51 protein-coding genes (1 of these 51 running past the window's edge) are annotated in these 57,671 nt (G+C 38.1%); 38 read left to right on the top strand and 13 right to left on the bottom strand.

Annotated features, from left to right (window positions below):
- On the bottom strand, nucleotides 1-724 hold the 5' portion of the coding sequence (locus tag H5089_RS13285; RefSeq protein ID WP_182692913.1) for an alkaline phosphatase. The gene continues 566 nt to the left of window position 1, outside the view; 724 of the gene's 1,290 nt are visible here — the first part of the coding sequence; the start codon lies at nucleotides 722-724; its stop codon lies off the left edge, out of view.
- A 409-nt stretch (nucleotides 725-1,133) separates the two neighbouring features.
- Here H5089_RS13285 and H5089_RS13280 point away from each other — a divergent pair, with 409 nt between their 5' ends.
- From H5089_RS13280 to rnd, 3 genes are all read left to right on the top strand, one after another.
- Nucleotides 1,134-1,985, top strand: a complete 852-nt coding sequence (locus H5089_RS13280) for an alpha/beta hydrolase (RefSeq protein WP_182712396.1) — start codon at nucleotides 1,134-1,136, stop codon at nucleotides 1,983-1,985.
- A gap of 115 nt (nucleotides 1,986-2,100) precedes the next feature.
- Complete coding sequence (fadD, locus tag H5089_RS13275; RefSeq protein ID WP_182672373.1) at nucleotides 2,101-3,753, top strand: long-chain-fatty-acid--CoA ligase FadD; 1,653 nt, start codon at nucleotides 2,101-2,103, stop codon at nucleotides 3,751-3,753.
- 51 nt (nucleotides 3,754-3,804) lie between these two features.
- Complete coding sequence (gene rnd, locus H5089_RS13270) at nucleotides 3,805-4,935, top strand: ribonuclease D (protein WP_182681952.1); 1,131 nt, start codon at nucleotides 3,805-3,807, stop codon at nucleotides 4,933-4,935.
- Between the two features lie 323 nt (nucleotides 4,936-5,258).
- On the opposite strand, the gene minE is transcribed toward rnd, so the two are convergent.
- The 3 genes from minE to minC are packed head-to-tail and all read right to left on the bottom strand — an operon-like array spanning nucleotide 5,259 to nucleotide 7,043.
- Nucleotides 5,259-5,522 carry a cell division topological specificity factor MinE gene (gene minE, locus H5089_RS13265; RefSeq protein WP_004334706.1) on the bottom strand — a complete coding sequence of 88 codons (264 nt, stop codon included), beginning with the start codon at nucleotides 5,520-5,522 and terminating at the stop codon, nucleotides 5,259-5,261.
- Nucleotide 5,523: 1 nt separating this feature from the next.
- Nucleotides 5,524-6,333, bottom strand: coding sequence for a septum site-determining protein MinD (gene minD / locus H5089_RS13260; RefSeq protein ID WP_004334708.1), 810 nt, complete (start codon nucleotides 6,331-6,333; stop codon nucleotides 5,524-5,526).
- Between the two features lie 5 nt (nucleotides 6,334-6,338).
- The gene (gene minC / locus H5089_RS13255) at nucleotides 6,339-7,043 is read right to left on the bottom strand and encodes a septum site-determining protein MinC (protein WP_182712395.1); all 705 of its coding nucleotides are present in this window, start codon (nucleotides 7,041-7,043) and stop codon (nucleotides 6,339-6,341) included.
- Nucleotides 7,044-7,198: 155 nt separating this feature from the next.
- On the opposite strand from minC, the gene H5089_RS13250 reads away from it, so the two are divergent.
- Both H5089_RS13250 and H5089_RS13245 read left to right on the top strand, forming a co-directional pair.
- Entirely contained in the window at nucleotides 7,199-7,486 is a 288-nt protein-coding gene (locus H5089_RS13250; RefSeq protein WP_008134235.1) for a YcgL domain-containing protein, read from the top strand.
- Nucleotides 7,479-8,495, top strand: coding sequence for a lytic transglycosylase domain-containing protein (locus H5089_RS13245; RefSeq protein WP_182712394.1), 1,017 nt, complete (start codon nucleotides 7,479-7,481; stop codon nucleotides 8,493-8,495). Before H5089_RS13250 ends, H5089_RS13245 begins: the two co-directional genes overlap by 8 nt.
- A gap of 40 nt (nucleotides 8,496-8,535) precedes the next feature.
- Here the strand turns inward: H5089_RS13245 and H5089_RS13240 are convergent, their stop codons facing one another.
- Nucleotides 8,536-9,081 (bottom strand): GbsR/MarR family transcriptional regulator, encoded by a 546-nt coding sequence (locus tag H5089_RS13240; protein ID WP_024596846.1) that lies wholly within the window; start codon nucleotides 9,079-9,081, stop codon nucleotides 8,536-8,538.
- 205 nt (nucleotides 9,082-9,286) lie between these two features.
- Between H5089_RS13240 and adhP the strand changes: the two genes are divergently transcribed.
- Nucleotides 9,287-10,297, top strand: a complete 1,011-nt coding sequence (gene adhP, locus H5089_RS13235) for an alcohol dehydrogenase AdhP (protein WP_182712393.1) — start codon at nucleotides 9,287-9,289, stop codon at nucleotides 10,295-10,297.
- A gap of 138 nt (nucleotides 10,298-10,435) precedes the next feature.
- Here adhP and H5089_RS13230 read toward each other — a convergent pair whose 3' ends face one another.
- Nucleotides 10,436-12,856, bottom strand: a complete 2,421-nt coding sequence (locus H5089_RS13230; protein ID WP_182712392.1) for a TonB-dependent siderophore receptor — start codon at nucleotides 12,854-12,856, stop codon at nucleotides 10,436-10,438.
- 218 nt (nucleotides 12,857-13,074) lie between these two features.
- On the bottom strand, nucleotides 13,075-14,352 hold the full coding sequence (locus H5089_RS13225; protein WP_182712391.1) for an amidohydrolase family protein: 1,278 nt from the start codon (nucleotides 14,350-14,352) through the stop codon (nucleotides 13,075-13,077).
- A gap of 154 nt (nucleotides 14,353-14,506) precedes the next feature.
- On the opposite strand from H5089_RS13225, the gene H5089_RS13220 reads away from it, so the two are divergent.
- From H5089_RS13220 to H5089_RS13135, 18 genes are all read left to right on the top strand, one after another.
- Entirely contained in the window at nucleotides 14,507-16,348 is a 1,842-nt protein-coding gene (locus H5089_RS13220; RefSeq protein ID WP_182712390.1) for a DUF885 family protein, read from the top strand.
- Between the two features lie 97 nt (nucleotides 16,349-16,445).
- Entirely contained in the window at nucleotides 16,446-16,958 is a 513-nt protein-coding gene (locus H5089_RS13215; RefSeq protein WP_004334734.1) for a YcgN family cysteine cluster protein, read from the top strand.
- Nucleotides 16,958-17,470 (top strand): RNA methyltransferase, encoded by a 513-nt coding sequence (locus tag H5089_RS13210; protein ID WP_024595017.1) that lies wholly within the window; start codon nucleotides 16,958-16,960, stop codon nucleotides 17,468-17,470. Before H5089_RS13215 ends, H5089_RS13210 begins: the two co-directional genes overlap by 1 nt.
- Before the next feature lie 78 nt (nucleotides 17,471-17,548).
- The gene (locus tag H5089_RS13205) at nucleotides 17,549-18,439 is read left to right on the top strand and encodes an ABC transporter substrate-binding protein (RefSeq protein WP_182712389.1); all 891 of its coding nucleotides are present in this window, start codon (nucleotides 17,549-17,551) and stop codon (nucleotides 18,437-18,439) included.
- A gap of 88 nt (nucleotides 18,440-18,527) precedes the next feature.
- Nucleotides 18,528-19,784, top strand: a complete 1,257-nt coding sequence (locus H5089_RS13200; RefSeq protein ID WP_182712388.1) for a sugar MFS transporter — start codon at nucleotides 18,528-18,530, stop codon at nucleotides 19,782-19,784.
- A gap of 256 nt (nucleotides 19,785-20,040) precedes the next feature.
- Nucleotides 20,041-21,930, top strand: a complete 1,890-nt coding sequence (locus H5089_RS13195) for a methyl-accepting chemotaxis protein (RefSeq protein ID WP_182712387.1) — start codon at nucleotides 20,041-20,043, stop codon at nucleotides 21,928-21,930.
- 5 nt (nucleotides 21,931-21,935) lie between these two features.
- Nucleotides 21,936-23,018 carry a GGDEF domain-containing protein gene (locus H5089_RS13190; protein WP_182712386.1) on the top strand — a complete coding sequence of 361 codons (1,083 nt, stop codon included), beginning with the start codon at nucleotides 21,936-21,938 and terminating at the stop codon, nucleotides 23,016-23,018.
- A 13-nt stretch (nucleotides 23,019-23,031) separates the two neighbouring features.
- The gene (locus tag H5089_RS13185; protein WP_182712385.1) at nucleotides 23,032-23,646 is read left to right on the top strand and encodes a DsbA family protein; all 615 of its coding nucleotides are present in this window, start codon (nucleotides 23,032-23,034) and stop codon (nucleotides 23,644-23,646) included.
- A 251-nt stretch (nucleotides 23,647-23,897) separates the two neighbouring features.
- Nucleotides 23,898-24,650 carry a DUF3450 domain-containing protein gene (locus H5089_RS13180; protein WP_182712384.1) on the top strand — a complete coding sequence of 251 codons (753 nt, stop codon included), beginning with the start codon at nucleotides 23,898-23,900 and terminating at the stop codon, nucleotides 24,648-24,650.
- Between the two features lie 10 nt (nucleotides 24,651-24,660).
- Entirely contained in the window at nucleotides 24,661-26,028 is a 1,368-nt protein-coding gene (locus tag H5089_RS13175; RefSeq protein ID WP_004334754.1) for a MotA/TolQ/ExbB proton channel family protein, read from the top strand.
- A gap of 3 nt (nucleotides 26,029-26,031) precedes the next feature.
- Nucleotides 26,032-26,559, top strand: a complete 528-nt coding sequence (locus tag H5089_RS13170) for a MotA/TolQ/ExbB proton channel family protein (protein WP_010552929.1) — start codon at nucleotides 26,032-26,034, stop codon at nucleotides 26,557-26,559.
- Between the two features lie 53 nt (nucleotides 26,560-26,612).
- Nucleotides 26,613-27,026 carry a biopolymer transporter ExbD gene (locus H5089_RS13165; protein WP_004334764.1) on the top strand — a complete coding sequence of 138 codons (414 nt, stop codon included), beginning with the start codon at nucleotides 26,613-26,615 and terminating at the stop codon, nucleotides 27,024-27,026.
- A gap of 12 nt (nucleotides 27,027-27,038) precedes the next feature.
- On the top strand, nucleotides 27,039-27,644 hold the full coding sequence (locus tag H5089_RS13160) for an energy transducer TonB (protein WP_024597386.1): 606 nt from the start codon (nucleotides 27,039-27,041) through the stop codon (nucleotides 27,642-27,644).
- Between the two features lie 44 nt (nucleotides 27,645-27,688).
- The gene (locus H5089_RS13155; RefSeq protein WP_182712383.1) at nucleotides 27,689-29,017 is read left to right on the top strand and encodes a lipopolysaccharide assembly protein LapB; all 1,329 of its coding nucleotides are present in this window, start codon (nucleotides 27,689-27,691) and stop codon (nucleotides 29,015-29,017) included.
- A gap of 296 nt (nucleotides 29,018-29,313) precedes the next feature.
- Nucleotides 29,314-33,402: a hypothetical protein gene (locus H5089_RS13150; protein WP_182712382.1), complete on the top strand. Its 4,089-nt coding sequence runs from the start codon at nucleotides 29,314-29,316 to the stop codon at nucleotides 33,400-33,402.
- A gap of 64 nt (nucleotides 33,403-33,466) precedes the next feature.
- Entirely contained in the window at nucleotides 33,467-36,163 is a 2,697-nt protein-coding gene (locus H5089_RS13145) for a TonB-dependent receptor domain-containing protein (RefSeq protein ID WP_182712381.1), read from the top strand.
- Between the two features lie 202 nt (nucleotides 36,164-36,365).
- Nucleotides 36,366-37,505 carry an aspartate-semialdehyde dehydrogenase gene (gene asd, locus H5089_RS13140; RefSeq protein ID WP_004334779.1) on the top strand — a complete coding sequence of 380 codons (1,140 nt, stop codon included), beginning with the start codon at nucleotides 36,366-36,368 and terminating at the stop codon, nucleotides 37,503-37,505.
- Nucleotides 37,506-37,842: 337 nt separating this feature from the next.
- A complete protein-coding gene (locus H5089_RS13135) occupies nucleotides 37,843-39,732 on the top strand; it encodes a bifunctional diguanylate cyclase/phosphodiesterase (RefSeq protein WP_220486961.1) in 1,890 nt (629 codons plus the stop codon).
- A 151-nt stretch (nucleotides 39,733-39,883) separates the two neighbouring features.
- Here H5089_RS13135 and H5089_RS13130 read toward each other — a convergent pair whose 3' ends face one another.
- Complete coding sequence (locus H5089_RS13130) at nucleotides 39,884-41,044, bottom strand: GGDEF domain-containing protein (RefSeq protein ID WP_165723860.1); 1,161 nt, start codon at nucleotides 41,042-41,044, stop codon at nucleotides 39,884-39,886.
- A gap of 477 nt (nucleotides 41,045-41,521) precedes the next feature.
- On the opposite strand from H5089_RS13130, the gene H5089_RS13125 reads away from it, so the two are divergent.
- Nucleotides 41,522-42,646 carry a DUF748 domain-containing protein gene (locus H5089_RS13125; protein WP_182712379.1) on the top strand — a complete coding sequence of 375 codons (1,125 nt, stop codon included), beginning with the start codon at nucleotides 41,522-41,524 and terminating at the stop codon, nucleotides 42,644-42,646.
- 88 nt (nucleotides 42,647-42,734) lie between these two features.
- Here H5089_RS13125 and H5089_RS13120 read toward each other — a convergent pair whose 3' ends face one another.
- Nucleotides 42,735-43,544 (bottom strand): ion transporter, encoded by an 810-nt coding sequence (locus H5089_RS13120; protein ID WP_182712378.1) that lies wholly within the window; start codon nucleotides 43,542-43,544, stop codon nucleotides 42,735-42,737.
- A 100-nt stretch (nucleotides 43,545-43,644) separates the two neighbouring features.
- Between H5089_RS13120 and H5089_RS13115 the strand changes: the two genes are divergently transcribed.
- The 5 genes from H5089_RS13115 (at nucleotide 43,645) to H5089_RS13095 (ending at nucleotide 45,832) form a co-directional block, all read left to right on the top strand.
- On the top strand, nucleotides 43,645-43,857 hold the full coding sequence (locus tag H5089_RS13115; protein ID WP_182712377.1) for a hypothetical protein: 213 nt from the start codon (nucleotides 43,645-43,647) through the stop codon (nucleotides 43,855-43,857).
- Between the two features lie 14 nt (nucleotides 43,858-43,871).
- Nucleotides 43,872-44,153 (top strand): hypothetical protein, encoded by a 282-nt coding sequence (locus H5089_RS13110; protein WP_076924672.1) that lies wholly within the window; start codon nucleotides 43,872-43,874, stop codon nucleotides 44,151-44,153.
- A gap of 68 nt (nucleotides 44,154-44,221) precedes the next feature.
- A complete protein-coding gene (locus H5089_RS13105; RefSeq protein ID WP_007583223.1) occupies nucleotides 44,222-44,413 on the top strand; it encodes a YwbE family protein in 192 nt (63 codons plus the stop codon).
- On the top strand, nucleotides 44,413-44,931 hold the full coding sequence (locus H5089_RS13100; protein ID WP_024598177.1) for a DUF4240 domain-containing protein: 519 nt from the start codon (nucleotides 44,413-44,415) through the stop codon (nucleotides 44,929-44,931). The genes H5089_RS13105 and H5089_RS13100 overlap by 1 nt, the downstream gene beginning before the upstream one ends.
- A gap of 439 nt (nucleotides 44,932-45,370) precedes the next feature.
- Nucleotides 45,371-45,832 (top strand): hypothetical protein, encoded by a 462-nt coding sequence (locus H5089_RS13095; protein WP_004334802.1) that lies wholly within the window; start codon nucleotides 45,371-45,373, stop codon nucleotides 45,830-45,832.
- Nucleotides 45,833-45,859: 27 nt separating this feature from the next.
- On the opposite strand, the gene H5089_RS13090 is transcribed toward H5089_RS13095, so the two are convergent.
- The 3 genes from H5089_RS13090 to H5089_RS13080 form a co-directional block, all read right to left on the bottom strand.
- On the bottom strand, nucleotides 45,860-47,119 hold the full coding sequence (locus tag H5089_RS13090; RefSeq protein ID WP_024598178.1) for a Y-family DNA polymerase: 1,260 nt from the start codon (nucleotides 47,117-47,119) through the stop codon (nucleotides 45,860-45,862).
- On the bottom strand, nucleotides 47,107-47,520 hold the full coding sequence (locus H5089_RS13085; RefSeq protein ID WP_004334808.1) for a S24 family peptidase: 414 nt from the start codon (nucleotides 47,518-47,520) through the stop codon (nucleotides 47,107-47,109). The genes H5089_RS13090 and H5089_RS13085 overlap by 13 nt, the downstream gene beginning before the upstream one ends.
- An 81-nt stretch (nucleotides 47,521-47,601) precedes the next feature.
- Entirely contained in the window at nucleotides 47,602-48,021 is a 420-nt protein-coding gene (locus H5089_RS13080; protein ID WP_182712376.1) for a MarR family winged helix-turn-helix transcriptional regulator, read from the bottom strand.
- 204 nt (nucleotides 48,022-48,225) lie between these two features.
- Here H5089_RS13080 and H5089_RS13075 point away from each other — a divergent pair, with 204 nt between their 5' ends.
- The 3 genes from H5089_RS13075 to H5089_RS13065 all read left to right on the top strand — a co-directional run bounded on the left by H5089_RS13075 (nucleotide 48,226) and on the right by H5089_RS13065 (nucleotide 51,397).
- On the top strand, nucleotides 48,226-48,969 hold the full coding sequence (locus H5089_RS13075; protein ID WP_182672349.1) for a siderophore-interacting protein: 744 nt from the start codon (nucleotides 48,226-48,228) through the stop codon (nucleotides 48,967-48,969).
- 141 nt (nucleotides 48,970-49,110) lie between these two features.
- Nucleotides 49,111-50,100: an LLM class flavin-dependent oxidoreductase gene (locus H5089_RS13070; protein WP_024597585.1), complete on the top strand. Its 990-nt coding sequence runs from the start codon at nucleotides 49,111-49,113 to the stop codon at nucleotides 50,098-50,100.
- Between the two features lie 283 nt (nucleotides 50,101-50,383).
- Complete coding sequence (locus H5089_RS13065) at nucleotides 50,384-51,397, top strand: patatin family protein (protein ID WP_182712375.1); 1,014 nt, start codon at nucleotides 50,384-50,386, stop codon at nucleotides 51,395-51,397.
- Between the two features lie 188 nt (nucleotides 51,398-51,585).
- Here the strand turns inward: H5089_RS13065 and H5089_RS13060 are convergent, their stop codons facing one another.
- Nucleotides 51,586-52,017, bottom strand: a complete 432-nt coding sequence (locus tag H5089_RS13060; RefSeq protein ID WP_007377579.1) for an Lrp/AsnC family transcriptional regulator — start codon at nucleotides 52,015-52,017, stop codon at nucleotides 51,586-51,588.
- Between the two features lie 172 nt (nucleotides 52,018-52,189).
- On the opposite strand from H5089_RS13060, the gene H5089_RS13055 reads away from it, so the two are divergent.
- The 5 genes from H5089_RS13055 to H5089_RS13035 all read left to right on the top strand — a co-directional run.
- Nucleotides 52,190-53,260, top strand: coding sequence for an ornithine cyclodeaminase (locus H5089_RS13055; RefSeq protein WP_182712374.1), 1,071 nt, complete (start codon nucleotides 52,190-52,192; stop codon nucleotides 53,258-53,260).
- A complete protein-coding gene (gene ctlX / locus H5089_RS13050) occupies nucleotides 53,257-54,168 on the top strand; it encodes a citrulline utilization hydrolase CtlX (protein ID WP_182712373.1) in 912 nt (303 codons plus the stop codon). Before H5089_RS13055 ends, ctlX begins: the two co-directional genes overlap by 4 nt.
- A 121-nt stretch (nucleotides 54,169-54,289) precedes the next feature.
- Nucleotides 54,290-55,696: a sodium:alanine symporter family protein gene (locus H5089_RS13045; protein ID WP_182712372.1), complete on the top strand. Its 1,407-nt coding sequence runs from the start codon at nucleotides 54,290-54,292 to the stop codon at nucleotides 55,694-55,696.
- 126 nt (nucleotides 55,697-55,822) lie between these two features.
- On the top strand, nucleotides 55,823-56,842 hold the full coding sequence (locus H5089_RS13040; RefSeq protein ID WP_182712371.1) for a patatin-like phospholipase family protein: 1,020 nt from the start codon (nucleotides 55,823-55,825) through the stop codon (nucleotides 56,840-56,842).
- A gap of 160 nt (nucleotides 56,843-57,002) precedes the next feature.
- On the top strand, nucleotides 57,003-57,671 hold a 669-nt coding region (locus tag H5089_RS13035; protein ID WP_182712370.1), incomplete at its 3' end, for a hypothetical protein.

The raw sequence follows: 57,671 nt of genomic DNA, 5'->3' as shown, positions 1-57,671 counted from the left end.
TATCTAGTAAACCAAGCGCTTTAGATGTTAACTGAGTAAGGCGAGTTGGGTTCATATCAAGGGCAAATGGCAAGCCTTTGCTTGCATACAAACCTATGGCAGGTATTTGTGTAATTTGTCCCAGATTATTAATATCGTCACCGTATTGGTAACCTGCCGCTTTAAATTCTTCAACTAAATTACGGTCGTCACGAATAAAATATTTAGTACCGCCACCTAGCATTAAATCAACAGGTAATTTACCAGCAATCTTATTATCAATATAATCGTTGGCAATATCATCGTAGTTGTAACGAGATTCATTGTGAGCTGTAAAGCTAGCAGGTGTTGCATGGTTTATTTGTGAAGTTGCTACAAGCGCTGTTGTCATACCGCGCTCTTTTGCCATTTCAAGCATGGTTTTAACTGGCTTTTTATCTGTATCTACAGCAACTGCACCATTATAACTTTTATGGCCGCTACTAAGCGCTGTAGCACCCGCAGCGCTGTCTGTTACATAAGTATGGTCATCAGGGTAGGTGTGAGCCATGCCTTTTAAAATAGTGTCAAAAACCGTGCCTTCTACTTCTTTTGTTGCAGGGTCATCTTTAAAATAGCGATAAGCCGTAGTGTAAGCCGGACCCATGCCGTCACCAATCATATAAATTACATTTTTAGGTGCTGATTCTGCGTAAGCACCAGAAGCGGTGCATAAAAGCGCTAATAAGCTGATCTGTTTTTTCATGGTTGTACCTTATGAGTGTACCTTATTTAATAGCCGCTGATATTGTATACAGATAGTATGATAAATAAATGAATATCTAAGATATTTATAATTTAGGGTTATATGAATAGAATTGTAGTTAACGCTGTTAGTTCTATTTATTTAAATTATACTGGTTATAGCTTAACTACATATGATGCTATCACCTTTTAATTGTTCAAAAGGCATACAAAGCAAATATATTTAAAAAGATCAGCTTATTTTTTTTGTAATTAAGCTTATGATATCGTTTAAATTTTATTTTATATTTTTTACTTTCTTTAGAACATCAAGATAATTAAATAGCGAATTTGGCACCATTTTCTCGGTTAGTGGTCTGACAACTTGTATGCTATAAATAATGATGCTCTAAATTAATAAAGGACTTGCCGTGCAGCCATTTAATATTGAAACCAATAACTTGAATATTCATGGCTTAAAAGTAGGTTCTGGGGATGAAATAGTAATAGCGTTGCATGGTTGGTTAGATAACTGCCACAGTTTTATACCAATGTTAAGTAAAGCTAAGCCAAAGCACACTTGGTACTGTATTGATTTTGTCGGGCATGGTTTATCATCTTGGCGAAGTGATGATGCACATTATTATTTTGTTGATTATATTGATGATGTGTACCAACTTATTAATGCGCTTGGTGTTAAAAAAGTGCATTTAGTTGGGCATTCGATGGGAGCCATGGTTGCAGGGCTTTTTGCTAGTTGCTTTGGTGATTATGTAAAATCTGTTACCTTTATTGAGGGGATTGGGTGTGTTACAACTCCCAGCGAAGGCGTATGTGAACAGCTAAAAAGTGCAGTATTAAATAGAGCGCGTTTAAAAAATAAGAAGCAGAGAGTTTATAAATCGAAAGAGCTTATTTATGAAGCACGTGCTCAAACAACCGATTTGAATAGTGAGCTTATTGCTCTTTTAATGCAGCGAAATATAAAATCGGTTTTAGATGGTTATACATTAACAACTGATCCAAAGCTTAAAAATCACTCAGGTTTTAGGTTTAATGAGGCGCAATGTATTGGTGCAATAAAAGATTTAATTGCACCGTGCCAATTAATTTTAGGTAACGAAGGTTATTCGTTTGTAAAACAAAATCTGGCAAAGTATATTAGTTATTACAATAGCTTAAAGGTAATTAATGTAGATGGTGGGCACCACTGTCATATGCAAAGTAGTGAACACTGTTTTGAGCATATTCAAGACTTTATGCTGCAAAATGGTGCATGTTAATTGTAAGTTTACGTAAAATGTGGGATTATTCCTCCATTAGAGTATTTGCTCAATTGTTAAAGCGCCTTACTTAGATTAAGGTTAATAAAAATATAATTATAAACAGGGGCTAAGAGTGGAAAAAATCTGGCTTAAGCGCTACCCAGAGGGTATGCCTGAAACAATCGATCCTGAGCATTACAACTCGTTACTCGAAGTGTTCGAAAAAAGTTTTACTGACTACACCGATTTACCTGCATTTACTAATATGGGTAAAACGCTGTCTTATAGCGAAATAGATACAGCAACAAAAAAAGTTGCTTCCTACATTCAAAATGATTTAGGTCTTAAAAAAGGCGACAAAGTTGCCGTAATGATGCCTAACTTACTACAAACACCAGTCACCATTTTAGGTATTTTACGTGCAGGTTGTGTGGTTGTAAATGTTAACCCACTTTACACTGTGCGTGAGTTAGAGCATCAGTTAAAGGATTCTGACACTACCGCTATTTTCATTTTAGCAAACTTTGCTGACACACTTGAAAAGTCACTTGCACACACTGATGTTAAACACATTGTAGTAACGCAAGTAGGCGATATGGTTGGTGGGCTTAAAAAGCACATAGTCAACTTTGTTGTTAAGCACATTAAAAAAATGGTGCCAAAGTTCAACTTACCAAACACAATTAACTTTTCAGACGTTCTAGCTGCAGACGAAACTAAATATACACGTCCTGAAATGAGCTTGTCCGATCTTGCTTTTTTACAGTACACCGGTGGCACAACAGGTGTATCAAAAGGGGCAATGCTGAGCCATGGCAATATGGTTGGTAACCTTGAGCAAGTTTCAGGCTGTTTAGACAAAGTGTTAAATCGTGGTACAGAAGTTGTTGTTACCGCTTTACCGCTTTATCATATATTTGCTTTAACAGCTAACTGCCTGACGTTTATGAAGTACGGTGGTTTAAATATATTAATCACAAATCCACGAGATATGCCTGGGTTTGTTAAAGAGCTAGGTCAGCATAAATTTACAGCTATTACTGGTGTTAATACGTTATTTAACGGTTTATTAAACACACCAGGTTTTGCTGAACTTGATTTCAGTCATTTAAAAATGTCACTTGGTGGCGGTATGGCCGTGCAACGTCCTGTTGCTGAAAAGTGGCAAAAAGTGACTGGCTCAAAATTAATGGAAGGCTATGGCCTTACAGAATGTTCTCCATTAGTAACTATTAGTCCTTATGATTTAGAAGCATATAACGGCTCTATTGGTTTGCCTGCGCCTAATACTGAGATTAAGCTAATACTTGATAACGGTGAAGAGGCCGCTAAAGGTGAACCGGGTGAAATGTGTGTGAAAGGCCCGCAGGTTATGGTGGGCTATTACAATCGACCAGATGCAACAGCTGAATGTTTAAAAGATGGCTGGTTTGCAACAGGTGATATTGCAACTTATGACGATGAAGGTTTCTTCTTTATTGTAGATCGCAAAAAAGACATGATCATTGTATCTGGCTTTAATGTTTTCCCTAATGAGATTGAAGAGGTAGTGGCTATGCACGAAGGTGTGCTTGAAGTTGCTGCTATTGGTATTCCTCACGATGTAAGTGGTGAACAAGTTAAAGTTTTTGTTGTTAAAAAAGACCCTTCTTTAACTGAAAAAGATATAATAAGTCACTGTCGTGATAATTTAACTAATTACAAGGTCCCAAAACTGGTAGAGTTTAGGGATGAGTTACCTAAAACTAACGTAGGTAAAATACTCCGAAGAGCCTTGAAAGATTAGCAACCTATAAAAAAGCCGACATATGTCGGCTTTTTTATTGTAGGAGATTAAGTGCAATACCAATTGATCGAAACCCAAAATCAACTGAACACTTTTGTTGAACAAATAAAAAATAAGCCTATTTTAGCTATTGATACTGAGTTTATGCGTCGTCGCACTTTGTATCCAGAAGTTGCACTTATCCAAGTTTTTGATGGTGAGCATTTAGCGCTTATCGATCCGTTAGCTGAGCTCTCATTATTCGATTTTTGGGAAATACTAAAAGATCCTAGTGTTTTAAAAGTACTGCATTCTCCTTCAGAAGATATTGAGGTTTTTCAAAAATACGCAGGCTTTGTTCCATCCCCACTTTTTGATACACAATTTGCGTTGCAGTTACTTGGGGAAGGTAACTGTATGGGCTTTGCCCTTATGGTAAAAGAGTTGCAAGGTATTGAAATAGATAAAAGTGAGTCACGCACTAACTGGCTACAACGTCCGTTAACTAAAAAACAGTTAGATTATGCTGCTGCAGATACTTTTTACTTATTGCCGTGTTTCGAGCTGATTATAGAGCGTATTAATGCCGCTGGGTTCTTTGACATTGTAATAAACGAAAGTGAATTGATAGCTAAAAAACGTGCGTTTCAAACACCAGACGAGCTTTTATATAAAGATATTAAAAATGCATGGCAACTCAAACCGCACGAACTTGCGGTTTTAAAAGAACTTGCTGTATGGCGCAGAAACAAAGCCATTAAGAAAAATTTAGCGCTAAATTTTGTGTTAAAAGAACATAACATGACTGAAATTGCCAAACGTGGTCCTTCAAGTTTAAATGCTCTACGTCAAATTCCAGGAGTTGAAGCTATTGAAGTTAATCGCTCTGGTGTAGATATAATCAAGTGTATTGAAGTTGCCAAAGCAGTACCAGATGCTGAGCATCCTGAAGTACTTAAGCGCTTAATTGATTTTCCTACTTATAAAAAAGTAGCCAAAGATATTAAACAAAAGATCACTAAAGTCGCTAAAGAGCACAATATACCAGAAGACGTTATGGCCTCTAAAAAGCAAATTAATCAATTGATTAGTTGGAATTGGAAGTTAACTAATGAGCAAAAACAAAGCCATATTAAGCCTGATTTATTAAGCTCTTGGCGCTATAACTATGTTAAAGACGCTTTAAAAGAATGGGATACTTAAGACTAGATATTTTTTTTACTGTGTAATACTTATACCAATCCGCAATAATACTTAATCATTTTACGGCGCTAAACGTGTCGTTACCTGTGTTAAAAAATCTCATTTAGAACAACTAAATAGCGATTTTTTTGCCTAGCTATCAACACGTTTTTCCATCCTCAAAATAGATCACTTAATTAAGCGAATTGGTATTATCTATAATTTTTGTGTTACATAGTGAAAAAGTTTTAGTTGCATGCAAGGGATTAAAACGTAGATATTTAGAAAGTTATTAAAAAGTAAATGAAAATAAAGAGGGCGCTTATAAAGCGCCCTTTCTTCAATTACTTCTTTTCTTCATCAGGTAGTGTAACGTTTAGCTCAAGTACGGCTAAATCGTCTTCGTTTTGATCAAACTGAACCTGAACTGCATCGGTACTTACGTTCACGTATTTACGGATCACATCTAAAATATCTTGTTTTAATTGTGGTAAGTAATCCGGCGTTCCTCGCTGAGAACGCTCGTGCGCGACAATGATCTGCAATCGCTCTTTTGCTAGTGACGCACTGTTTTTCTTTTCTGAGCGGAAGTAGTCAAGTAAAGACACGTTAACCTCCAAAAATCCGTTTAAATAAGCCTTTTTTCTCAACGTCTAAGAAGCGAAAATCGACGGTTTCACCTAGTAAGCGGTTAATTGCATCAGAATAAGCTTGGCCTGCATCAGATTCTGTATCCAATATAACAGGTTGGCCTGAGTTTGAAGCACTTAATACCGCTTGCGATTCAGGAATAACCCCTAATAATGGGATTGACAGAATATCTTGCACATCTTCTACCGATAGCATTTCACCTTTTTCAACACGACCAGGGTTATAGCGTGTTAATAGTAAGTGTTCTTTAATATTTTCTAGGCCTTCTTCAGCACGTTTTGATTTGCTGTGTAAAATACCTAAAATACGATCTGAATCTCGAACTGACGACACCTCTGGGTTTGTTGTAACAATTGCTTCATCAGCAAAGTACATCGCCATCATAGCGCCAGCTTCAATACCTGCTGGTGAATCACATACTATGTAATCAAAGTCTTCTTTTAGTTCATTTAGTACGCGTTCAACACCTTCACGTGTTAAAGCATCTTTATCACGAGTTTGTGAAGCAGGTAGTAAAAATAATTTATCTACACGTTTATCTTTAATAAGCGCTTGGTTAAGGTTTGCCTCACCATTAATTACATTTACAAAGTCATAAACAACGCGGCGTTCACAACCCATAATTAAATCTAAGTTACGTAAACCAATATCAAAGTCGATAATAACTGTTTTATAGCCTTTTAACGCTAAGCCTGTGCCAATTGCAGCACTTGATGTTGTTTTACCAACACCGCCTTTACCTGAGGTAACGACAATTACTTTTGCCATGAGATTTATCCTTTAACCAAAGCTGAAATTTCTAATGATTCGTCTTTTTGTTGTATTTGCACTGCATTTCCCCAATGTTCACCTTGTAGCGAATCACTGATCCAGTAATTACCATCTATTGAAACCAGCTCGGCTTCAAGTTTTTGGCAAAAAATGTGTGCTTCTTTAAAACCTTTTGCGCCTGCAATAGCGCGACCGCGTAGCGTGCCATAAATATGCACATTCCCATCGGCAATGACTTCCGCACCATGGCTAACTGCGCCAAGTACTATCAAATCTCTATCTTTTGCATAAACTTGTTGTCCAGAGCGAACTGTACCGCTGATAATTTGCGCTGGTAAATGCACCGTTTTTTCTACAATCGATGTATTGGGCTCTTGTTTAACAGGTTCGCTCTTAACGTCTTGTGAATAATTTAAAACAGATAAGCCAGCAGACTTTGCTTGAGTATGTTGCTCATCTGAGCCATTACACACACCAACTGGATTAAAACTCATTCGCTCGATTAATGATTTTAAGTGAACAAAATCAAGTGAACTGTTTTTAATTTCAATTAAATTAACGACAATAGGCGCACCCTCAAAAAACTTAGGGGCCTGGGCTATTTTTACATACAGTTGTTCTGCTAAAAGGTTTATATCAGTACTATAAAGATGCAAAACTGATAACGTAAAAAGATTCCCTTTTAACTCAAAAATTTGGTCCGACATACACGCTCAATTGATTTGTCTGATTAGAAATTAATTTTAGATAAACGTAGGCTGAATAGGGCCTTTATTGAAATTTCTAATCTAATTTTTCTAACTTATTATTACTCTCATGTTATAGTGTGCGGCATTGTTAAGCAAGAATTTATAGGGCCATAATGCTCACTGCAGTATATAAAAGTAAGAAAAAAGCGGATACGTTCTTATTTGTTGAAAAAAGAGATGATTTTAGCAAAGTTCCGGAACCTTTGATGACTATGTTTGGTCAACCTGTTTATGTGATGATCATCAATTTAGCAAAACGTGAGCATTTAGGTGGGGCAGATTTAGAAACTGTAAAAGCAGCGTTATCAAATCCTGATAAAGGCTACTACTTACAAATTCCACCACCTGAGCAAAATTTGCTAAGCCAATTACGAAAAGACAATGGAGTTGATAGTGATTAAAAAACTTATCGTTATATTATGTGGTGTATGTTTAAGCTCACCTGTTATGGCAAAAACTCAGGCTGAATTTCAAGATTATTTAGCGAATTTAAAGCAAGAAGCTATCGCAAAAGGTTATGAAGCCAAACTTATTGACGATGCGTTTGCAACAGCAACGTATAAAGAAAAAGTGGTTTCGGCTGACAAAAACCAGCCAGAAGTAAAAGAAACCCTTGAAACGTATTTACCAAAACGTGTACCACAATGGAAGATTGACCGCGCACGTAAGCTTTACTCAGAAAACAAAGAGGTACTTGAAAAAGTAGCGAAAGAGTTTGGCGTACAAGCACGCTTTATAGTCGCGCTTTGGGGGCTTGAAAGTAACTTTGGTACAATTCAAGGCGGTCATAACGTTATTTCATCATTAGTGACACTTGCTTTTGATGGACGCCGAGAAGCACTTTATAAGCGCCAACTTTGGGCTGCACTGGATATTTTAAAGTCGGGCCACATAACGCTTGATAAATTTAAAGGCTCTTGGGCAGGCGCAATGGGGCAAACGCAATTTATGCCTACCTCTTTTAATGCTTACGCGGTTGATTACAATAACGATGGTCGTAAAGATATTTGGACTACAAAAGAAGATGCTTTTGCCTCAATTGCTAATTACCTAAAGCAAGAAGGCTGGAATGACTCTCTTACGTGGGGTCGCCAAGTTCAGTTACCTGAAAACTTTGATAGTAAATACGTTTTAGTGCGTGGTACAAAAACTCGCAAGCAGTGGTTAGAATATTGGAACGACTCAGAGCGCTCATTAGCTGATTGGCAAGCACTGGGTGTTCGTAAAGCTGATGGTTCTGATTTACCTAATGTAGACGTACGTGCTGCGCTGGTTATGCCTGATGATATAAATGGACGTATGTACTTAGCGTACGATAACTACAAAGTGTTTATGCATTGGAATCGCTCGTATTACTTTGCTACTAGTGTAGGTTACTTGTCGGATAGAATTGGTTATCCAAAAATCTAATTTTTAAAATATACCTATAAATAAAGCCGCAATTGCGGCTTTATTCTTTTTTGAATATCTTTTCTTTTAGGTCAATAACTTTACCAATTCCAGAACCTAGCTTCATTAGCTTATTAAGTTGCTCTGGCGTTAAACGCTGTAGTTCTGATGACCATTTAGTGACGGTTTCAAGTAGGTTGTGAATCTCACCCATTTGTTTTTGTGCGTAAAGTTCATCGTCGTTACTGGCTTCGTCTAATAAGTTATCGCGTAGTAGTGTTAAGGTGGGCTCAATTTCACGTTTTTTACGTTCTTCAAATACGCGATTTGCCATATCCCAAATATCGCCAGCAGGGGCGTAGTACTCTTTACGATCGCCAGGAATATGCTGTACTTTAATTAACTGCCACGATTGCAGCTCTTTAATGCCCATACTTACATTACCGCGAGAAATACTAAGCGCATCTGCAATCTCATTAGCTGTCATTGGGTTTTTAGTAATAATCAGCAAACCACACATTTGTCCGATCGTACGATTGAATCCCCATCGGCTGCCCATCTCACCACAATGCATTACAAAGGCAAAATTCTTTTCGGATAAACTCATAGCTTAGTAACTTTCAGTAATTTCAGAAAGTAAATGCTATCACGCTCATTATGGATAGCAAGTTCTTAGCAGGCTTATAAGTTAATTTAAATGACTAAAATATGATTTAGATTAATATTTATACATCTATATTAGGATATGTTGTACACAACAATACATAAATAAATCCTTATCTTTAATTTTCTTCACATACGATGGAATGACTATGAAAGCTGCAATTAATACTCAATACAAAGGTAAATTAGAAATAACAGACTTACCAATTCCTGAGGTGGGAATAAACGATGTTTTAGTAAAAATAGCGGCCTGTGGCGTTTGCCATACCGATTTACATGCCTGTCATGGGGATTGGCCAGTAAAACCAAAAATGCCATTAGTACCAGGGCACGAAGGTGTCGGTGTTATCGAAAAAGTCGGAAGCAACATTAAGCACTTAGAAGTTGGCGATAGAGTCGGTATTCCTTGGCTCTATAGCGCATGTGGGCACTGTGAGTTTTGCCTAGATGGTAAAGAAACACTGTGTTTATCGCAGCACAATACTGGCTATTCTATTGACGGTAGTTATGCAGAATATTGTTTAGCGCATGGCGACTACGTTGTAAAAATACCAGAAGAACTCGGTTTTTCTGAGGCTGCTCCATTATTTTGTGCAGGTGTTACAACCTATAAAGCATTAAAAGTATCCGGTGCTAAACCAGGGCAGTGGGTTGCTATTGTTGGTGTGGGCGGGCTTGGTCATTTAGCAGTACAGTACGCTAAAGCAATGGGTTTTAATGTAATAGCTGTTGATACAGGTAAAGAAAAACTCGCGCTTGCTAAAGAGCTAGGCGCAGATATCACCCTCGATTTTAAAGAGGTGGTTCCAAGCGAAGCTATTTTTGAACAAGTAGGTGGCGCGCATGGTGTTGTGTGTACTGCGGTGTCTAAAGCGGGGTTTGAACAAGCCTATCAAAGTGTACGCCGTGGCGGTAAATGCGTATTAGTGGGATTACCTCCAGAGGATATGCCACTTCCTATTTTTGATACTGTGCTTAATGGCATTTCAGTAGTGGGCTCTATTGTTGGTACGCGTAAAGATTTGCAAGAATGCTTGGAATTTGCAGCGCAAGGTAAAGTAAAAGCGATTATTGAAGAAAAACGCTTAGAGGACATTAACGAAATTTTTGATGATATGCTCAAAGGTGAAATTAACGGTCGCATAGTGGTTACTATTTAATTTAGATTAAGCGTTTATAAAACACAAAAAAGCACGGCTACTAAATTAGAAAACCGTGCTTTTTAAGTATTTAACTAACCTGAGCGCTGAAAATAGCTGCTTGAGATAGATTTATTATCCAGAGTTCAGGTTAACCAATTAAAGTGTGTAACTAAAACTTAGTTTTGCATTACGCTCTTCGCCTGGCATACCACCTAAAAACATCGCTTTTGAGTAATACTTTTTGTTGAACAAGTTATTTAAGTTTAACTGCATATGCCATTTATCAGTTGTATACGATACAGCTGTATCGTAAGTCGTGTAACTTGGTACATAACCATCAGGAATCGAAAACGAACTTGAATTAGTACTTCTGTTATCTACAAATGTAATACCACCACTTATATTTACAGCTTCAGGTAAATTAAACATATCTGCGTAGTAGGTTACCCACGTACTTGCTGTTACGTAAGGCACACCTTTTTGGCGTGTGTCGTAACTGCTGCTATTAGGATTACTTTTGTCACGTGCATCTTGATAAATACCGTTTACGTTTACTTTCCATTTATCGTTCAAGTAAGCATTTAAATCAAGCTCAACACCTTTTGTTTGCTCTTTACCATCATAATAGCTTTCAGGTACATCTGAGCCTGATGTTAATGCGTCATAAAGCGGGTTTGCGTATTCTAAATTAGTACGAGAGCTTTCAAATATAACAACAGATGCGAGTAGTTGGTCATCAAATGCTTTAAATCTAAAGCCTAGGTCGTTACTTATAGACTCTGAATCTTCACGGTCAGCTTCGTTACCTGCCACAGAGCCTAATACACTATACGCTGTACGCCCTTTTGAATGATTTACAAATACAGATAAATCTTCAGATGGCTGATACGTTGCACCAAGGTTATACGTTAAGCCAGAATCTGATGTACTCGCTTCAGGTGTTGGCTCTGCACGGCTAGAACTGTAGCGCTCATCAACACCAAAGTGCTCATAAGTTTGCTCAATTCGGTTATACGCCACACCAATACGCGTTGTAAGTTCTTCAGTTATGTAACCAACATGTTGAATGCCTAAGCCCCATGCTTGTACTTTTTTATTGTAGTCACTTGTTTTAAGCGGATCGTAATCTTCAAAGTTACCGGTTGGCCAATTTGGTTTTCTTATATCGTAAATATACGGCAACGAACCTTGGTACGTTACATCACCATCATTGTTTGTGAGTACGTAATCTTGATCCCATATTGAGAATTGTTTAAAACGAATATCTCTATCTTCGTAGTTGGCGTTAACTAGTAATTCGTTATCTACGTCGCCTAACATAAAGTCATAACGTAAATCTAAGAAGTACTGCCATGATTTTTCATCTGCTTCTACTTGGCGGTATTCTTGGCGGCGTGCTGCATACGGGTAAAGTACACCGTCTTCAACTAATGGAGCACGAGGGTCGTTATTAATTATTCCATCGCGTGTTGAATAGACGTAGTTATATGCACCTGTTTGGCGCGCAAAACTTGATGTGTAGTTACGGTACTGTAGCTGCTGGTTTAAAAACAAATCGTCAGTAATGTAATAGTTATGCGTTAATTTAAAACGCAACTCTTCACCTTCGTTAGCATCAGCCATTGGTGAAATAATACCATTTGTGCCAAAGCTATAAGGTGTTAAGCCATCAGATGCTGATAATGAATTAGCAAGTTGGTCGCGTTGTGCATCACTTAACTGTACGCCGCTTCCTGTCGGATCGTTTACTAAATCGGCACCAGTTACTTCATCCGCGCTTAAGCCGTTTGCAGTTTCTGCACTGTAAATACGAATAGGATGACCAATAGAATCAACCGCTATTTCATCTTTTATATAGGCTGCAGAAAGCATGATGTTTTGTCTGTCATTAAGCACGTATTTAAGTGAGGTATAAATTTCGTCGCGATCTTCTTTTAAATCGCGAAATCCGTCACTTGACGCTGTTTTAGCCATAACACGATAAGCTAAATCATCTGTTATAGCGTTAGTGCTATCAAACGATAATGAATAGCTATCCCACTGACCAAGCTCAGCCGATACTTTGTGTTTTTCTTCAAACTCTGGCTTTTTTTCAATTAGGTTAATTACGCCACCTGCGCTACCAATGCCATATAAACCTGTTGCAGGGCCTTTTAAAACCTCAACAGATTCAACATTTGTAAGTGAACGAGTTGGGTTAAATGTATTACCCAGGCCTGCACCACCATACATACCATCGTAGGTGTAGTTTGCATCTAAACCACGAATTACTAAGTTATCACCAATACCGTAATTATTACCTGCTTGTGTTAAGCCACTTACGTTTCTAACTAAATCTTGTAAGCTATCTACACCTTGAGATTCAATCAGTTCTCGGTCAATAATTACTACCGGTGCAGGAGTTTCCATTAAAGACATGTCTGATTTAGTAGCAAGACCAGAGCTCATCACCACGCGGTTTTGCTTTTCGTATACGCTGATGCGTTCAATATCAGGATTAACTTGTGTATTTTGGGCAAATGCCACATTTGCATTTAAACAAGCAAGAGTAATAAGAGAGTACTTAAACGTTTTCATAGAGTGATAACTATTCGCGTTATTGGATTTGCGCGAATGATAATGGTTATTGTTTTTAAAGTGAATAGGAAGTTCATTTTATTTGATTAAATAAAACTGTTCGGATAATTAATAGACAAAAGCGAGTCTAATAGGGGGGCGGTGACCCTTTTATGGCATATTCAATATAGGTGAGAGTTTTATTAAGGCTGAGTAAACTCAGCCTTAATAGCGTGTATTTACAACTGGTTTTTATAAACAACACCTGCTTTCATTACAAAAGGTACTGCCTCTAAGGTTTTAATACTTTTAAGAGGATTTGCTTTTACCGCAATTATATCAGCTGCAAATCCGGTTTTAATTTGTCCTAACTGAGTATCCATTTTTAATAACTTAGCGCTATTAATAGTTGATGCTTGAATGGCTTGTAGTTCTGTCATGCCAAATTCAACCATGCGGCTAAACTGTTTTGCATTATCTCCGTGCGGGTAAATTGCTGCATCGGTACCGAACACCATTTTAACACCCGCTTTTACGGCACGGCTAAAGCTATCACGTTGCCTTTTAGAAACTTGGCGCTCTTTATTTAGGTTTTCTTCGTCTACGCCGTTTTGCTCGCCATAAGTGAGTGTGTATTCGGTGTTATAAATATCCATAGAAAGCCAAGTTCCATACTCTTTGGCAAGCGCTATCGCTTCGTCATCTAAAAAGCTGGCATGCTCTACGCTATCAACACCCGCTTTAATGGCTGTTTTTATACCGCTTGTACCGTGTGCGTGAGCAGCTACTGGTAAATCTCGCATATGGGCTTCATCAACAATGGCTTTCATTTCTTCAAAAGAATACTGCTGTGCACCTACTTTAGTCCCTTTTGAAAATACTCCACCTGTGGCGCAAAACTTAATAGCATTTGCCCCGTATTTAATATTTTCGCGTACTTTTATACGCGCAGCCCATGGACCGTCTGCGACGCCACTTGAAGTATATTTAAGCTCAGGAGGCAGGCGGTTGTTATCACAGTGCCCGCCAGTAATGCCGAGTGATGGGCCTGCAGCCCAAATACGAGGGCCAACTATGTCACCCGCATTTATGCCGTCACGCACGGCTATGACGCTGTAACCTTCTGCGCCAACATTACGTACTGTTGTAAATCCAGCTTCTAAGGTTTTTTTAGCAAAATGAGCCGCTTTAATCGCCATTCTAGGAACTGACTGGCCTAAACGTTCACTGCGCGGCACCGTAGGGTCACTCGTTAAATGCACATGCATATCCATTAAACCAGGCATAAGGGTCAAATCAGGGAGTTGAATATGTTTATCATCTTTAGTTAGCGTTGGTTTTTTATTTTGTTCAACATTAGTGATCACGCCATCATCTATAGTAATTAAGGGCGATTTAATGAGCTTGCCATCTTTAACATCAATCATGGCTTTAGCCGATAGGTATGTAACTGCATGGCTATTAAAAGTGGTTAAGCAAAGTAAGGCAATAGAGGTGCTGAGTAGTTGTTTTTTCATTTTATTTTTCTTTTAAATCATATTTGAATTAATAGAAATGTAACAAGTTCAGATGAAAGTGCAAATTTAATACGATGAATGCAATCTATCGTAATTTCTTTATTAAGCACGGTTTAATGCGCATAATCAAAAAACGATATTAAAAAGGATTATCATGAAATCAATTAAATTAGCATTAGTTGCCAGTGGCGTTATGTTTGCTTTAAGTGGCTGTATGAATACTGGGCTTAGTACAAACACTAATACCAGTACGCAGCTAAACACAGTTAACGCATCGGCAGGTATTGTTTCAGAGCTTTCGGCAGAGCAACAACTCGATGTACTTGTTGCACAGTATTACGATGAATCGCTCACATACAGCCCCATCAGCGCAACGTATAATGGTCGTAACGAGTTTAACGATCAATTTACGCCTGAGATTTCAAAAGAAAATAGAGCTAAAAAAGCGGCTTTTTATAAAAAATATCAACAGCGCTTAAACTTTATAGATAAAGCACAGTTAACAGGGCAATCGCTTTTAAGTTTTGAAATATTAGAGCGCGACCTTGCACTTAAATTAGAAGGCATGCAGTTTCCTGATTATTTACTACCAATTAACCAAATGGCAGGTGCGCATAACACCTTTGCAGGTTTTGGTTCAGGTCAAAGTGCTCAGCCGTTTAATACCGTTGAAGATTACACGGCTTTTATCTCGCGCAGCGAAGGTTTTGTAAAGTGGCTTGCCAGTGTAGAGCGCTCAATGGCGCAAGGCATTAAACTAGGTATTACGTTACCAAAACCACTTGCTGAAAAACTGCAGCCACAATTTGCGGCTCATGTAGTTAAAAATGCTGAAGACTCACTGTTTTGGGGACCAATTAAAAAATTACCAGAATCGTTTAGTGCACAGCAAAAGCAAAAAATTACAGCGCAGTATCGTCAATTGATTATGCAGCACTTAGTACCGGCTTATAAAAGCATGAGTGACTTTTTAGCTAATCAGTATATTCCTAATAGTCGAGAAAGCGTTGGTTATACTGACTTACCAAACGGTAAAGCATGGTATGAATACCAAATTAAGAAAAACACAACGCTTAGTTTATCTGCAGATGAAATTCACGACATTGGATTAAGTGAAGTGTCGCGCATTTTAAGCGAAATGAAAAAAGTAAAAGAAACCGTAGGCTTTAAAGGTGAGCTATCTGAATTTTTTGATCATTTACGCGATTCAGATGAATTTTACTACGACACGCCCGAGGAGTTAATTGCGGCATATGAAAACGTTAAGAAAAAAATAGATGCGCGTTTACCTCTACTTTTTAACATAGCACCCAAAGCACCTTACGTTGTAAAAGCAGTTGAAGCCTACAGAGCGCAGTCGGCAGCAGGTGCATCCTATGCATCTCCGGCGCCTGATGGCTCTCGCCCTGGTATTTTTTATATCAATGCTTATAACTTAAAAGCGCAGCCTAAATTTTTACTCGAAACTTTATCGATTCACGAAGCAGCCCCGGGTCATCACTTTCAAATAGCACTTCAGCAAGAAATAGAGGGCTTACCTGATTTTCGTAAATTTGGTGGCTATACCGTGTTCGCAGAAGGTTGGGCGCTTTACGCAGAAAGCTTAGGCAAAGAGCTAGGCTTATTTACCGACCCTTATATGTGGTATGGACGTTTATCGGATGAGCAATTACGCGCAATGCGTTTAGTGCTTGATACTGGTTTTCATGCAAAAGGGTGGACGCGTCAACAAGGTATAGATTACATGCTTGCAAATTCATCTATGGCTAAAAGTGATGTAATTGCTGAAGTAGAGCGATATATTGCATGGCCAGGACAAGCGCTTTCTTACAAGTTAGGGCAATTTAAAATTCAAGAATTACGTGATTTTTCTAAAAAAGAACTCGGTGATAAATTTGATATTAAAGCGTTTCACACGCAAATATTAATTGATGGCGCATTACCAATGCCAATCCTTGAGGAAAAAATTAAGCGTTGGGTTAAATCTCAAAGCTAATTTGTAGCGCAAAGCCAGTACTTTGAAAGGGTATTGGCTTTGCGCCATTTACAGCAATACGGTAGAATGCGCGCTCTTTAGGGGGCACGAGTAAACTATGTTTGATCAACAATTAGCAAATACACAATTTTGGCTTAAAAAAAGCTTAAGCGACATGAGTCAAAACGAATGGGAAGCCATTTGTGATGGATGCGGAAAATGTTGTTTAAATACGTTTATTGATAGCGAAGATGAAGACGAATTTACCGCCACCGATCAGTTACGCGAAGGTGAGCAATTAATATTTACTAATATTGTATGTCAGTATCTTGATAACAACACCTGTGGTTGTAGCGAATATGAAAACCGCCAAACGCTTGTTCCTTCTTGTGTAAAACTCACAAAAGAAAACCTTAAAGACATCTTTTTTATGCCACAAAGCTGCAGTTACCGTCGTTTACATGAAGGTCGTGGTTTGGCTTCTTGGCATCCGTTATTAAATAATGGTGATAAAACAAAGATGCATGAGCTAGGTATTTCTGTAAAAGACAAAACAGTAAAAGATTGCGATGTAAAGCTCGACGACTTTGATTTGTACATTGCAGAATGGCCAACAAAGGACGTAGATTAATGAGTAAACAACAAGCCGTAATTGGTTTAATCAATCCTAAAAGCCCGACTAATGTTGGCGGTGTATTGCGAGCAGCTGGCTGTTATGACGCTAAACAAGTTTTTTTTACAGGCAATCGCTACTTAAATGCCAAAAAGTTCCATACAGATACAAAAAATGTAGTGGAGCGTATTCCTTTAACCGAAACAGATAATTTAGAAGCAATAAAGCCACAAGGCGCAACGGTTGTGGTTATTGAGCTTATTGAAGGTGCAACACCTTTACCTGAGTTTAAACATCCTGAAAATGCATTTTATGTATTTGGCCCCGAAGATGGCTCTGTATCAAAAGACGTCTTAAAGTGGTGCGATGAGGTTGTTTATATTCCAACTATTGGCTGCATGAACTTAGCAGCAACCTGTAATGTAGTTTTGTATGATCGCTTAGCTAAATTAGGCGGCGTTGAGAGTAGTGACGATACTATTATTAGCTCTCGTGATACAAACAATAAAATGAGGTGGCAAAAAAGCTGATTAGTTAAGGTTTATTTGTGCAAAAGTGTTAGTAGTAGCTAAACTTAAAAACACTATTAATCACAAATAGATACTAAAATGCGCTGGTTTTATTTTATATTATTGCTAACAACTAGTAATAGTTTTGCTGAAACATCGGTTGAGTATTTTCAAAATGGTACTCAACACACTTTAACTGGGTATTCCCATAAATCAGGGGTGCTCTATGAAGCTAAAAACTCCAAACAAACACTTCATCTAGCCACACTCGATTGGCCTCCCTATATTGGTAATAATGTATGTAATAAAGGCTGGGTTTATCAATTTTCAATTGCCTTGTTAAATAGTAAGGGCTACAGCGTATATATTGAATTTTTGCCTTGGGCAAGAGCGGTACGAAATGTAGAACTAGGCAGGGCTGACATACTAATGCCTGAATACTTTATAGAAGATACAGCCCCCTCCGATTATGTTGATGGTAAAACACGTCGAGAATTACTCGGCTTATCTAATTCGTTTAAAGGTGGCGAAATTGCTTTTTTAAAAAGGAAAGGCGATACAGACCATTTCACAGGAAACTTGAACTCGCTCAAAGGGCTTAAGATTGGTGTTGTTCGAGGGTATCAAAATACGCCAGAGTTTGATGCCATGATGGACAATGGTGAGTTTGAAGTTATTGCCTCTGTTGATGACTTACAGCTTGTTAAGCTACTGACTGCTAAACGTGTTGATTTGGTTATAGGCGATCCTCAAGCTTTGAAATCATCTGTGGATTACTCCTCTTTAACTAAACCTGAAAAACAGTCTTTGCTTTCTTCCATTGAGCAAGAAAGCATTCCTTTGCAATATAACTCGTTATATTTTGCCATTAGTAAGCGTGCACATAATTGGCTTTTAGTATTAGAGGATATAAACGAAGGGCTTTATCAGTTTAATAACAGTGGCGAAATAGACCGAATTGTTAGAGCGACCAACACGCAATGTGAATAACGACACTGGAACGTTCCATAAGTGCGCTGACTAATTTATATTTAAACATGTAAAATCGTTTTCAATTTGTTAATGGAGTGAAAACGACGTGAGTGAAATAAATACAAACCAATCATTCGCGGTCAACGAACAGCCAAATAAAAATTATCTGTTTCCACTGACTGCAATGACGACCCTATTTTTTTTATGGGGTTTTATTACTGTTTTAAACGATGTACTAATACCACGATTAAAAGGCGTATTTGATTTAAGCTTTTTTGAAGCGATGCTAGTACAGTTTTGCTTTTTTGGTGCTTATTTTATTGTTTCTATCCCTGCGGGTATTTTAGTTAAGCAGTTTGGTTACAAAAAAGGGATTTTAACCGGTTTAATTGTGGCTTCAATTGGCTGTATGTTGTTTTACCCTGCTGTTGTAGTACATGAGTATTGGCTATTTTTAGGCGCTTTATTTGTACTTGCCGCTGGTGTAACGGTACTTCAGGTTTCTGCTAACCCTTATGTTGCTGCTCTTGGGCCTGAAAAAACAGCTTCTTCTCGTTTAAATTTGGCACAAGCACTTAATGCGCTTGGTACTACTGTTGGGCCTTATGTAGGTGGTTTATTATTTTTTGGTACAGCAGGTAGTCTAGCCGCTTCTGCAGCAACTGCTGAGTCTGTAAAAGTTCCTTACTTAATGCTTGCTGGCGCCTTATTGCTTATCGCTATTATATTTGCCTTTATAAAGCTTCCAGAAATTGAAGCCCATAAAGAAGAAAATAACGCTTCAGTAGAATCTCGTTCATTAACTCAAGCACCGCACTTAACTATGGGTGTACTTGCTATATTTTGTTATGTAGGCGGGGAGGTTGCCATCGGCAGCTTTTTAGTAAATTACTTTGGTGAGGCACACATAGCAGGGCTTGAAGAGCATACCGCGGCCGCACTTATTAGTTATTATTGGGGCGGGGCAATGGTAGGGCGTTTTATTGGCTCTGTTTTATTACAAAAAATAGCGCCTTCTAAGGCTATCGCATTTAATGCATTCAGTATTATTGCGCTATTATTGATCACAATTTTTACTCAAGGTGACGTCGCTTTATATTCAGTTTTGGCAATTGGTTTATTTAACTCAATTATGTTCCCGACTATATTTTCGGTTGCTATCGAGCGACTAGGATCATTGACTAGTAAGGGTTCTGGTTGGTTATGTTTAGCAATTGTTGGTGGTGCACTTGTACCATTACTGCAAGGGTTTATAGCTGACACAGTTAATATACAACAAAGCTTTGTTGTACCAATGTTATGTTATGTATTTATTGCATGGTACGGATTAAATGTTGTTCGCTTAGCAAATAAGTGGAAATAACAGACTATACAAAAGTGACTGAATACGTATTCAGTCACTTAAAAAGCTATATTTAATAGGAACGTTCCACAGGTAATTAATACGAGTCATAATTTATCTCAATATTAGTCAGTTACCCCCTACAGCCTTTTGTTTTTAATCCTTTATCCTTATTTTTATCTAATAATCTAGTCGCAAGCCTTATTTATTAGGACATTTTGCTAAATTTTTGCTAAAACTGTATGGATAATAACGATAAATAATAAAAAGGATGTATATGCTTAACTCGTTGAAATTTACTTCCAAAGTGACTATTGCAGCCTCTTTAATTTTGGTTTTGGTGCTAGGGTTATTTACTTTTAATAACTACATTGCAATGCGCAAGCAAACAGAGCAGCAGTTAAGCCTAGTATTACAACAAAACTCAGAATCTGTTTCACAAAATATAGCGAGTTGGTTAAATGCAAAGTTGGCGATTGTAATATCAATTGCTAAAACCCATAAAGCGAATGATTCTAAAGCACTCACCCTTTCACAATTAAATACAGCAGAGCTTGCTGGAAGCTTTAAAAATACGTATATAGGTAAATCTAGCGGCACGTTTATATTAAACGATCAATCAGTTGTATTACCTCCAGATTTTGATGCGACTTCTCGTCCTTGGTATAAATTAGTCGAAAACAAATCAAATACCGCTTTTACAACTCCTTATATCGATGTAACCACTAACGAGCTTACAATTTCAGCGGTAGTACCCATACTCCAAAATGGTCAGTTTAGCGGCGTTGCAGGTGCCGATATTGATATGCTGACCGTGACAAAAATTATCAACGATATTGACTTTTTAGGACTCGGTTATGGTTTTTTACTCGATAATAAAGGCCAAGTGTTAAGCCATCCAAATGCTCAGTTAAACTTAAAAAATACATCAGACATATTTGGCACGAATACGCCTTTACAAAGTGAGTTTACCCAGTACGAGATAAACGGAGAGTCTAAGCTTATTTCGTTTACAAAAATTAGTGGTATTGAAAACGTAGATTGGTACCTAGGTGTTGTTATAGACAAAGATAAAGCGTATGCCAGTGTCTCTAATTTTGGCCAAACCGCAGCTGTTTTTATGGTGATAGGAATTATCACTATTATAATTATGATGCAGCTTTTATTACGCTATTTAATGCAGCCAATGAATCGTTTAAACGATGCTATTAAAGATATAGCACAAGGTGAGGGCGATTTAACAAGGCGTTTAACCGTTGAAAACGACGATGAATTTGGCGATTTAAGCTATTCATTTAATATTTTCATCGAAAAAATTCAGCATTCAATAGAACAAGTAAAAGAGTCTACAAAGCAATTAGATACAGCTATTGAGAGCTTGGTATCACAAACACATTCTTCGCTGTCTATGTATGATGATCAAAGTAAACGAACCGATAGCGTTGCAGCAGCTATCAACCAGTTTTCTGCCACATCAATGGATATTTCAAGTAATGCAGAGAGTGCATCGCAGCTTGCTAAAAATGCAGATGAACACTCAACACAAAACCAAGAAGCATTAAGCCACAGTGTTGCATCTATCCACCAGCTCTCGGGTAATATGGAAAAAGCTCAGCAAACTATAAACAGTTTAAATACGCATACAGCCAGTATTGGCCAAGTGCTTGAAGTTATTAAAGGTGTAAGCGAGCAGACTAATTTATTGGCACTTAATGCCGCAATTGAGGCGGCTAGAGCAGGAGAGGCGGGACGCGGTTTTGCCGTTGTAGCAGATGAAGTTCGCCAATTAGCGCACCGCACTCAACAGTCAACGCAAGAGATTGAAGACACGGTTAGTCAGTTGCAAAAAGGCTCAAACCTTGCTGTAGAGCTTATGAAAACAAGCCTTGAAGGCAGTGAAAAAAGCGTGCAACAAGCCGATGCTGTTGGCAATTTAATGAGCCATGTTATACAAGCGATTCAACAAATTAACGATGCAAATCACTCTGTGGCCACTGCAACAGACGAACAAAACCAAGTTGTTAAGTTATTAGATACAGATATTCAAACAATTAATTCGCTTTGTATACAAGGCAAGGCCAACTTAAATGACACGCTTGACGAATGTACCAAACTAAAACAACAGTTTAGTGCTTTAGAAAATATGGTTCAAAAGTTTAAAGTATAAAATTAATGACTAAAAAAAATGTGAATAAACCAAATTGGCTCAGTCTGATAAATATCGACAGTGTTTATAGCTCAGACATGCAACGCAAAGCGTTTTCTTTATTTACCATGATTGGGATTTCAATTGTGGTGATCGCAGTATTAGTGTTTTTTAATTATAAGCTTTATTCGCCACTACTGACCGCTTCATTAATTATCGTTAACATTACAAATATATGCTGTTCTATCTACTTTATAAAAACGGGTAACCTGCAAGTTGTGGCATTAATAAGTATGAGCATTGTGTGCATGATGTTTATTGCACTTGTTTATACCGGCGGTAAAGATAATACCGCGCTATATTGGCTAATGTTTTATCCTGTCGTAACGTTTGCATCTTTAGGGGTTAGATTAGGTGCTTGGTTAGGCTGTACCTTACTGTTTTCTTGTATTGTTATTTTATACGGCCCTGACTTTGGTCAAGTTAGCTATGGCAACGTAGAAAAAACACGTTTTATAGCGTCCTTTTCTATGGTGTTTTTATTCTCATTTATTGGTGAGTATTTTAGGCATAAAAGCCACATGGCTATTGCCGATATTACGCTAGAGCAAAAACAAGATGCTTATACTGACCCCCTTACTGGCATAGCAAATAGGCGTTTTATTACCTCTCATTTTTTAAAGCTTGCTCAAACACGCCCAGAGCAGTACTTACCTTTTTCAATTTTGTTAATTGATTTAGATAATTTTAAATCTTTAAACGATACGTATGGCCACGATTTTGGTGATACGGTATTGATAGAATTTACCAAACTTCTTGAGTCTCAATTTTTGGCAACTGCGTTAAAGGCCCGTTATGGCGGTGAGGAATTTGTTGTTATTTTACCGCAGCTCACAGCCTCTGCAGCCTCTGTAATTGCGAACAAATTTCGAGAAGCCGTGGCAGGGCATGTTATATTTACTGATGACAAGCAGCGTATTTCAATCACCTGTAGCATTGGTATTTCCCAAGTAAATAAAGTAACTGATTATGATGATTCATTAAAGCAAGCTGATGAAGCTCTTTATAGTGCAAAGGCTTCAGGTCGCAATAGAGTCGTCTCGAACTAGTTGAAGGATTAATATGTCTCAAAGTAAATTAATATATGTTCATGACCCTATGTGTAGTTGGTGCTGGGGTTACTCACCAACCTGGCTTAAGCTAAAATCAGAGCTTGCTGGTAAAGTAGCAATTGAATATAAAGTAGGTGGATTAGCACCTGATAGCCAAGACCCAATGCCACAAAATATGAAAGAGATGCTTGAGGGTACTTGGCATAAAATTTCAGCGCAGTTAGGTACGCAATTTAATTATAACTTTTGGCGCGATTGCCAGCCAAGGCGTTCAACGTATCTCGCATGCAGAGCTGCACTTATAGCGCGTAAAACTGATAAAGAAGCTCAAATGATTGCTGCAATTCAACATGCTTATTACTTAAACGCGCAAAACCCGTCTGATGAAAGTACATTAATTAGTTTGGCTGAAAAAATTGGCTTAAATAAAGATGAGTTTTCGGCGCAGCTAGCGTCAAGCGAGCTTAATGATGAATTTAAAGCTGAGTTATCCTTTGTTCGCACTTTACCAATTCAAGGTTTTCCCTCACTGGTGCTTATTAAAGATAATAAAGCTTACCCTATAGAAATTAATTATACCGATTGGCACTATTCCCTTAATCAAATTAATTCAATTTTGGATTAACCACCTTCTTGCATCTTCTTAATAGGGGGTATTTGGCCAGCAAGTACCCTTATTCGCGTTAAAACCTCCTTGTAAGTCTCAATTGTTACCATTGTCATAAAAGCGACTTTTTTGCGCAACATCCTTGTCATGTTTCATCTATAAACTCCTGCTCATTGAATTATTAAGTCATAAATTATTTATATAACAAAGTTTATGACCTAAAAAAACAAACTAGCAAATCCGCTAACTAACGAGTAAAGGTGTATGCGATGAAAGGCGTTAAACCATTAATCTTAGCTGGTATTGTGGCCGTAAGTGCAGCAGTACACGCAAACGATTTAGATAAGGTTATTGATAAAAGCAGTGAAATTAATAAATCAGCTGCGCAATCACAAACAAAAATAGACAAGATTGCAGATTCAATGCAAGGACGTTTACAGCAATTTAAAACCCTCAATAAAGAGATTGATGGTTTAGCTGTATACAACGCCCAGCTAACTAAACAATTAAATAATCAAATAGAAGAGATGGAATCTTTAAACCTGTCAATGGATCAGGTTTCTATTATTGAACGTCAAATTACGCCGCTAATGCTTAGAATGATTGAAGGTCTTGAGCAGTTTGTATCTTTAGATATTCCATTTTTAGCTGATGAGCGCACTAAGCGCGTTACGTCTTTAAAAGAAATGATGAATCGTGCTGATATTAACTCAAGTGAAAAATTTCGCCGTGTACTTGAAGCGTATCAAGTAGAAGTAGACTACGGGCGCACTATTGAAGCTTATACCGCACTTTTAAATGTGGATGACAAAGAGCGTGAAGTTGATTTTTTACGCATTGGCCGTTTAGAGCTTATTTACCTAACACGCGATGGCAAAAAAGCAGGTAGCTGGAATGCAGAGACAAAATCATTTGAAGCATTACCAGACTCTACAATAAGCCAAATTAATAAAGGTTTACGCATTGCGCGTAAACAACTTGCCCCAGATATGTTAACTCTGCCAGTACATGCAGCAGAATAAGAGGTTGAAAATGAAATTGTTTACTCAAATGACAAAAATAGCTCTTTTTGCTGCAAGCCTAAGCATTACTGGTGCAAGTATAGCGGCAGAGCCAATGAACTTAGATTCATTACTTAAAACGCTCGAAAATGGTAAATCAGCTCAAAGCGAGCAGAATAAACAACGTGAACAAGAGTTTGCTGCTCGCCAAAACGAGCAAGTACAAACACTTAAAAATACCCAAGCAAAGCGCAATCAAATGCTGGTGGAATCTGAACGTCTAGAAACGCAATTTGAAGAAAACGAAGTAAAACTTGCTAACTTAACAGACACGCTTTCTAAACGAATGGGTTCGCTTAAAGAGTTGTTTGGCGTGTTACAGCAAGTAGCAGGGGATTCTAGTAATAAATTTGCTACATCAATAGTATCTGCTCAGATTGCTGGGCGCAGTACGTTTATGGATGACCTTGCTCAAAAGATGGGTTCAACTTCAAAACTTGCGTCAATAGAAGATATTGAAAAAGTATGGTTTGAATTACAACGCGAAATGACCGAGCAAGGTAAAGTAAGTCGTTTTAACGCAAGTGTTATTGTTGAAGGCGGTACTAAAGCACAGCAAGAAGTTGTGCGAGTGGGGGCATTTAACCTTATATCAAACGGTAAGTATTTAGAGTTTAATTCCTCGACTAATTCTTTGAGTGAATTAACACGTCAACCTGTATCGCGCTTTACTGCAACAGCAGAAGAGCTACAAAGCACTAAAAGTGGCGTGGTGCAATTTGCACTTGACCCAACAGGCGGCTCTATTCTTGGTTTGTTAGTACAAGCACCTGATACACAAGAGCGTGTTCATCAAGGTGGCACAGTGGGTTATGTGATTTTAGGCGTGGGTGTTATTGCACTTCTTATATCACTTGAGCGTTTTTTCTCACTATTGATTATGGGCGGTAAAATTCGTCGCCAGCTTAAAGATACAGTTGCACGTGATGACAATCCGCTTGGACGCGTAATGAAAGTAAAAGATCAATTTCCAAGTGTTTCACACGACACACTGGAGCTTAAACTAAGTGAAGCTATTTTACGTGAAATGCCAAAAGTGACGCGTAATTTAACACTTATCAAAATCATCTCTGTTGTTGCGCCGCTATTAGGTTTATTAGGTACGGTAACCGGCATGATCAATACATTCCAAGCAATCACCTTATTTGGTACTGGGGATCCTAAGCTTATGGCGGGTGGTATTTCTCAAGCGCTAGTAACAACGGTATTGGGCTTAGTGGTCGCCATACCAACGGTATTTTTATACACCTTACTTAATACGCGCGCTAAAAATATCTTGTTAACTATTCAAGAGCAGAGCGCCGGTATTATTGCAGAGCGAAGCGAGAAAGGAGCATAAACCATGGTGCTATTGATTGATTCAATCAATGCTATCCGTGATTTTCTCGACACTGGTGGCCAAGTTCTCTTGGTCATCGGGGTGTTAATCTTCGCGATGTGGTTATTGATACTCGAGCGATTTATTTACTTTTTTAATGGTTTTAGAAGCTATAAACACGCTCTTAAAGCCAATTGGATTAACCGTGCAGAACGAGATAGCTGGAATGCAGAGCAAATACGCGAAGCTATGATATCGCGAGCTGGTATGCGCTTAAACACCAATCTTTCTTTGATTAATGTGATGGTTGCTTTGTGCCCGCTACTTGGTTTGTTAGGCACGGTGACGGGCATGATAGAAGTGTTTGATGTAATGGCAATTACTGGCACAGGTAGTGCCCGCTCAATGGCATCAGGGGTATCTAAAGCAACTATTCCGACAATGGCAGGCATGGTAGGTGCGTTATCTGGGGTATTTGCCTCAACGTACTTACAACGAAAAGCTAAGCGCGAAGTAGAACTACTACAAGACAGCATGGTTTTAGACCATTAAGCAAAATTTTGATAAGCGGCTTATATAAAGCCACTTATCCTAGGAGAATAAAAATGAGAGCCCCGTTAGGAAACCTATTTCAAGAAGACGAAGCTGAAGAAATAAACATGACCCCAATGTTAGACGTTGTATTTATCATGCTTATTTTCTTTATTGTAACTGCCTCTTTTGTTAAAGAAGCCGGTATTGATGTAAACCGCCCAGAAGCCGCAACAGCTGTTAAAAAAGAGCGTGCTAATATTTTAGTGGCTATTTCTGATACAGGCGAGATTTGGATTAATAAACGTCAAATTGATGTACGCGCAGTACAAGCCAATATCGAGCGTTTAAAAGCAGAAAATCCACAAGGTAGCGTTGTGATTCAAGCAGATAAAAAAGCCACTACCGAAATGTTAATAAAGGTGATGGATGCCTCGCGCGCGGCGGGCGCATTTGATGTATCAATTGCCGCACAAGATGCGTCTTAAGGGCTAGTTATGTTGCGATATTTAGTTGCATTAGTGATAGCCGGTGTAGTGACCTTTATGTTGTTTTTAGGCATGCAGGCACTGATCACTGGCGGTGAAGGCGCTATGACGGATCCGGTAAAGGGTAACGTACTTGATTTTGTTCGCTTGAAAAAAGAAGAAACCGTACAAAAAAAAGAGCGTAAGCCACAAAAGCCACCAACACCAAAAGAGCCGCCACCACCAATGGAATCACCGCAAATGCAAAATAGTGATGCTACAGCAAATGCTAACAACTTTGACTTTGGTGCCAATGTAGATGCGGATGTAAATTTAGCCGGCGGGTTAGCACTTGAAACAAGTGATGGTGAATACTTACCGATTGTAAAGGTGGCCCCAGTTTATCCGCGCCGTGCGTTATCACGTGGCATAGAAGGCTACGTGATTGTTGAATTTACAGTAACTAAACAAGGCACTGTACGCGACCCACAAGTAGTAAAAGCAGAGCCTGAGTCACTCTTTGATAGAGCCGCGATGGATGCAGCCCTTAAATTTAAATATAAACCGCGCGTAGTAAACGGTGAAGCCGTTGAAGTTGCGGGTGTTCAGAACAAAATATCTTTCCAAATTAGCGGTTAATTAGTAATTAACCACGAGTAAACGGACAGAAATGCGAGGCGATTATGAAATTACTACCTACAGCTAAACTTTTAAAGTTAACACTATTTTGTACCGCTGTGATCAGTACAAGTATTGTTACACCAAGTGCTCTAAGCCTAATTCCAGGGCTACATGTAGCTACGGCATATGCAGAGCAAGAACAAAAAACGAAACGTGTACCAGCACTACGTGAAAAGGTTTATAGCCAGCTTGCTCGTGCCCAAAAACTTGCAGACGATGGTGATGTTAAAGGTGGACTTGAAGCGCTTGATAGCATTCAAGAGCGAGCTGCAAGCATGAACTCGTACGAAGTGGCAATGATGCATAACTTTTACGGGTTTATTTATTACAACGAAAACGACTTACCAAAAGCGATTGCCTCGTTTGAAAAAGTGGTAGCTGAGGAAGCCATTCCTGAGTCACTTCGTTTAAGCACTACATTTAGCTTGGCTCAACTGGCTATGGCTAATAGTGATTACACTAAAGTTATCTCTTTTTTAGATGATTGGGACAGTATTAACACTCAGCCTAAAACAGAAGGCTACTACTTGTTAAGGGCTCAAACATACTATCAGTTAAAAGATTATAAAAAAGGGCTTGAGTACATATCTCAAGTGATTGCTTTAAGCGACAGCGAAGGCAAAATCCCTAAGGAAAACTGGTTAGTACTACAGCGTGCAATGTATTACTCGCTTAATCAAACTGACAAAGTTGTTGAAGTGCTTGAGCGCATGGTAAAGCTTTATAATAAGCCTGAGTATTGGGTGCAGTTATCGGGTATGTATGGTGAAACAGGTAGGGAAAAACAACAGTTGGCGGTAATTGAAGCCGCTTACCAGCAAGGATTTTTAACCTCTAAATCTGATTTACGCCAATTAGCGCAAGTGTATTTATACAATGGTTTAGCGTTTAAAGCTGCAAAAGTGATGAGCGATGCCATTGATAAAGATATTGCTGAAAAAACAGCAAAAAACTACGCTTTTGTTGCCGAGGCGATGATCCAAGCTAAAGAAGATGAAAAATCTATTACCTACTTTGCAAAAGCTGCTGATTTATCTGAGCACGGTAAATACGATCAACGTTTAGCCGAAGTATTTGTAAATACAGAGCAATATGAAGAAGCCGCCGATGCAGCGCGTAAAGCACTTGATAAAGGTGGCCTTGATTTTGAATCAAATGCATTTGTTGCACTGGGTATGGCGCAGTACAACATGCAAAATTTTGATGCATCAATTTTAGCGTTTGAGCAGGCAGAAAAACATAAAAAATCTCAGCGTTTAGCACAGCAGTGGATCAAATATGTAAAGCGCGAAAAAGTGCATGCAGAAACACTTAGAACAGCTTTACTGTAAATTTTAAAGCGCTTTACTAATTAACAAGTAACGCGTGTAAAACCAGTTCATAATCGCAACACTAAAACCGCCTCAGGGCGGTTTTTATCGTCTCTAAAAGCATCCAATTATTTGATTTTAAATAAGTTACCTTTGTCATCTTATGGTTATTAAACTGTAACTACTTTGTCATAAGTCTCCCGTATTGTATCCGCAGCTAAACTCAAGTGACCTTAAAGCATTATTTAAGTGTTTTATGGTGACTTGAGTTTATTTGAGCACCTAAAAAATAATTAAATACTTTAACGGAGTGAACAATGAAATTATCTGACTTATTCAAAGTAAGTTTGATTGCAACTGCAGTATCTTTAGCTGGTTGTGGTGGAGACTTAGTAGTATCTGAAGGCGACACAACTATTAATGAAGGTGATACAGTAACTAACGTTATTGAAGGCGGTGGCGATACAAGTGGTGAAACGTCATCACGTGATGATTCACAAAATGCTACCACTGGCTTTCCTACTGATATTGATAATGCACTAACTCAAGGTTTAGCAACTGATGTTTCTAGTGAGTTTACATCTATTACAGATAAGCCCGTATATCGCTTAGCTGCAGATACCGTGTTCACTACTGATGTATCGTTAACAAACGACGCACACTGGATCTTAAATGGCCGTACTGCGGTTGGTAATGATCGCGCAGATAACGCCAAGCTTTATATTCAGCAAGGTACAACGATTATTGGCGAAACAGGAGATGACTTCCTAGTTGTTCGTCGCGGTTCACAAATTGAATCGGTAGGGACTGTAAGTCAGCCCATTACAATGACCTCAATTCAAGATGTTACAGCTCAAGAAACAACGATTGGTCAGTGGGGCGGTTTAGTATTATTAGGTAACGCGCCAGCAAATTCTTGCGGCGACCAAGAAGGTGAAGCAACAGCTGATGAACTTGCTAATTGTGGTGTATCGGCTGAAGGTGATGCTGGTCAGTTTGGTGGCGATATCAGTGATGATAATTCAGGTACTTTAAAGTATGTACTTGTTAAGCAAGCCGGTAAAACGTTAGGTAATGGTGATGAGTTAAATGGTATTACGTTTGCCGGTGTTGGTTCTGCAACTACGGTTGATTATATTCAAGTACATGAAAATCTTGATGATGGTATAGAGTTCTTTGGCGGCACAGTTAATGTGAGCAATGTTGTACTTACAAATATTGGTGACGATTCGCTAGATTGGTCTTTTGGTTGGACGGGTTCGGCTACAAACGTTTATATTCAGCAAGCGGCTAACGTAGGCGATAACGCTATCGAAGCTGATAACTCTGAGTTTGATTCAAGTGCAACACCATTAACTTTACCTACTATTTCAAACGTTACAATTGTGGGTGCTGAGGGCAATAACGGCATTCGTTTACGTGCGGGTACTGCTGGGGTTCTTAAAAATGTATTTGTAACGGGCCCAGCTACTTATGAAAACTGCTTACGTGTAGGCTCTGATTCAGTACCTCGTGCAGAGGATGGCACACTTACGATTACAAACTCTATTGTTGCTTGTCAAACTGCAGCGAATAACTTTGGCAGCGAAGTTATTAACGGTGGCGATGTACAATCTTGGTTTGAAGGCCAAGACGCTAACCAAACACTTACCCCAGCTGATTTAATGCTAGATGACAACGGTTATACACCTCTTGCTGGCTCGCCGCTTATTGCAAATACGCAAGTTGGTGCATTTAATGGCTCAACTAATTGGATGGAAGGTTGGACTGTTGGTATTAATGGTGGCTTCCCTACTGATATTGATAATGCGCTATCACAAGGTTTAGCCTCAGACGTATCTAGTGAATTTCCGGAAATTACAGATAAGCCAGTATATCGCTTAGCTGAAGATACAACGTTTACAGCGGATGTAACACTTACAAATGACGCACATTGGATTTTAAATGGCCGTACAGCAGTAGGTAATGACCGTGCAGACGCTACAACACTTTATGTTCAAGCCGGCACGACATTAATTGGTGAATCAGGTGATGACTTTTTAGTTGTTCGTCGTGGTTCGCAAATTAACGCAAATGGTAATGCAACTGCACCTATTACAATGACATCTATTGAAGATGTAACAGGCGCTGAAACAACAATTGGTCAATGGGGCGGTTTAGTACTTTTAGGTAATGCTCCTGCTAACTCGTGTGGCGATCAAACTGGCGAAACGACGGCTGAAGAACTTGCTAACTGTGGTGTATCTGCAGAAGGTGATGCAGGGCAATTTGGTGGCGAAATTAGCGATGATAACTCAGGTGTTCTTCGTTATATTGTTGTTAAGCACGCAGGTAAAACTCTTGGTAACGGCGATGAGCTTAATGGTATTTCGTTTGCGGGTGTAGGCTCTGCAACAAAAGTAGAATATATCCAAGTTCATCAAAATCTTGATGATGGCGTTGAGTTTTTTGGTGGTACTGTAAATGTTCGTAACATAGTACTTACTGATATTGGTGATGATGCATTTGATTGGTCGTTTGGTTGGACTGGTCGTGCGCAAAATATTTATATTCAACAAAGTGCTGTTGGTGGTGATAACGCTATTGAAGCGGACAACTCAGAATTTGATTCAAATGCTACACCTTTAACAAAGCCACTAATTTCTAACGTAACAATTGTAGGTGCTGATGGTACTAACGGTGTTCGTTTACGTGCAGGTACAGCGGGCTTTCTACGTAATGTAGTAATTACAGGACCTGAAGGTTACTCAAACTGTTTACGTGTGGGTTCTGACTCTGTAGCAAATGCAGAATCTGGAGAGCTTTCTATTGAAAACTCAGTAGTGGCATGTAGTGAAGATAATAACTTTGGTAGTGAAACAATTGGTGGTGGTAACGTTCAATCTTGGTTTGAAGGCCAAACAGGTAACCAAACGCTTACAGCTGCTGCCCTTAGTTTAGCAACCGATGGCTTTACACCTAAATCTAGCTCACCATTATTAGGTTCGGGTGTTGATTCGTCAGACCTTGATTCGTTCTTTACTAAAACAGATTATATTGGTGCGTTTGATGGCGATAATAACTGGATGGATGGTTGGACAGTCGCTATAACGCCAAGTTTTCCTGATGATATTCAAAACGCCTTAGAGCAGGGTTTTGCTACTGATGTATCAGCGAGCTTTCCTGAAATCACAGACAAGCCAGTTTATCAGTTAACTTCTGATGTTGTATTCACTTCAGACGTAACATTAACTAACGATGCCCATTGGATTCTAAAAGGCCGTACAGCCGTAGGTAATGACCGCGCTGATGAAACGACTTTATATGTTCAATTTGGTACTACGCTTATTGGCGAGTCGGGTGATGACTTTTTAGTTGTTCGCCGTGGTTCTAAAATAGAGGCTGTGGGCAGTGCAACTCAGCCAATTACTATGACGTCTATTGAAGATGTTACTGGTGGCGAAACGACTATTGGTCAATGGGGCGGTTTAGTGCTTTTAGGTAATGCACCGGCTAACTCGTGTGGCGATCAAGAAGGCGAAGCTACCGCTGATGAGCTTGCAAACTGTGGTGTGTCTGCTGAAGGTGACGCTGGCCAATTTGGTGGTAATGACCCAGAAGATAACTCAGGTACTTTAAAATACGTGGCAGTTAAACAAGCAGGTAAAACGCTAGGTAACGGAGATGAGTTAAACGGCATTACGCTTGCTGGTGTTGGTCGTCAAACAGAGCTTGATTACATTCACGTTCATGAAAATCTGGACGATGGTGTTGAATTTTTCGGTGGTACTGCAAACATCAGTCACCTGGTTTTAACTAATATTGGTGATGACTCACTAGATTGGTCATTTGGTTGGACGGGTAAAGCGCAATACGTACTTATCAAGCAAGCTGACTCAACAGGTGATAATGCAATTGAGGCGGATAACTCTGAGTTTGATTCAAGTGCAACTCCACTCACAATGCCTACAATTTCTAATGTTACTATTATTGGTAATGTTGGGGTTAACGGTATACGTCTACGTGCAGGCACTGCGGGTATGCTTAAAAACGTGGTTGTGACAGGCGGGGCAGATTATTCAAATTGTTTACGTGTAGGTTCAGATTCAGCTCCTCGCGCAGAGGATGGTACATTAACTGTTACTCACTCAGTTGTTGCATGTGAAACAGCAAATAACTTTGGTACGCAAGCAATTGGTACTGGTAATGTTGAGTCTTGGTTCTTAGGCCAAACAGGTAACTCTGTGCAAGCAGCCACAGACCTTGGTTTAGCAGATAACGGATATATGCCTTCGGCTGAGTCATTACTGTTAGGTAATGGTTTTGATTCTTCAAGCCTAGATAGTTACTTTGATTCAGTAGATTACATTGGTGCAATGGATGCACAAACAGACTGGACAGCAGGTTGGGTTAAGGTAGGTCTTTAATCCAAACCACATTATAGCCGAGCGAAAGCTCGGCTAATGTCTTGTTTTGTTTCGGAGTATAAAAATGAAATCTTTTAAACCCTCTTCTCTTGTTCTATGTAAACTAAATTGCGCAGTTATGGCTGCAATTATGGGGCTATCAGTAAACACAGCTATAGCAGCCGAAGCCGAAGAGCAAGAAATAGAAGAAGTAGTTGCTGTTGGCCAGCGACTAAAAGGTAGTGCAGGCGCAGTACTACAAGAGCGTCAAAATCAGGCATTTGTTGCTGATATTATGGGTGCTGATCAAATATCACGCACAGGTGATGGCGATGCAGCTTCAGCGCTTCGTCGTGTGACTGGTTTAACTTTAGTCGATGGTAAATATATTTATGTTCGTGGTTTGGGTGAGCGTTATTCAAGTACCCAACTTAATAGCATGTATGTTCCAAGCCCAGATCCCACTCGATCAGTTGTTCCACTGGATTTATTTCCATCGGATATTATTGAAAGTTTAAGTGTGCAGAAATCGTTTTCTCCTGATATGCCAGCGCACTTTGGTGGTGGTAATGTAAATATACGCACCAAATCTATTCCTTCTGATTTTTTGTTTAAAATACAGTTAGGTACTTCATATAACACCTCTAACAGTGACACCGGTTATTTTTACAGTGGTGGTGATGATGATTGGATGGGGCGCGATGATGGTACACGTGCTTTACCTTCATTAATTTCTACAGCGCTTAAAAGTGATGCAGGACTTGAAGGTGACAGCAGTACTACGCTTGAGCAGCGTCAAGCGCTCCTACAATCTCTAGATTGGCAAGTTGGACCTACTGAGAAAGACGTTGATCCAGGCATGAATTTTTCAGTAGCACTAGGTGATAGGTTTGAGTCTGAAGTAGGTACTTTTGGCGTTCTAGCCGCTGTTTCCTATGACAATGAATGGGAAGTAGTTAAAGAGCAAAGCGGTACAAATTTAGGTAGTTTGGGCTGCGAAGATAAATGTTTTGCACAAACTTATGATGGCATATCTACTGAACAAACCGTTCGTTGGAGTGGCACATTAAATTTAGGTTATGAATTTAATAATAACCATAAATTTGAACTAACGAATATAGCGCTTCATGATATGAGTGACAGAGTGCGTAATCGTGACTTTTTCGATGCTAACGAGTCTGAAGAAGGTGTTACAGAGTTACGCCGTGTTGACGTTATGTATGAAGAGCGTGAAATGTTCTCTACGCAGCTCAAAGGGACGCATAATTTTCCTGAATTAGAAAATTTATTTTTTGATTGGTATGCAGGTACAAGCCGCGCCAACAGGGATGCTCCAGGTGCGTTAGATGTTGTTTTTCAAACTAACTTAAATGATGGTGTATTTGAATCAGAGCAGTTACAAGATGTTGCTGCTACTAACGTAACGCGTGATTATCAAACTTTGCATGATGACGTAGATACGTATGGTTGGAATATGGGCATCCCGTTTTATGGTGATGGCTATGAGTTAGAGCTTAAGGTGGGTGGCGATTTTTCTGAAAAAAAACGTGATGCAAGTAATATTCAATTTGGTATTACGCACCGTGGTATAACAGATGAATATACATTTGGCTCAAACATAGACCAAATTTTTTCTGACGAAAATTTAGCTAATAGTGATTTTTATACAAGTATTACAGGCTCTGGTATTTTTGATGATGGTACCGCAGATGGTGATAAGTACAGCGCTGCACATAAGTTAGACGCTTATTATTTTATGGCCGACTTTTTCTACGAAAACACATGGCGTATAACCGGTGGTATTCGTTGGGAAGACTTTTCTCAAATATCAGTGCCTTTTCAGGCTCATACTAATTTCTTTGATGGAACAATTGAAGAAGTGAGCGAAGTTGCAATAAAAGAAGATAACTTTTTTCCTTCTTTAGCAATTACTTATATTATGGATGAAGAAATGCAGTTTCGCTTAAACTTAAGTGAAACGACGATTCGCCCAGATATGCGTGATGTAAGCTCAACTTATTATGTTGACCCACTAACAGAGTTTTTAGTGCGAGGCTCGCCTACACTTCAAAGCTCTAAGCTAAAAAATGCTGACTTTAGGTTTGAGTGGTACATGCCTTCTGGAAACAATCTATCAGTTGCTTTGTTTTATAAAGATATTGAAAACCCAATTGAAATGGTTGAGTTAGCGGGTGTTGGTGGAGCTGCTCCGCAATTACTAACAGCAAATGCGCAGTCGGGTGAACTAACAGGTATTGAGGTAGACTTTTTAACTGACTTTAGTTTTATTCATAATGATTTATCTGCCATATTTTTATCAGGTAACGTTACTCTATCGGATTCAAGTGTTGAGCTTGGCATAAACGATGCTGATGGGGTTGATTCATTATTTGAACAACAACTAAAAGAGGCGTTGGAAGCTGACTCTGTTTCTAACATTGTTACTAATAATAAACGTCGTTTAGTTGGTCATTCTGAATGGGTAGCAAACTTACAAATGGGTTATGACTCTGCTGATGGTTTTCATTCTACCTCAGTTGTTTATAACGTGTTTGGGCCGCGCATAATCGTACCAGGTACGCGTGGTAACGAAGACGCAGAAGAAAAGTCATTTCATTCTCTTGATTTAGTTTATTCTTACTTCCCTAACTTTAATACTAAAGTTAATTTTAAAGTTAAAAATATACTTGGCCAAGAAAAAGAAATTGAACAAGAAAACTTAACACTTTGGCGTCAAGAAGAAGGCACTGAGTTTAGTTTAAGCTTTAGCTACGAGTTTTAATTTTCTACCCAAGGAAGGGGGATATAATAAAACCTAATTACCTATTAGCCCTGTATTTAATACAGGGCTTTTTATGACTATGAAAAATATTTAAGTTCTACTTTATTCACTAGTTTTAGCGCGCTGGTGGTGTTATTTTGACGTTAATGAAAATTAAATCTCACGCAATGAATTTAATTTTTAATGTATTAAGGCATCTTTTATGAATCAAACAGTGGAACAAACAATGAAAAAAGTAGGATTAGTCGGTTGGCGTGGCATGGTTGGCTCTGTGTTATTAGAACGTATGCAGCAGCAAAGTGATTTTGCCCATATCGACACCACCTTTTTCACCACCTCACAAGCGGGTCAACTAGGCCCTGATATAGCAGGCGACGCAAAACCATTGCTAGATGCAAGTGACATTAGCGAACTTGCTAAAATGGATATTATTGTTACTTGCCAAGGCGGTGACTACACCAATGCGGTATATCCAAAATTACGCGAGTCGGGTTGGGATGGTTACTGGATTGATGCAGCTTCAGCACTGCGTATGAGTGAGGACAGCATAATAGTGCTAGATCCCGTAAACAAAGATGTTATTGAACAAGGCTTAGAGCAAGGCGTTAAAACGTTTGTTGGCGGTAACTGTACAGTATCGCTAATGCTACTTGCATTAGGCGGTTTATTTGAGCAAGACCTAATTGAATGGGTAAGCCCAATGACTTACCAAGCAGCCTCTGGTGCTGGTGCACGAAATATGAAAGAGCTTATTGCACAAATGGGCGCTATTCATGCAAGTGTTGCCGAGCAATTAGATAACCCAAGCTCTGCTATTTTAGAAATTGATAAAATAGTCAGTGAAACAATGGCTTCAAAAGACTTACCACAAGACCAATTTGGTGTGCCATTAGCGGGCAGTTTAATCCCGTGGATTGACGTACCTATGCCAAGCGGTCAGTCTAAAGAAGAGTGGAAAGCGCAAGTAGAAGCCAACAAAATTTTAGGCTCTTCTAAGCAACCAGTGCCAATTGATGGTTTATGTGTTCGTATTGGCGCTATGCGTTGTCATTCACAAGCGATGACCATTAAATTACGTGAAGATATTAGCGTAGAAAAAATTGAAGAAATTTTAGCGTCTCATAATGAGTGGGTTAAGGTAATTCCAAACGAGCGTGAAATTAGTGCCACAGACTTAACACCGGTTAAAGTAACGGGCACTTTAAGCATTCCTGTTGGACGTATTCGTAAATTAGCTATGGGACCAAAATACATTAGCGCATTTACAGTTGGCGATCAGCTTTTATGGGGCGCGGCAGAGCCACTTCGTCGTATGCTACGCATAATTGTTGATGGTGAGTAATACCAATTCGCAATAATACTTAATCAATTGAGGGGTTAAATCTGACGTTAACTACGTTAAATATTTCTGATATAGAACAACTAAATAACGAAATTTTTGCCTTGTTATCGACACGATTTTCTTCCCTCAAAATAGATCACTTAATTAAGCGAATTGGTATAATATATAATCAGTATTAACAAAAGGGGTTGGCAATTTGCCAGCCCTTTTTAGTTTAATGGCTTATAAAACCGCTTAAGAGGCTAAAACAATACTTTTTTATGAATGTTCACTTTTGTTTATTATTGAACTTAAGTAAACTGTTTACATTGTGCAACAGCCTATTCAAGTAACATTAATGACCTCTCACACAAATAACTTTGCCAATAAGCGATTAGCATTTGTTAGCTCCTATTTTAGTTCTGCAATTGCTATAAACACGGTTGTTTCTTGTTTTCTTATTTTTAGCAGTATTAACCACAGCGCCTCGCAAGAAAAACTTTATTGGCTTTTTACGTTATCATTTATTTCATTACTTCGAATAGCAAGCCATGTATTTGTTAACAACACCCATGCTTTTAAATATCATCTGTATTTTATAGGTTTATTATTAACGGCTTTAACATGGGCTGCTTTTCCTATTTTGTTTTATGAAAACATGCAAATGCAGGAAAAATTTGTATCATTGGTTGTTTTTAGCTCCCTTGCTGGTGGAGGCGTTAATGTTTTAGCTTCAGATATTCGTTCCTCCTTGTCGTATATAACCTGCTTATTGGTTCCTTTTAGTATTTTATTACTTTTACAGCCTATTGAAGATGAGAATGTACTAGGTATTTTAGGGCTCGTTTTATGGTTTATTTTATGCTTTGTCACTGCTGTACGTACTGCAAAAGATGTAAAATTATCAATTAATAATGAACTTAAGTTAGATCAATTTATTGAAAACTTAGAAAATGAAGTGCAACTTCGCACCGAGCAAATAATCCTTTTAGAGCAAAAAGATAACCTCACTAAGTTATTTAACCGTGGTAGTTTTGTTTCTAATGTTGAACTTGATTTAGCCAATCACAATGATGATATTAAAGCCGTTTTATTTTTAGATATGGATGATTTTAAAATCATCAACGATAAATACGGTCACGATTTTGGGGATTTTGTGCTGGCCCAAACAGGTAAACGATTAGTTGAAACACAAACTCAAGGCGATTTTATTGCGTGTAGATGGGGTGGGGATGAGTTTATTTTTTATTCCCGTAATAACACCGAAGACGAACTTTTTGACTGTGTTTTTAGATTAGTTAAAACCTTAACAAAAACAGTGAGTATGGATAGCTATCAAGTAAACCCTTCTTTTAAGGTTGGGCTTTATTTTACGCGTGAAAATTTTAATCTTGAAGACGCGATTAAATACGCTGATGTTGCTATGTATGAAGGTAAGAAAAGCCGTAACGAAATATCGGTATTTGACGAGCGAATGCATGAATCGCTTAAAAGAGAAGAAGTACTTCGTAGCTCAATTAAAGAGTGCGTAGAAAAAGGTGACTTTCATCTTTGTTATCAACCCATTGTTGATATAAGCACAAATGAAATAACCACGTTTGAAGTATTACTTCGTTGGCAATTTAATGATGAATTTATCCCCCCTTCAGAATTTATAGATATTGCAGAGCGATATGGAAAAATTAATATATTAGGTGAGTTTGTACTAGAGCAAGCCATTGCGAGTTTAAGTAAGTTAAATGCGGTGAATAGTAAGATTGGATTGTCGATTAATGTGTCTGTCTTGCAACTAGAAAACCATAATTTTTTAGATTTTTTAGTTGCGCTTTTAAATAGATACGCAGTTAAACCATACAATGTGCATTTAGAAATAACAGAAACAGTCATGATTAAAAATTTACCGTATTTGTCAAAAGTGATTACGGCCATAAAAAATACCGGTGTATGTATCTCTATTGATGATTTTGGTACCGGGTTTTCTTCTATATCGGTTTTAAAAGAGCTGTCAGTTGATTACATTAAAATAGATAAATCTTATATTGATAACATTTGTGAATGCTCAAAAGATAAAAGTATTGTATCTGCGGTAACTAACATGTCGCATATGATTGGTTGCCAAGTAATAGCGGAGGGCGTAGAAAGCCCAGCTCAGTTAACGTTATTACAAAGCTTACAAATTGATAAGTATCAAGGTTTCATATTTAGTAAACCAGTTAGATTTGCCGACGCGCTTAAACTTATTAGTTAGAGCGCTGACTTTTTCACAAAGTTTGTTTATGTAGGGATGATCCAACAGTGCCGTGCGTTTTGCTTAGCGTTTTCATCATGCTTTGTACATAATCCTGCTACTGAAAAATCAGTCGCTAAAGGTCAATACCCCTAGTAATAATGAACTTTTATTAACTTAATGTATTCACATGAGCCACCTGATTACGCCCTTCATTCTTGGCATGGTAGAGTGCTTTATCTGCTTCATTTATTGCACTCTCAATTGTCGTTTTATTACATTTAATATTTATTACGCCAAAACTTGCCGTTACATTAATTACTTTATCGTTAAAATGAATTGGGTAACTGGCCAGTGCACTTCTTAGTTTTTCGGGAAGATCTTTAGCTGACGATTCGTCGTTTCTTGCTATTAATAAAGCAAATTCTTCGCCGCCAATGCGGCCAAATAAATCACATGGGTTTATGCAGTTTTGCATTATTTTTGCAGCTTCTACTAAAACTAAATCACCACCTGCATGTCCAAATTCATCGTTTATTTTTTTAAATTTATCTATATCCCAATAAATTAAGCTGACGTAGTTATAATTATTAAGTTTATCTTTTAGTTGCTCTTGGCTTTTATTATAGAATCCACGCCTATTTAAGCAGCCTGTAAGTTCGTCGCTCATTGCAAGATGGTTCATTTTTTCAGCTAAATCTGATGCCATCATAAATATTATGAATACGGCCATGCCTACATGTGCAGTAGGGACAGTAATAAAATTAATTAATGTATACAGCGCTATATATTCTTCATTTACTTGGCTGCCTTGCAGTAACGCTATGCTTGCTGCAACAAATAAAAGTAATCCACATAGCGTATAAGTAATACTAGCGCCTATTTCGGCAGGAAGTGATTTTTGTTTATGCCTGAAAATAATAACTGCATTGAGTACAAGTAAAATCACATCATAATACACATACAAGGACATAAATAAGCCAACATGCACATATATAGCTGTAAAATAATAGACAGCAGCAAGAGTAACTATTGCTGAGATAATTAAATAGCGAATTTTTATACCCGAGTTTACCCTAATGCAATGCCCCCACGTACCTAGCAGTACTGAACCTACAGAGAAGCTACTTCCTAACATCCAATATAATGTGTTTGAGTTAAATAATGGTTCTGCCAACATTGTTGCCCATTGGCATGCAGAGAATGCAAATGCGATTGTCCAAAGCATGGCATATTGCTTTTTACCTAACGTATACCACGACATTAAAAATATGACAGACCAAATAATACTGGTGAAAAAGAGGGTAACTAATATATAAAAAATAGGATTCATGTATTTTTATTCTTGTTTGCGTTAATTTTACTTTAGTAGATGAAAGCGGTTTATTCGACCTAACGCCGGTTATTAGTTAGCTAAATTGTAAATAGATATGTATGCAATCATTTCTTAAGTTGTGTATTTGAATAGTGGTATATCCCTTGCTGTAATAACTGTTGTTTAGAGCTTTAAGCTTATATGGCTTTGCTTTGTTTATAATTTTATTCCTAACAGGTATTTAAATTACAATTATTAGTAATTTTTACACGTTTATTTATTTGCTTAATTAAAGAATTCAGCTAGGGCTTATTTATTCTTCTAGGTTAAATTTGTAGCTGTACGTTTAGGTTTTAGGTAAAGCAGAGTTTATGTTGTGTGGCTATCTTCATAAGTGCTTTATAAAAATAAATATTAAACATACGCAGCCCTTTATATAGAAAAATTTAACCCTGAAAGGTCAAAAGGCCCCCGTTTTTAGTAAAGGAAATTACAATGCATTTTTCATCCAAAATATTTCACGACAAATACCTTAAAGGTGTAATAGCGCTGGTTGTGTTACTTATACTAACGCGAATAGCCGCGCCTTATGTAGTTCAGCACTACGTAAATTATCAGCTAAAACACACACAAGGTGTTACTGGGCATGTTGGTGACGTAGATTTGTTTTTATATCGCGGTGCCTACGCAATTGACGACGTTGAAATTTATGCTGTTGATGCAACTTCAGCTCCTAAGCCTTTGCTGAGTATTCAAACTCTCGATTTTTCACTTGCGTGGTCAGCCCTTTTAAAAGGGAATTTAGTAACAAACATGGCGTTTACGCGCCCTAAAATAGTTATTTATGATAAAGACCCCAATGCTTCTGAGCAAAATAAACAAGTAAAAGACGAAACTACTTGGGTAGGTCTCGTCAATAATTTAGTACTGTTTTCTATTGATACCTTAACAATTGAGCAAGGCAAGTTAACTTTAGTTAACTCAACGAATAGTGGTGAAAAACCCACTTTTATATCAAATATCAACGCTCGAATTGAAAATATAACCAACGCACAAAACCTATCAAAAACACTAGTGACTACTCTAAGCGTAGAAGGTGCATTAATGGGGGAGGCCGCATTAAAGTTTGATGGCAAATTAGATCCCTTTAGTAAACAAGCCAATTTTGATTTTAACGCAGAGGTACAGCGTTTCTCTGTTAAAAACCTCGATACTGTATTTAAGGTATACACGCCTTTTGATATTGAAGCGGGTGGCATTGATGGCGCTATGGAATTGGTGGCTAAAGACAATAACTTAAATGGTTATGTAAAAGCGGGCGTTCAAAACTTGAGTGTGTTCTCGTGGCGCGAAGATATAGAAAAAGATGACGATGGAATATTTACGGCCATATTTGAAGGCAGTGTTGATTTACTGGGCTCTATACTCGAAAACGATGAGTCTAAACTTGTTGCTGCACGTATCCCTATAGAGGGGCAATTAGATAATACGGATGTTTCGACTTTTCAAGCTGTGATTTCGGTATTAGAAAACGCATTTTTTGATGCGTTTAAAATGAAAGTAGATAACGTTATTTCTTTTGAAGATACGGATGAAAAATCTGATAACGAGGAGAATTAAAGCTCTTTGGTAATGTTCGTTTTAGTTAAATACTTAAGCTGCACCCACTTTTTAAACTTTAAGTGGGTGCTTTAGTACTTTTCTCAGATTAGTTTTTGCGGTTACTCAATAGCTCTTTAAGCTCTGCAATTTGAAGTTGTAGCTCATTTACCTGACCTTGTGTTGCAGGTAGAGAATCGTTATCCGCAAGCTCTTCTCGGGCATTTCGGTGCTCCTCACTCATTACTTCTAAAATCGCACCTACCATCATGTTTAAAAATACAAATGCAGTTAAGAATATAAACGTAAGGTAATATATCCAGCTTAATTCGTACACCGCCATTGTTTCGTACATTATGTCGGTCCAATCTTCAAACGTTGCCACCCTAAACAGAGTAAGCATGGAGATTGAAACATCTTGCCAAAGTACGGGGTTTATTTCAGCAAACATCATGCTGCCCATTGCAGCGTATATATAAAAAATAACAAACATTAATAGGGCTATATAACCCATTTGTGGAATGGCTTTAAGCAATGAGTTAACCAATAAGCGCAGCTCTGGGATCATCGAAACCAATCGTAACACTCTAAATATGCGCAACAGCCTAGCTATTAACATTGTAGAGCCAGCAGCAGGGTATAAACTGCCCAATACTATGATAGTGTCAAATATATTCCATCCCTTAGAAAAGAAGTCTTTAATGCCTTTGCTTGCAACAAAGCGGATTATTAGTTCAATTAAAAAGAATGCAGTAATGCCAACGTCCATCCAATTTAGAGCAAGCTCTACGGTAGGATGTAGTGAGTAAGTGTGTGCACCTACTGTAAGGGCAGAAACAATAATTACAGCTATAACAAATGATTGAAATATCTTGCTTTTGTCTATACGCTGAAACAACTTTTGTAACTGCGACATCATAGAAATAGATCCTTTGGAGATTAAGATTTTATGGCGCTAATATACAATAATACTGTAATAATTTAACGCTTTTTCGATATAGAAAGTGTAAGGAAATTTAATGTTTATCAATAAACTAAAAAGTAGCGCATTACTTATTATTGGATTATGTGTTTTAGCAGGTTGTAGCTCTGATGCGCGTTTTCATGAAGTTCAATCGGCGCGCCTTGATGAGTGTAACTATAAAGCTGACAAAGAATATTACGAATGCTTAGATAAACAAGATTCTAACTACGAAGAGTTTAAAAAACAGCAACAAGCAGAAACTAAATAAGTAACCTTTATATTATGACTAAAACTCAAAAGCAGCGCGATAAGCACATTAGACTAGCACTTACTAATGCATGCGAAGCAATAAAAGAAAGCGTAATTGGTTTTGATTATCTAACGCATACCATTGATTTAAATAATGAGGCCAATACGTTAAAAGTACAATGCTATTTTAATGATGATATAGCCCTTGAAAGTGCAAAACCGCAACTTAACGAATTAACAAATATAATACTCAAAGAGCTTACTAGTATTAAGTTGAACGCAAAACCAGCACAGATTTCATTTTCCGCCAATTAACAGAGCTTTTGTTGGTTTGATAGCACATGGACGTTATAATTAGATAAATTATTTTTAGGGTTTAAATTATGGCTGTTCCTACGCGTTCGCAAATTTCACCAGGTACCACAGTAAATATTGTATTAAAAGAAGATCAACGCAGCGGCACATTAACTGAGGGTGTGGTTGAGCGCCTTTTAACAAAATCACCAAATCATCCACACGGCATTAAAGTACGTTTAGAAGATGGTCAAGTTGGCCGAGTAAAAGAGATTTTATAATGGCAGCGTTAACAGAACAGGCTTTTTGGGAATTAGTAACAACGCCTGATTTAGGGCTCGATCCGCAAAGTGTGAGCGATAACCTAAAAACTAAACTTAATGATTTAAGCGATCAACACCTTATTGATTTTGATAAGCATTTTGGCATACATATGCGCAAGTGTTTTACCTGGGATTTATTTGGTGCCGCTTTTGTGATGGCTGGATGTAACGACGATTACGGTTTTAGCGAGTTTAGATGTTGGTTAATTTCGCGTGGTAAAACAGTTTTCGAAAACGCTTTAGAAAATGCTGATTCGTTAGCGCAGTGTACACCTGTTTATTACTTAAATGAGCAGCCTTACCCGTATATTGATGAGTATGATTTAATAGCCGGTTTATTATTTGAAGAACGCAGCGAAGACGAATTACCGTTTATTCCATCAGGCAGCGATGAACCCAAAGGCAAACGTTTTAAAGACAAACCTAAGTTTTTAAAGCAAAGCTACCCTTTATTATTTGCAAAGTACTGGCAATAAAATAAATAGTAATTTGTGCGCTATTTAAACAATTTAATGAGTTTAATTTCCCTACAAGTAAGCGCATTGATATAAATCGTTTTGTTGTTTAAGTACGTATTAACTAAAGTACTTAACAGCAAAATGGTTTGTAATGCAGTATCTAGGATGAATCTTTGTGGATTTAAATGTGTTCAATCTAAGGGATTTATTCGCGGCACGAGGTTTGTAACCTAATGGGATCGGTAATTGCTCTTGCGTTATCTTACTGGCTTACACACATGTAAGAATTAGTAATAGTCGAGCAAAGCTCCCTTAGCTGCTCGCGTCTTGGTTCCTGAATACGACTTCTCTCCTTTTATAGTAAATCTCTGTTATAGTTGTTAAAAGTTATAAAAGCTAAGTGATTAGGCATTTTGCTATTATTTAACACGCTGACTCACGAGGATACACCCACGAAATGAAATATTTAACACTCGCTTTATTAACTGTCGCTTTTACAAGTGCAAATGCTTTTTCTGAGCCGAGTAATAAAACACGATTTATACCGCTTTTAAAGTCAAAATTGGGAGCCTACGAAGTTGTGTCGAGCAACTCAGGGTTATGCGTTAACAGCAATTTGAGTTTGACAGATGAAAGTGATTTAAGTGCTGGTTTTAAACTTGGTGAGCAAATTGTATTTGGATCGCTCCACAATGGTACCCGAACCATTAAAAAACCAAACTTTTGCTTTATAACCAGCACGCTTAAATATAAAAGTGATGGCCTTGAAAACGGCTTAAGAATGAGCCGTTGTGAAAGCCCAGCAAACGAAAAAACAATCAGTCAAAGTATCAAATTTTTAGCTGATAACACACTCAAATACACATTGAGCGAACCCAATGTAGAGTGCACATTTAAAAAAGCAGATGAGAGTAAATAAAGCATCTAGTAAGTAGTAAGTAGCAAATCATTCGCAGTATATTTTAGGGATATCGCGCCAACGCGTAGTGTACTGCGGCGACAAAAAATCACGGTTCATGTGCCACCGGTCATTTAATTTACTACTTGCAAGGCTTAGCATTCCTTTTCCGTATCGATTGTTAATTGTGTCTAAGCATTGCATAAGTTTTGGATTATCAGGGCTTTTATTAAATAAGTCATTTTGCTGAAACTGTTCTGATATTAGCTCTACCGCACCCACACCACATTTATAAAACCGTATACCGGGTTGGTAAATCTTATTAAATACCTCAGATACAGCATTAGCCATCACGCAGGTGTCGTTAGTGGGTGAGGGGAACTTATACACAAAAGACTTTTTATAATATCTATTTTCGTGCGCGCCACTGGCTGCAAAAATATAAAGCTGGTGAGTGAGCGAGTGTTGCGCTCTTAATTTATTAGCCACTGTGGTTACATGGTTAATTAGCGCTGTTTTAAGTGCTGTTGGCTCACATATGCGCTCTCCAAAACTACGGGTTGAATAAATCTCCCGCTTATCTTGTCGTACATCATCCCAATTTAAACATGTTATCCCGTTAAGCTCGCTTACTGTGCGTTCAACAACCACACTAAATGCACGGCGCATTGCTCTAGGGTTTTGCTGAGCAAGATCCCAGGCGGTGTGTATATTCATTATTTTAAGTTTTTTAGCTAGCCGGCGGCCTATCCCCCACACATCTTCGCAGCTCATTCTTTGTAAAATAGCTTGGCGAGTTTGTTCGCTATTTATTACTGCAACACCATTAAAACCACTGAGCTTTTTAGCGGCATGGTTAGCGGCTTTTGCTAAAGTAGGGGTCGGGCCAAAACCTACACCTACAGGAAGCTTTGTTTCGCGCCATACTGTGCGCCTTATTGTATGACCGTATTCATGCCAGTCTTTAATTAATGATGTGTAGCCATCAAAGTGCAAAAACGATTCATCAATACTGTATATGTGCTGTGTATCGCAAAAGCGAGCGATGATATTCATCATTTTGTCGCTTAAATCAGCATAAAGCTCGTAATTACTAGAGCGAATAACAACGTTGTTTTGCTCAAGTAAATGCTTAACTTTAAAGTACGGGCCAAATTTAGGAATATTTAAGCGCCGAGCAATAGGGCAAATAGCGCATACACAGCCATCGTTATTGGTAAGTACAACCACGGGTTTGGATCGAATAGCAGGGTCGAATACTTTTTCGGCACTGGCATAAAACGACACAGCATCAACTAAGGCATACATTTTAGTAACTCTGGGCTTTGCCTGTGCATTCTTATTGATAGCGTTACTACGCCTTCGAGCTGAAACTCGTCTGCAGAGGTTAGTTGTACAGGCTTATGTAAAGAAGAAGCTGAAAGCAGCCGCGCATTGGTTTTATCAAGCAGCTTGCATACAAAAAGACCATTTAAGTTAGCAACAATAACGTCACCATTTTCTGCAGGCTCTGCACGGTCGATAACTAATAAGTCCCCTTCAAAAATTCCGACTTCTTGCATAGAGTTGCCCGATGCTAGGCCAATAAAGGTAGCATTTGGGTGCTTTATTAAAAGCTCATCAAGGGTTACACCTAGCTCGGTGTACTGCGCTGCGGGCGATTCAAAGCCACACACGCCTGCTTCTATATAAATGGGAATTACAAACATAACACAACCTAAAACGCATATACTGTATAAGTGTACAGTATATGCGTTTTGTGTAAGTTATGCCAAGAAATGTATAACCGATCAATCCATATTTTTGATCATTTGCTGTGCGATATCTAAAAAGTCTTTGATTTTCTGAGGGTTTAAGTTTTTACACATTTGATTATTTATTTTCTGCTCTGAGGCTAATAACTTATCAAAAAGAACTTTACCTTGCTCTGTGAGCGACAAAATAAAGCAGCGCTTATCGTGCTCACTTGCCTGTTTATTTATTAAATTTAAGCCAATAAGATCTTTAATTAAACGTGCTATTTGCGCTTTGTCGCGCTGCGTTTTAGTAACAATATCGTTAGCCGTACAGTTATTTACGTTCGCAATAATATGTATGCAGCGTACGTGCATAGCATTAATACCAAGTTCGCCTGCGTTAATTGCTTCACGAATTGTGACGCGGTAATTTTGCATCAATTCAAACAGCGTATTTGATAAAGGTGTATTCATAAAACTCTCAATGTAGTTGACAAAGTCAATCAATTTGTTATAGTTGATTTTATCAACCAATGGGGCGTTGTGCAATGTCTGCTTTTATAGCAGACAATTATTATACCAATCTGCTTATATATGGGGTCTATTTAATTTGTTAAATTGATCAAAGATTTATGCAAGTTGGTATTAAAGTCCAAGTTTTGTAAAACGAGGTAATGCATGGGTAAACAAATTCGCAAAGCTAACATATTAAGTACGCAGCAAATCACACCACACCTACAACGCATTGTTGTAGGCTCTGATGATTTTAACGACTTAACCTCACAGCACATTGGTAACTATGTAAAAGTACTGATCCCAAAAAATGGTGAAGTAGATTTTAACTTAAAAACAGCGTGTATGCGATCTTACACAATAAGGCATGTAGATGCACAAACAGGCGCGTTAACACTTGATTTTGTTATAAATATGCACCAAGGTCCGGCAACTGACTGGGCTAAAATTGCAAAAGTAGGTGATGAGGTAGGTATTGCAGGCCCAGGCCCTAAAAAGCTAGATAATTATGGGCATTCGCATTATGTGTTGCTAGGGGATTTAACTTCGGTAAATGCAATAAAGGGGTATATACAGCAATTACCTTTATTTTCAAAAATTGATGCCTTTGTACATGTACCCACCGAAAAAGACATTATTGATTTAGAAACAAGCCGCGATGTTAATTGGCTTGTTACCGACAATGCTGACGAAGCGCTACTTAGCGCGCTTCAAAATTTGCACATTACAGCAGAGCCTCCCATTGTATTTATGGCATTGGAAGCTGGGCTTGTTCGTAAAGCAAAAGCACTGCTAACAGAGCAATTTAATATACCACGCGGTAATATTGTTTCCTCAGGGTATTGGAAAAAAGGCGTGGATTCAGAAGGCTATAAAAAGCTGCGCCAACGTGATGCACAGCTTGCTTGAATACCTTAGAGCAAAATAACATATACCTATTTTGCTCTAATACCACTGCGTAACTTGAATTGACCTAATAGAAGACCCATTTAAGTGTTTTATGCTAATGATGTAATACATTGTTAGCATGCATTTTTAGGAGCTGCTATTTTGTTGAATTCCATTCCTTTTTCGTTATTAGAACTTGCCCCCATGATCAAAGGGGACAGCGTTACTAACACTCTTCATAAAAGTACTAAATACGCTCAACGTGCTGATGAGCTTGGCTTTAACCGTTTTTGGCTTGCTGAGCATCATAATATGCCAGGTATAATTTGTGCGGCCACTTCAATTTTGGTTGGTCACATTGCAGGTAATACCAAAAAGATACGCGTTGGGTCAGGCGGTATTATGCTGCCAAACCACTCCCCATTAGTTGTTGCTGAACAATTTGGTACATTAGAGAGCTTATATCCAGGGCGAATAGATTTAGGGCTAGGGCGTGCCCCAGGTAGCGATCCTGTAACGAGTCGTGCATTAAACAACGATATGAGCCGCGCAGAAAATTTCCCAGGTGAGGTAACTGAACTGCAAACATTGTTAGGTCCTTACAATGGTACGCACCTTATACGTGCTATACCGGGGGAGGACACAAACGTTCCGATTTGGTTATTAGGCTCGAGTTTATTTAGCGCGCAACTAGCGGCGCAAAAAGGGTTACCGTATGTATTTGCAGGGCATTTTGCACCGCGCTTTGTGCACGATGCAATAGCGTTGTATAAGCGCGAATTTAAAGCATCAAGCGTACTTGATAAGCCATACGTAATGCTTGCACTGCCTTTAGTGGCTGCAGATACCGACGATGAAGCGCAATATTTATCGACTACTTCTAAGCAACGTGTACTCGAACTTATACGCGGTAATGAGCTGTGGCTAAAACCGCCTGTTGAAAGCATGGACGGGTTATGGAGCGAACAAGAGCGCGCTCATGTAGAGAATTTTTTAAGTCTAAGCGTAGTAGGCGGACATGTAAGTATTAAACACAAGTTAGAGATGATAGCTAAACAGCTAGAAGTTGATGAGTTTATATTTACCAATGATGTATTCGATAGTGAAAAACGCCACCGTGCACTCGAAATTTTAATGGAAATAAAACACTAAAATATAGTTAGTTAAGCAAGCGTACACTCTGGGCTTGTTAATATACAGACATCATCAAAAGTTAAACTTTTTTAACTCATTTTATTAACTTTAAGTGATGTCTGTATTTGTTATTTAAATATTCAAAGTAAATTTGATTGCTATTTTTAGTAAATATTTTGCTTTATATACCGTTCTGTTTTTTCAATTGAACTGATTTAAACAATCAATTTTAAGATATCACTTTTGTTTTTTATAATGTAGCTATTAAACCAGACATCATAAAATTAAAGGCAGGTACACCGTGAACTCTCTAAACACCGCAACAGCTAATTCAGTTAACAAAACAGCGCAGCCAAAAGTTGCTCTGATTGCTGAAGGTGGCGGGCAGCGAGGGATATTCACAGCTGGCGTACTTGATGCTTGGTTAGAGCAAAGCTATGACCCATTTGATTTATTTATTGGTACTTCAGCGGGTTCGCAAAACTTAACTAGCTACTTAGCGCGTCAAAAAGGCTACGCTAAACGCCTGATTAGAGGACTTTCGCGTAATAAGCGTTTTTTTCAGCTTGGTCGCGGATTAGTGGGTAAGCATATAGTTGATTTAGATTGGTACTTTGACAAAACCACTGAAGTAAACAGAGCTATAGATTTCAAAACAGCGAAAACTAGTTTAGGTGAGCGTGAACTACTTATAACAGCAACAAACGCACGAGACAGAAAAGCTTATTACTTATCGCCTACAGGTGATAGTGGGCAATGGCGTGATTTGTTAAAGGCTTCTAGCGCACTCCCGTTTTTATACAAACAAGGTGTAAAGTTAACACCTTGGTTAAACGCAAAAGCAGCGAATGAAACACATCTTGTTGAAGAACAAGCACAGAGCGATTTTTATCTAGACGGCGGTTTAGCCGCTCCACTTCCCGTGCGTGAAGCTTACAACCGAGGTGCTCGTAAAATTGTTGTAATAAGAACGGTTGACGCTAATTTTCAAGCGCAATCTGCATGGGTACAAAAGCTAAGAACATTTGCTATAGCATCAGGCTATTGTCCAAAAACATTGGACTACTTAATACAGCACGAAAAAGCGTATTTAGATGAGCTTGAGTTTATTGCAAATCCACCAAATGATGTAGAAATAATACAAATTTTTGCAGACGAAAAACTGCATAGCAAATTATTAGGTAGTTCAAATAACGATTTACGTTTTGATCATAAATTAGGCTTAGCTGCAGGTCGGTCTTATTTAGCGCAGCAAAGCCAATTTGAGATCAGCAATACGCATAACTACTCACAAAGCGAGTATCGTTACAATTAAGCAAATTGGATACCCAAATCATGAATAATACTGCGACTAAAAGTTGCAGTATTATTCATTTAAATGCCTTTTATTTAAATGACACCCACCCTAGTTTGTATATTTATTAACCCCTCAATTTTTAAAAATTTAAATGGGTGTCATTTAAATATTCTTCATTTAAGTATTCTTTAAATATTAAAAATAACTTAAGTTGATGAAAGTAATATGCTTGTTTCACTATTTAAAATACCGTCAATTTCACGTACTTGCCTTAGCACTCCATCAAACTCACTTAAATTTGCAGCTTGAAGCTCTGCAACTAAATCCCATGCACCATTGGTGGTGTGTAATTTTATAAGCTCGGGTATTCCGCGCATTGTTTTAATTACTTGTGAGGTAGATTTACCAACGACTTCTATCATCATAATTGCGCGCACGGCTTCTGTTTCTATGTGTTCGTGAACGCGTACAGTAAACCCTAATATAGCGCCTGAGCTAACTAATCTATCTAATCTATTTTGCACTGTCCCACGTGATACATTTAAAGAACCGGCTAAAGCTGAAATAGAAGCGCGGCCGTCTTTTCGTAATTCAGCTATTAAAGCATTATCAAGAGAGTCATAAATGTAAGGAGTCATAAATCAAACCTTTAAAAGAAGTTACTGACCAAAATACATAAATTGTACATAACTGGATAGCAAAATGATAAAAATTAGTACTATTTGTGTAATTAATTGCCATATTAAATAGCACGTAGCCTCGTTAAACTTGTTTTAAATTAACTAATACATTTATTCAAGAGGTTTCAGCATGAGTCATTTTATAGCACAGCCAAAACAAGGCGTTCCATTTGTTAGCGTTCAGGCAATGGTTAAGCTTATAAATAGCTTAGGGGTCGAAAACGTTTTGCTAGATCTAACACATAAATTAGAAACCGACTTTGCCCGTTGGACTGAGTTTGATAAGTCACCTCGCTATGCAGCACACTCACCAGAGGGTGTAATAGAGCTAATGCCAGTGAGTGATGGCCAAATGTTCAGCTGTAAATATGTAAATGGTCACCCAAAAAACACCTTTAGAGAACTTCAAACAGTCGCTGCATTTGGTATTTTAGCCGATGTAGATAGTGGCTATCCGGTTATGATAAGCGAAATGTGTTTACTAACAGCACTACGTACAGCCGCAACTTCTGCAATGGTAGCTAAATATTTAGCACCTAAAAACTCAACAACCCTTACTTTAATAGGCAACGGTGCTCAATCAGAGTTTCAGGCACTCGCTTTTAAAGCGGTACTAGGTATTACGCATATTCGTTTATACGATATAGATAAAAGCGCCTCTAAAAAAGCATTTGCTAATTTAAGTGCATGCGGGTTAAACGTGATTATTTGTAATAGTGTACAAGAGGCAGTAAAAGGGGTAGATATTATCACTACCTGTACTGCTGATAAAACTAACGCCACTATTTTAACAAATGACATGATCCCACAAGGTGTGCACATTAATGCCATAGGTGGTGATTGCCCAGGTAAAACAGAGTTAGATGCTAGATTGCTTGAGCGTGCTAATGTATTTGTTGAATACGAGCCACAAACTCGAATAGAGGGCGAAATTCAACAAATGAGTCCAAGCTTTACAGTAACTGAGTTTCATAAAGTTATTAATAAGCAGTCGCTTGGGCGTACTAGCCAAGATGAATTAACCATTTTTGACGGTGTTGGCTTTGCGAGCGAAGACTTTACAGCACTGGTATTTATACGCGATGAGTTAATTAAAACGGGCGAGTTTGCTTTGCTTGATTTAATTACACAACAAGCGGACCCTCGTAATTTATTTTCAGTGCTTAGTGAGCAACCATTAGTAAAAGAGCACGTGGCATGAGCGAAGTAAACCAAGCCCCCAATGCTGTAGTGATGGTAAGGCCACATCACTTTACATCTAACCCACATACAATGCTCGATAACGCATTTCAAAGTGAATGCTTAGCACAAAATCAAAGTGAACAAGCATTTAAAGAAGTGACTAATGCCGTACAAATATTAAAAAATGAAGGGGTAACAGTTCACCTTTTTGAAGATGAGCAAACACACACTCCCGATTCAGTTTTTCCTAACAATTGGTTTTCAACTCATCAAAGTGGCCAATTAATAATCTATCCAATGTTTGTAGAAAACAGAAGGTTAGAATATCGAAAAGATATTATTGATTTTTTAACGGATCACTATAAAGTGTCTTCAGTGACTGATTATTCATTTTTATCGAAAGAAAATTCATTTCTTGAAGGCACTGGTTCACTGGTTATCGATCATCAAAATAAACTCGCTTACGCGGTAGAATCAAAAAGAACTACCAAGTCGGTGGTTAATACAATATGTGAGCAATTAAAACTATCACCCATAGTGTTTAACGCATATGACGAGCAAGGAACTGCGGTTTATCACACTAATGTTTTAATGTGTATTGCTACAAAATTTGTAATGATCAGTTTAAATATGGTGCCAATTGAACAACGTGCACAGTTAGCTAAACATTTTTTGAAAAGCCATCATCAAGTTATCGATTTAACGCTTGAGCAAATTAATAACTTTTGTGGCAATGCTATTGAACTACAAGGTAAAAATGGTCGTATTTTAGCCTTATCGCAAACTGCGTTTAATGCACTTACACCGGCACAAATAACAGTTATACAAAAAACGGCTAAGCTTGTGCCATTACCTATACCTACTATTGAGTCGGCTGGTGGCTCAGTTAGGTGCATGATTGCAGGAGTTCATTTGCAAAATAAATAATGTATAGTTTTAAGGCAGCTTAGCTGCCTTATTTACATTAAATTTTTAGTCGATGTCGCAAGCAAAAGCCGTTATACCCAAAAAAGGGTATTAATATAAAAAATATAAGAAGGAATTAGCAATGTTCGATACCGTCGTCAAAAGCGTAAACAACCTTTTGTGGGGAGAAGGCCAGGTACTTATTTATATACTCTTGTTTACGGGGGTATGGTTTTCAGTACGACTAAAAGCAATTCAAATACTTAAATTTAAACATATGTTTAGCCTTTTAAAAGGCAGTAGCAAATGTAAAAAAGACGACATTTCATCATTTCAAGCGTTGTGTACAGGGCTTTGTGCACGGGTAGGTACCGGTAATTTAGCCGGTGTGGCGGTTGCAATTTCACTTGGCGGCAGCGGCGCTATATTTTGGATGTGGGTAATAGCCATATTGGGTATGGCTACAGGCTTTGCCGAAAGTGTACTTGGGCAAGTATATAAAGTGCGCGATAGTGGCGGCGAGTTTAGAGGGGGCCCTGCGTATTATATTCAACAAGGTTTGGGTAGCCGGGCGTTTGCAATTGTGTTTGCTGCGTGTTTGTTTTTAGGTTACGGCTTTACGTTTAGCGCAATGCAAACGAACACAATTACCGACGCACTTAATTACGCGTTTGAAGTTCCTACATTTTATTCAGGCCTGGTTATTACCGTGCTAGCCGGCTCAATTATACTCGGTGGCTTTAAAGCAATTGCCCGGTTTGCAGAGCGTGTTGTGCCAATAATGGGCATTGTGTTTGTACTTGCTGCGGTAATTATTACGATTATAAATTTCCCGCAAGTACCCGCCATGCTTAAAGATATATTTTTATCAGCGTTTGGTTTACAAGAAGCAGGCGCCGGTGCAATGGGCGCTGCCATTAAAAACGGTATTCAACGTGGTTTATATTCTAATGAGGCCGGTGCAGGTAGTGTGCCGCATGCTTCAGCAAGTGCCAGCCCAATACCTAATCACCCTGTAACGCAAGGTTACATACAAATGCTAGGCGTATTTTTCGATACAATAGTACTGTGTAGCTGTACCGCGGTGATCATTTTATTAGCCGATATAGACATAAGCGGTGAAATGGAAGGCATTCGTTTAACACAAAGCGCGATGACCGCTCATTTAGCACAAGGTGGTGTTTACTTTGTAGCAGCCGCTATAACCTTATTTGCTTTTACATCGGTAGTGGCAAACTACGCCTATGCAGAGAGCAACTTGCACTTATTTAAGCTCGACAACAAAGTAGGGCGCGGCATTTACACTTTGCTTTATTTATCAATGATGTTGTGGGGCGCATCGGCCACATTAAAAGAAGTCTGGGATTTAGCCGATATTGCCTTAGGGTTAATGACAGTGGTTAACGTTATCGCTATTATACTGTTAACGCCGACTATTTTGTCTGTTACGAGCGATTACCACGCACAAAGAGACAAAGGTTTAGAGCCCGAATTTAAAGTAAAAGATGTAAAAGTACAGGGTAAATGCGAAGACGGCATTTGGGACTAATTCAGCACACTTAACTATAAAAAGCGGTTTTATGGCAACATAAAGTCGCTTTTTGATTTGCATAAATATTCACTTTCAGTATTGTAAGAAAACTATAGCAACCAAAATAAAGGCACAATTTTTTAGATGATCGAGATTCACGCAGGGAAAACAGCGGCTAAAATTATTAACGAACAGGGCTTTAAACCTGAACTTTTTACCTCTTTTTTAGGTGCAAGTGGCGGTCCTAAATGGTTTACATTATTTGGCTTAGATAAATATATTTTTGGTGAATTTTTTAAAAGCCGTACCCAACCACTTAATTTAATTGGCTCATCTGCTGGCGCTTTTCGCTCTGCGTGTTTTGCACAAAACGATCCTGTTGCTGCGATTGAGCGCTTAGCAAAATCGTATTCGCAAACGCGATATTCAAGTAATAAACCTACACCAAGTGAAATCACAATAAAAGCGCGCGCATTACTTGAAGATGTTTTTGGCGATAACGGCGTAACCGAAATTATAAATAACCCAATATTTAAAGCGCACTTTATAGTAGCAAAATCGAATGGCTTTATTGCCAGCGAAAATAAACTTATACAACTTATGGGCTTGTCAAAAAGTTATATGTTAAACCGCGTTAACCGAAAATTATTAGGCTCACAGTATGAGCGCTTTATATTTGGCCCAGCAACAAGTGACTTATCAATTACCGACACCTACAATTTTAAAACGCAAAGCATAGCGCTTACTCAAAATAATTTAAAAGACGCGTTACTTGCATCGGGTTCAATACCACTTGTTATGCAAGGCATAAAAAATATTGAAGGCTCGCCGCAAGGAATATATCGCGATGGCGGAATAATTGATTACCACTTTGATTTAAAAATTAATAACCCAGGCTTAATTTTATATCCGCATTTTAATAGTGAGCCAAAAGCAGGGTGGTTCGATAAAAATTTAAAACGTAAAGTATCACCACTTAATTACGATAATGTGGTAATGATCACTCCATCAAAAGAATTTATAGCAAGCTTACCGTACGGAAAAATTCCAGACAGAAATGACTTTACCGATCTTGATGCAGACACGCGTATAAAATATTGGAATACTGTTTTTAGTGAAACTGAAAAGTTGGCTGAGGCGTTTGATAAAAAATTAAATAACTGAAAAGTTTATTTCGAATTTAAAACAGGCCAGTGGTATTAAATAAACAACAGTAAAGGCTATTATTATTTATATTTTACTGTCACTTTTTATAAATTATTAAAAATTTAAAAGTGATAGTTAAACACGAAAAATAACTTATGGAATATAAAGAGGTATTTTAATGAAAATAGTAAGAGGAATATTCTTTTATATTTCATCGGGCTCAGTAATAGCATTATATATAGGTTTTATGTTTGTAGAACCTTTGTTCTATAATGGTTTAGAGGGTTTAATTAAGGTACTTAAAGATTGGCAAACTTTAAATGCAGCTTTAATAGCACTGTTAGCTAGTTTTATAGCCCTATATACAACTCAATACAATGACAAAAAAAAGAAAGAGCGCGACTTTATTGCATCTAAAGCATTCCTACCTGAAGTATTAAGTGAACTGACTAATTACTTGGAATTAAGTGCAAAATTATTGTTAGAAGCATATAGAAGAGAAAACGAAGAAAATGATAAATGCACCTCAGAATTAAACCAAGAATTACCGAAGTTACCAAATAGCCATAGAACTATCTTTAGAGATTGCATACATTCAGGTGAACCTGAAATTGGTGATTATCTATCAGAAATTTTAGTTACATTACAAGTGCATAATTCAAGAATGAAATGTGTGAAAGATGGCTTTAAATCTCCCAGAGAGTTCATGAAGTCTCCCGAAGTGTTAATGAGTAATATATTTGTTTTAGGGAAATTACATGCAAGAGTAACGGGATTATTTGATTTCGGTAGAAATCAAAAAGATTTAAATTATTTACCTCTGACAGTAAGTCAAATTCATAACTCG

The sequence above is a fragment of the Pseudoalteromonas sp. SR45-1 genome, from assembly GCF_014163655.1.
GTDB lineage: Bacteria > Pseudomonadota > Gammaproteobacteria > Enterobacterales > Alteromonadaceae > Pseudoalteromonas > Pseudoalteromonas distincta.
Note: the sequence above shows the minus strand (reverse complement) of the source record. Positions and strands in the feature narration are given on the sequence as shown.

Excerpts from the sequence above, each read along its gene's own strand:
- H5089_RS13225 (WP_182712391.1), bottom strand. The coding sequence starts at position 14,352 with ATGAAAAAACAACTACTCAGCACCTCTATTGCCTTACTTTGCTTAACC.
- H5089_RS13180 (WP_182712384.1), top strand. The coding sequence starts at position 23,898 with ATGAAAGGCGTTAAACCATTAATCTTAGCTGGTATTGTGGCCGTAAGT.
- H5089_RS13115 (WP_182712377.1), top strand. The coding sequence starts at position 43,645 with ATGTTTATCAATAAACTAAAAAGTAGCGCATTACTTATTATTGGATTA.
- H5089_RS13155 (WP_182712383.1), top strand. The coding sequence starts at position 27,689 with ATGAAATTACTACCTACAGCTAAACTTTTAAAGTTAACACTATTTTGT.
- H5089_RS13230 (WP_182712392.1), bottom strand. The coding sequence starts at position 12,856 with ATGAAAACGTTTAAGTACTCTCTTATTACTCTTGCTTGTTTAAATGCA.
- H5089_RS13045 (WP_182712372.1), top strand. The coding sequence starts at position 54,290 with ATGTTCGATACCGTCGTCAAAAGCGTAAACAACCTTTTGTGGGGAGAA.
- H5089_RS13205 (WP_182712389.1), top strand. The coding sequence starts at position 17,549 with ATGCGCTGGTTTTATTTTATATTATTGCTAACAACTAGTAATAGTTTT.
- H5089_RS13085 (WP_004334808.1), bottom strand. The coding sequence starts at position 47,520 with ATGTTTGTAATTCCCATTTATATAGAAGCAGGCGTGTGTGGCTTTGAA.
- H5089_RS13055 (WP_182712374.1), top strand. The coding sequence starts at position 52,190 with ATGAGTCATTTTATAGCACAGCCAAAACAAGGCGTTCCATTTGTTAGC.
- adhP (WP_182712393.1), top strand. The coding sequence starts at position 9,287 with ATGAAAGCTGCAATTAATACTCAATACAAAGGTAAATTAGAAATAACA.
- ctlX (WP_182712373.1), top strand. The coding sequence starts at position 53,257 with ATGAGCGAAGTAAACCAAGCCCCCAATGCTGTAGTGATGGTAAGGCCA.
- H5089_RS13110 (WP_076924672.1), top strand. The coding sequence starts at position 43,872 with ATGACTAAAACTCAAAAGCAGCGCGATAAGCACATTAGACTAGCACTT.
- H5089_RS13220 (WP_182712390.1), top strand. The coding sequence starts at position 14,507 with ATGAAATCAATTAAATTAGCATTAGTTGCCAGTGGCGTTATGTTTGCT.
- H5089_RS13190 (WP_182712386.1), top strand. The coding sequence starts at position 21,936 with ATGACTAAAAAAAATGTGAATAAACCAAATTGGCTCAGTCTGATAAAT.
- H5089_RS13250 (WP_008134235.1), top strand. The coding sequence starts at position 7,199 with ATGCTCACTGCAGTATATAAAAGTAAGAAAAAAGCGGATACGTTCTTA.
- H5089_RS13240 (WP_024596846.1), bottom strand. The coding sequence starts at position 9,081 with ATGAGTTTATCCGAAAAGAATTTTGCCTTTGTAATGCATTGTGGTGAG.
- H5089_RS13150 (WP_182712382.1), top strand. The coding sequence starts at position 29,314 with ATGAAATTATCTGACTTATTCAAAGTAAGTTTGATTGCAACTGCAGTA.
- H5089_RS13185 (WP_182712385.1), top strand. The coding sequence starts at position 23,032 with ATGTCTCAAAGTAAATTAATATATGTTCATGACCCTATGTGTAGTTGG.
- H5089_RS13040 (WP_182712371.1), top strand. The coding sequence starts at position 55,823 with ATGATCGAGATTCACGCAGGGAAAACAGCGGCTAAAATTATTAACGAA.
- H5089_RS13195 (WP_182712387.1), top strand. The coding sequence starts at position 20,041 with ATGCTTAACTCGTTGAAATTTACTTCCAAAGTGACTATTGCAGCCTCT.
- H5089_RS13175 (WP_004334754.1), top strand. The coding sequence starts at position 24,661 with ATGAAATTGTTTACTCAAATGACAAAAATAGCTCTTTTTGCTGCAAGC.
- H5089_RS13135 (WP_220486961.1), top strand. The coding sequence starts at position 37,843 with ATGACCTCTCACACAAATAACTTTGCCAATAAGCGATTAGCATTTGTT.
- H5089_RS13165 (WP_004334764.1), top strand. The coding sequence starts at position 26,613 with ATGAGAGCCCCGTTAGGAAACCTATTTCAAGAAGACGAAGCTGAAGAA.
- H5089_RS13170 (WP_010552929.1), top strand. The coding sequence starts at position 26,032 with ATGGTGCTATTGATTGATTCAATCAATGCTATCCGTGATTTTCTCGAC.
- H5089_RS13120 (WP_182712378.1), bottom strand. The coding sequence starts at position 43,544 with ATGATGTCGCAGTTACAAAAGTTGTTTCAGCGTATAGACAAAAGCAAG.
- H5089_RS13095 (WP_004334802.1), top strand. The coding sequence starts at position 45,371 with ATGAAATATTTAACACTCGCTTTATTAACTGTCGCTTTTACAAGTGCA.
- H5089_RS13100 (WP_024598177.1), top strand. The coding sequence starts at position 44,413 with ATGGCAGCGTTAACAGAACAGGCTTTTTGGGAATTAGTAACAACGCCT.
- H5089_RS13210 (WP_024595017.1), top strand. The coding sequence starts at position 16,958 with ATGAGTAAACAACAAGCCGTAATTGGTTTAATCAATCCTAAAAGCCCG.
- H5089_RS13060 (WP_007377579.1), bottom strand. The coding sequence starts at position 52,017 with ATGACTCCTTACATTTATGACTCTCTTGATAATGCTTTAATAGCTGAA.
- minD (WP_004334708.1), bottom strand. The coding sequence starts at position 6,333 with ATGGCAAAAGTAATTGTCGTTACCTCAGGTAAAGGCGGTGTTGGTAAA.
- H5089_RS13080 (WP_182712376.1), bottom strand. The coding sequence starts at position 48,021 with ATGAATACACCTTTATCAAATACGCTGTTTGAATTGATGCAAAATTAC.
- H5089_RS13145 (WP_182712381.1), top strand. The coding sequence starts at position 33,467 with ATGAAATCTTTTAAACCCTCTTCTCTTGTTCTATGTAAACTAAATTGC.
- H5089_RS13130 (WP_165723860.1), bottom strand. The coding sequence starts at position 41,044 with ATGAATCCTATTTTTTATATATTAGTTACCCTCTTTTTCACCAGTATT.
- H5089_RS13105 (WP_007583223.1), top strand. The coding sequence starts at position 44,222 with ATGGCTGTTCCTACGCGTTCGCAAATTTCACCAGGTACCACAGTAAAT.
- H5089_RS13075 (WP_182672349.1), top strand. The coding sequence starts at position 48,226 with ATGGGTAAACAAATTCGCAAAGCTAACATATTAAGTACGCAGCAAATC.
- H5089_RS13125 (WP_182712379.1), top strand. The coding sequence starts at position 41,522 with ATGCATTTTTCATCCAAAATATTTCACGACAAATACCTTAAAGGTGTA.
- minC (WP_182712395.1), bottom strand. The coding sequence starts at position 7,043 with ATGTCGGACCAAATTTTTGAGTTAAAAGGGAATCTTTTTACGTTATCA.
- asd (WP_004334779.1), top strand. The coding sequence starts at position 36,366 with ATGAATCAAACAGTGGAACAAACAATGAAAAAAGTAGGATTAGTCGGT.
- H5089_RS13215 (WP_004334734.1), top strand. The coding sequence starts at position 16,446 with ATGTTTGATCAACAATTAGCAAATACACAATTTTGGCTTAAAAAAAGC.
- H5089_RS13090 (WP_024598178.1), bottom strand. The coding sequence starts at position 47,119 with ATGTATGCCTTAGTTGATGCTGTGTCGTTTTATGCCAGTGCCGAAAAA.